A 53,851-nucleotide genomic window follows, 5' to 3' on the forward strand; every position below is an offset into this window, starting at 1 on the left:
GAGTGAGCACGGGTTTGATCCAATTGCAAAGGGCGCCTGTGGGCGCCCTTTTTTTTCATACGGGCGGGTCGCCTGCGGCTGATATCGCGAGCGCGCAATTTTCTTCTTGAGCTGGAGCGCGCTCCAGCACGTAAACTGTGGCGACTCGGTAAGGAGTGCCTTGATGAAAATCTCTGAACTGTCTGCGCAAACGGGGCTGAGCATCGACACGCTGCGCTTTTACGAGAAGATTGGCCTGATCGATCCACCGCCGCGCGACGCGGCGGGGCGACGGGATTACGGGCCGGAAGTGGTGGACTGGATCGGCTTTCTGAACCAGCTCAACGCCACCGGGATGAGGCAGGCCGACCGTATTCGTTATGCGGAACTCCGTCGGCAGGGGGCCAAAACATATGCGGAGCGCCGCCAGATGCTTGTGGCGCATCGCGCAGAGATCGCGCACCGGCTAACAGAACTGCAAGCCACACTGGCGCTTATGGACAGCAAAGTGGCGCATTACCAGAAACTGGAACAGGAGCAGACCGCAAATGTCTGATGCATTAACCAAAGGTCGCAAACTGCTGGCTGAAATGAACCCGGGGCTCGAACAGGCGCTGGCCGAACGCTATGACGATGCCGTACCCGGCATGGCAGAAACGCTGGTCGAATGGGCCTATGGGCGTCACTATGCGCGTGCGGGGCTGGATCTCAAAACCCGGCAGCTTTGCACGGTAGCGGCGCTGACGGCGTTGGGCGGGCAGACTGCACCGCAGCTCAAGGTCAATATCGGGCACACCCTAAAAGCCGGGGCGAGTGAGCGCGAGATATTGGAAGTGATCTGGCAGATGGCGGTCTATGGTGGCATGCCTGCGGCGATCAACGCTCTCAATGCCGCTTTGGAGGTATTTGCGGAAGGCACCGCCTGAAAGTATGCGAAGGTATTCAGATAATATACTGAAATAAAAAGATATTTGAGGCTCCCTACGGGTGGTCTATAGTGGCGCGAACCACCCGGAGTCGACGATGCCGCCCATTCAGGACCACCCGCTGCGCTATGCGATTGCAAACGAGCTGCATGCGCGGCCGTTTCCGGTCGCTACCGCGCCGGGCACGGCGGTCTATCTTGCCATCAAACATCCCGACGGGTCGAATGGTGCAGCGAGGGAAGAAGCGCATGCCCATCTGCTCGACCTTCTGGACCGGCACGGCGCGCAGCATCCGCAACCGGGTGCCACGCATTTCTCTGGCTCCCTCGGTCGGCACCATCTGAAATGGGAACAACATACGGAATTTGTGGCCTATACCGCCTTTTTCGATGGTGTGAGCAGCCGCCCCTTTGATCCGGCGGATTTCGAGGTGTTTCCTGCCGACTGGCTGGAGAGCGCACCGGGCCAAAGAATCACCTCAATCGCTTTGCGTGTCATGGCGCGCCCCGACATGCCAAAGATCATCGCATCGCTGCGCGACTGGTTTGTGCCTGAAAGCCTTGCGGTTGCACATGTGCTCGATGATGCGGCTGTTGTGGCCGGGGATTTCCGCATTGACCCGGCAGGGCATGTGCGGCTGGCGGTCTTTGTCTCTGACGGGACCGACAAGCGGCGGGTGGGACGAATCGTGCAGCGCCTGTGCGAGATCGAGACGTATAAGGCGATGTCGATGTTGGGCTTTAGCGAGGCCCGCAGGATGGGCTCCCGACTGGGCGAACTGGATACGAAGCTGACGGAACTGACCGGAGAGATGGCCGATGAGGCCGCCCCGGCCGAAGAGACGCTGCCGAAGCTGCTCACCGCCGCGGCCGAGCTGGAGACAATGGCGGCGCGCGCCTCGTTCCGGTTTGGGGCTACCGGGGCTTATGAGGCCATCGTGAACCAGCGCATCCAGCTGTTGCGGGAGGAGCGGTTTCTGGGCAGGCAAACCCTGTCGGATTTCATGGTCCGCCGCTATGACCCGGCGATGCGCACGGTCAAATCCACCCAGACCCGGCTGCAAAGCCTGTCGGACCGTGCGATGCGGGCCGGTGAGTTGCTGCGGACGCGGGTCGATGTGCAACGCAGCGCGCAGAACCAGGCGCTGCTGGAAAGCATGGATCGCCGCGCCGATCTTGCATTGCGCCTGCAGCATACGGTCGAGGGGTTGTCGGTGGTTGCGATCAGCTATTACGCGGTGTCGCTGGCGGTCTACCTGCTGGGGCCGCTGACCAAGCTCGGCCTCTCCAAGACAACGCTGACCGCCGGCGTGACCCTGCCAGTGATCCTGCTGGTCTGGCTGATGGTCAAGCGCATCCGCAAACATCTGGAATGACCGGCTGTTCAGGCCGCGATTTCGCCGCTAGGAGTGGCTGAAAGGGCCATTGGCCATCTCGCAAAAGGGTCTCCGCATGGTCGGGTTTCCAAGAGCGTGGAGTGCAGTTGCCTCCATGTTTGTCCTCAACGGTGCCTATTTCGGCATCTGGGCGTCGCGCATCCCGGCGGTGAGCGATGCGTTGATGCTGTCACATGAATCCCTTGGGCTGGCGCTGTTGTTTCTGGCGGCGGGGGCGGTCTGTTCCTTTCCGGTCACCGGGCGGCTGGTCGACCGGTTCGGGGCTTATGGGGTCACGCTGGTTGTGGGCGTGCTCTATGCGCTCAGCCTGATCCTGCTGGGGCTTGCGGGCAGCTATGCTTTCCTGTGCCTCGCGCTGTTTCTGTTCGGGGCCTCTCACGGGTCGATGGATGTGGCGATGAATGCCTGGGGTGCAGAGGTGGACCGGCAATTCAAGAAATCGGCAATGTCATCGTTTCACGCCATGTGGAGCCTGGGGGCCGGGCTGGGTGCGCTCAGCGGGTTTGCAGCGATTCAGGCGCAGATGTCGGTGCTGGTGCATTTCTTCGTTGCGGCGGTTATCGTTTCGGTTCTGACGCTTGCGATCGCCCGTATCGGATGGACCTCGCAACGTTCAGATCTGTCGCGCGGCAAGGTCTTTGCCTTCCCCACCGGGGTGCTTGTGCTGGTTGGGCTCTCTGCCTTTTGCGGTGCCATGGGCGAGGGCGCCGTCGCGGATTGGAGCGCGATCTACCTGCGTGACAGCATCGGCGCGGCAGAGAGCGTTTCGACATTGGGTTATGCGGTGTTTTCAGTGGCCATGGTCGCAGTGCGCTTTATGGGCGGTTGGTTGATCGGCGCGCTGGGTCCGGTCCTTGCGGCGCGATTGGGCGGGGCCTTTGCCACCGTTGGGGCCATGGCGGTTGTTGTTGCCAGCGTTCCTTCTACCGTGTTGGTGGGGCTTGGGCTGATGGGGGTCGGGTATGCCGTGGTGATGCCGCTGGCCTTTACCCGCGCGGCCAATGACCCGGATATCCCGCAGGGCCAGGGCATCGCCAGCGTGGCAACGCTGGGCTATGGCGGGCTGCTGATCGGGCCGCCATTGATCGGGTTTCTGGCGCATCTGGCCTCGCTGCGGCTCGCGCTGGCAGTGCTGGTGCCGCTGGCGCTTCTCATCGTGTTGCTGGCAGGAGCGTTGCGCCCGCGCACGCTTTAGGGTGCAATCGGTTTGACAGTCACAAGCCCTGCGACTTAGCGTGCGCTCATCCCCTCGGACCGAATTGCCAAGAGGCGCTACATGACCGAGAAACTGTCTCCGCGCGCGTTGATGGAAAAGCTGGTGTCTTTTCCAACCGTTAGCCGCGACACCAACCTGCCGCTGATCGACTGGGTTGAGGTATATCTGACCGCCCATGGCGTGAGCGCGCACCGGATGGAGGCACCGGGGCAGCCGGAAAAGGCCGCCCTTTTTGCCCATGTTGGACCTTGGCAAGAGGGGGCCGTGGTGCTTTCGGGCCATACCGATGTGGTGCCTGTAGATGGGCAGCAATGGGAGACCGATCCCTTCGAGGTGGTCGAAGCGGATGGCCGCTATTACGGGCGCGGCACTTGCGACATGAAAGGGTTCGACGCGCTGGCGATCTGGGCCATGGTCGAGGCGCAGGGCCGCGATCTCACCACGCCGCTGCAACTGGCGCTGAGCTATGACGAAGAGATCGGCTGCCTCTGCCCGCCGCATCTGATCCGCGCGATGGAGCCGGTCGTGCCCAAGGGGCGGATCGTGATCGTGGGCGAACCCTCGATGATGCAGGTGGTGACCGGGCACAAGGGCGATATCGGGCTCAATGTGCATGTGCATGGGTTCGAGGTGCATAGCTCGTTGCTGCATACGGGCGTCAGCGCGGTGCATGAGGCGGCGCGGCTGATCGAATGGGCCAATCAACGCAACCGCCAGAACCGCGCGGCGCCGCGCAACGAGATCGCAGCGCTTTTCGATCCGCCCTGGACCACCCAGCATGTAGGCACGATCCAAGGCGGCACCGCCAGCAATATCACGGCCAAGGATTGCCGGTTCTTCATCGAGTGTCGCACCCTGCCGGGCGTGTCGCTGGACGCTTGGAAGGCGGAGTTCCAAGCGTTCGCGCGTGAAGTCGAGGCCGAAATGCAGGCGGTTCACCCCGACGCACGGATCGAGATCAGCGAGGTCTTCAAGGTGTCCGGGTTGGTCCCCGAAGAACAGGGCGCGGCAGAGGCGCTGGCCCGCGCGCTGACCGGCGACAACGGCACCCATGTGGTCAGCTACGGCACCGAAGCCGGGCAGTTTCAGGAGGCCGGGTATTCCGTGATCATCTGCGGCCCCGGCGACATCGCGCAGGCGCATCAGGCGAACGAATTTCTGTCGGTTGAACAATTGCAGGCCGGGCAGGATTTCATGACCGCATTGCTGGATCGTCTCTCGGGATGAGGGGCATTCCGATCACCGCCTCGTCGCCGGTCGAACACGACGCGGCGCTGCCCTCAAATGCGTCCGTCGTCATCATTGGCGGCGGCATCATCGGCGTGATGACCGCCTATTTCCTCGCACAAAAAGGCCTGCGCCCGGTGCTGTTGGAAAAGGGGCGCATTGCGGGCGAGCAATCGGCGCGCAATTGGGGCTGGGTGCGCCAGATGGGGCGCGACCCCGCCGAGTTGCCCATCATGGTCGAGGCCAACCGGATCTGGCGTCAATTGCAGGCGGAGGGGCCGGATGATCTGGGTCTGCGTCACTGCGGCCTGACCTATGTGGCGCGATCCGAGAAGGACCTGGCCGGGTTCGAGGCATGGCTGCCCCATGCGCGCGCGGACGGTGTCGATTCGCGGATGCTGAGCAGCGCGGAATTGCACGATCTGATCCCGCATGCGCAGGGCAGCTGGCCCGGCGCGATGCACACGGCTTCAGACATGCGGGCTGAGCCCTGGGTCGCAGTCCCGGCTTTAGCGCGGGCGGCGGTGGTGGCGGGCGCGGTGATCCGCGAGAACTGCGCGGCGCGGCTGCTGGATGTGCAGGGCGGGCGTATCGCGGGTGTCGTGACCGAGGCCGGGCGCATCGCCACATCCGATGTCGTGGTGGCGGGCGGGGCCTGGTCCAACCTGTTCCTGCGGCGGCATGGGGTCAATATCCCGCAGCTTTCGGTGCGCGCTACCGTGGTGGCCACAACCCCGGTCCCCGATATCTATGCAGGCGGGGCGGATTTTGGCGAGATCGCCCTGCGGCGGCGCGTCGATGGTGGCTATTCGCTGGCCGAAGGCGACGCGCATGATTTCTGGGTCGGGCCGGATGCCTTCTGCGCCGCGCGCGCCTTCTGGCCGCAATTGCGGGCCGACCCCTTCGGGCGGCGCTATCTGCCCGCCGCGCCGCGCGGGTTCCCGGATGCCTGGGGCACGAAACGGCGCTGGGCGGGGGATGAGACCTCGCCCTTTGAGCGCTGCCGTGTGCTGAACCCCGCGCCGAGCCACCGCAAAGTGGGGCAGATTCTCGACCGGTTCCAGCAGCTTTTCCCGTCGCTTGGCGCGGTTGAGGCCCACGCCGCCTGGGCCGGGATGATCGATACCATGCCCGATGTGGTACCGGTTGTGGACCGGGTAGAGGCGCTGCCCGGCCTGTCCATCTGCACCGGCATGAGCGGGCACGGTTTCGGGATCGGCCCCGGTTTTGGGCGCATCATGGCCGATCTGGTGACGGGTGAGGCACCCGGCCACGATCTGAGCCGATTCCGCCTGTCGCGGTTCAGCGACGGGTCGGTATTGGAACTGGGGCCGGCGCTCTCAATCGATTGGCTGCGTTCCGCTCTGGAAGAACGGGCCGGGGCGTATATGTAGGTGGGATAAGACATGCCGGTCTGCGGACCGCAAAACGGAGGAACCAGAGATGCCAGTCAAGAACCGCTTTGCGGAACTGCAGGATGAGATCACCGAATGGCGCCGGGATATCCACGCAAACCCCGAGATTCTGTTCGACACCCACCGCACCAGCGCGCTGGTGGCTGACAAGCTGCGGGAGTTCGGTTGCGATGAGGTGGTGACCGGCATTGGCCGCACCGGGGTGGTTGGCGTTATCAAGGGCAAGAGCGACAGCGCAGGCAAGGTGATCGGCTTGCGCGCTGATATGGATGCGCTGCCGATCCATGAGGCGACGGGGCTGGATTACGCCTCGAAGACGCCCGGCGCGATGCATGCCTGCGGCCATGACGGCCATACCGCCATGCTGCTGGGGGCGGCGAAGTATCTGGCCGAGACCCGCAATTTCGACGGCACCGCCGTGATCATCTTTCAGCCTGCCGAAGAAGGCGGCGGCGGCGGTCGCGAAATGTGCGAGGACGGAATGATGGACCGCTGGGGCATTCAGGAGGTCTATGGCATGCACAATTGGCCGGGTCAGCCGGTGGGCAGTTTTGCCATTCGGCCCGGCGCGTTTTTTGCCGCCACTGACCAGTTCGAGATCACGCTGGAGGGCAAGGGGGGGCACGCGGCCAAACCGCAGACCACTGTCGACAGCACCGTGATGGCCTCCAAGGTGGTTCTGGCCTTGCAGACCATCGTCAGCCGCAATGCCGATCCGACCGATCAGCTGGTGGTGTCGGTCACCTCGTTCGAGACTTCGTCCAACGCCTTCAACGTGATCCCGCAGAAGGTCTTTCTGAAAGGTACCGTGCGCACCATGAGCACTGAAATGCGCGATCTGGCCGAGCAGCGGATCAAGGAGATCTGCGCCGGTATCGCGACGACCTTTGGCGGCACTGCCGACGTGACCTATCACCGGGGCTATCCGGTGATGGTGAACTCCGAGGCGCAGACCGAATTTGCAGCAGGCGTGGCGCGTAATGTCTCGGGCAAATGCGATGACGCGCCGCTGGTGATGGGCGGCGAGGATTTCGCTTTCATGCTGGAGGAACGGCCCGGCGCCTATATCCTTGTGGGCAATGGGGATACGGCGATGGTGCATCACCCCGAATATAATTTCAACGACGAGGCCATCCCTGCCGGGTGTAGCTGGTGGGCCGGGATCGTCGAACAGCGGATGCCTGTGGCATGAATTGAGAGCGGGCATCGGATGCTGCCCCCATCGCGCCCATCCGGGATATTTTTGGACCAGATGAAGCGCGGATCAGTTGACTGCGGCGGGATCGTTCAATGCGAGCTCTTGGCAGAGGCCGTCTATGACCCCCTCCAGCGCGTTTTGCTGCGTGGCGACATAGGCCGATGCGGCTTGCCGGGCGTTGTTGAAGTGCTCTGCGTTGTCCAGCCAGTCCGCAACGGCATCGGCGAGGCTGTCGGCGTCTTGAACCTCGCGCGCGCCGCCATCCTGTTTCATCTGGGCGTAGGTCTCAGCGAAATTGAAGTATCCCGGCCCGGTGACCACCGCCGCCCCGGCTTGCGCGGGTTCAAACGGGTTGTGGCCGCCGATTTCCAGCAGTGAGCCGCCAAGGAAAACCAGTTTGCACAGTGCATACCAGGTCCCGGTCTCGCCCAGCGTGTCGGCCATATAGACCTGGGTCTGTCCCGTGATCTGTTCCTGCGCGCTGCGGCGGGCGCAGCTGAGGCCAGCATCTTTCACCAGCCTCTGAACCTCATCGCCGCGTTCGGGGTGGCGCGGAACCAGCAGCAATAGCAGGTCGGGATGGGTGATGAGCAGGCGCTTATGGGCCTGCAGCACCTGTTCCTCCTCGCCCTTATGGGTCGAGCTTGCGACCCAGACCGGGCGATCCCCGATGGCTTTTGTCAGCGTGTCGCGTGTGGCCTCATCCACCGGCAGCGGGGCTGAGGTCGCCTTGAGATTGCTGCCGGGCCGCACCCGGCCCGGATCGGCGCCCATGGCGATCAGATTGTCGGCGGTCTGGCGGTTCTGGGTCAAAAACAGCGTGAAACAGTCGAGGATGAACCGCGCCGTGCCGGGGAATCTCTGCCAGCCTTGCACCGACTTCTGTGAGAGGCGCGCGTTGAGCAGGGCCAGTTTGATGCCGCGCTGGTGGGCCTCGACCAGCATGCGGGGCCAGAGCTCGCTTTCGACAAATATACCGGCCTGTGGCCGCCAATGATCATAGAAGCGGGTGACGGCAGCGCCGGTATCAAGCGGGACGAACTGGTGCTGCGTGCGCGGCGGCAAGCGTTTGGCAACCAGTTCAGCCGAGGTCGGCGTGCCGGAGGTGATCAGAAACTCCGCCTTTGGCAGTACCGCGCCGAGGCGGGTGATCAGAGTGAGGACCGACAGGCTTTCGCCCACGCTGGCCGCATGAAACCAGATCAACCGGCCTTCAGGGCGGGGCAGGGTGGCGCGGCCCAGCCGCTCGCGTTGTCGCTCCGGCGCGACCCCGGCGGCGTCCAGTTTGCGGTGCACCGAACGCCAGGCCAACGGCCCAAGCGCCCCGGTAACGACAGAGTATAGTCGGTATAGCAGCGTCGGGGCGACACCCTGTCCGGGCATATCAGCCGCCCGTATGGCTCATATGCCGGGGCATCTGACCGTCGAGCTTTTGCCGGGAATAGTCGAAATCATGGCCCTTGGGCTTGTGACTGATGGCGGCGCGGATGGCCTCTTGCAGCGGTTCTTCGCTGTCGGGGTGGTCGCGCAGGGGCGCGCGCAGATCGGCCATATCCTCTTGCCCGAGGCACATGTAAAGCTCGCCTGTGCAGGTCAGGCGCACGCGGTTGCAGCTTTCGCAGAAATTATGGGAAAGCGGCGTGATAAAGCCGATTTTCTGCCCGGTTTCCTCTAGCCGCACATAGCGGGCCGGGCCGCCGGTGCGCTCGGCCAGATCGCTGACCTGATAGTGGTTTTCATACTCGGCGCGCACATCCTTGAGCGACCAGTACTGGCCCAGCCGGTCCTCATTGCCGATATCGCCCATCGGCATGACCTCGATCCAGGTCAGGTCCATGTCGCGCTCTGCGCACCATTGGGTGATCGTGGGCAGCTCTTCCTCGTTGAACCCTTTTAGGGCGACGGCATTGATCTTGACCCGCAGCCCGGCCTTCTGTGCCGCGTCGATGCCGCGCAGCACCTGTTTCAGGCGGCCCCAGCGGGTGATGTCGGCAAACTTGGTCTCATCCAGCGTGTCGAGCGAGACATTCACCCGCCGCACGCCCGCCGCATAAAGCTGATCGGCAAACCGTTCCAGCTGCGAGCCATTGGTGGTGAGCGTCAGTTCCTGCAACGCGCCGCTGTCCAGATGGCGGGTCATGCCGTTGAAAAAGGTCATGATATCGCGCCGCACCAGCGGCTCGCCCCCGGTGATGCGCAGCTTGCGCACGCCAAGCCCCACAAAGGTCGAGCACATGCGATCCAGCTCTTCCAGCGTCAGCAGCTCTTTCTTGGGTAGAAAGGTCATGTTTTCAGACATGCAATAGACACAGCGGAAATCACAGCGATCGGTAACCGAAACGCGGAGATAGGTGATGGCGCGGGCGAATGGATCAATCAGGGGTGCGGTCATGGCGATATAGCTAAAGCGGAGCCCTGCCTGCGGCAAGGGGGATCATTATATTTGGGTCTGGCATGGCCGGGCGCAGATAGCTAGGGTTTCGGTATGAGACATATTGCCCTGACCTCATTGATCCTGATCGCGGGATGCGCGCAGATCCGCGACACCACCGATGGTTTGTTCAGCGGACCCTCATCTTCCTCTGCATCCGAAGCCGCCGACGCGCCAGAGGCGGACGGCTCTGAACAGGTCGAAGAGGTGGTCGCAACCGAAGAGTTCGATCCCGGCTGGACCGGGGCCAAGCAGACGATTGCAGGGCTGGGTGATGTTGCGAAACCCGGTATCTGGCTGGAAACGCCTCTGGTCAGCAAGGAACGCTCAGGCCGGGTGGTGTTCCGCAAGACCGGGGCCTCGGCCTTTGTGACGCTGATCCCGATCGAGGGGGAAGAGACGGCGGGCAGCCGGTTGTCGCTGGAGGCGATGCGGACGCTGCTGGCACCCATTGATCAACTGATCGAGCTGGATGTCTATACCAACTGATCCGCCATCTGACGGCCGGTCAGGGAAGACTTCGGAGGTCTGCGCATGTTGAGCGGAACGTGCCATTGCGGCGAGATTAGCTGGACTCTCGAAACGCTGCCAGACACGGTCACGGCCTGCAATTGCACGATATGTCGACGTTACGGTGCCCTTTGGGCATATGGTTACCTTGGGCAGGATATCCAAACGACCGGGCAAACACGCATTTACACGCGTCGCGATAGCGGAGACCTTGAATTCCATTTCTGCGCCAGTTGCGGATGTGTGACGCACTACGTTGCATGTGCAGAAGATGAAAACGGGCGCAAGCGGGTCGGCGTGAATACAAGGATGGCAGACCCATCATTGCTTGGTGAGCTTCCCATCCGTCATTTCGAGGGGCATGACAGCTTCAAACCCCTCCCGCCTGACGGGAGAACCGTGGCGGATATGTGGTTCTAAACCAGCTACAGGGGGCGGGCGGCGACGCGGCGAAACGCAGCCTCGTTCACAATCCGTCAGAACTTGCCGTTGTTGTTCTTCCATTCCGAGCGTGGCGCGATCTTTTCGGTTGTGTCCCAATGTTCAACCAACTGTCCGTTCTCGATGCGGAACAGATCAAAGAACGCGCAATGCTGGCCGGTATGTTCCCCCTCGCTGACGCACAGTACGAAATTGCCTTCGGCCACGACGCGGCGCAGGTGATGGTAGTCGATCACGCGTTGGCCATCCTCGGCCTCCTCCAGCGCTGACATCAGGGATGCGCGGCCATCGGTGAGGTGGGGATTGTGTTCGACATAACCTTGTTCGGGTATGAATTCGGCGATGCGGTTCAGCACGCCGCCAATCAATACGGTTTCGAGAAAGTTGCGGGCCAGGCTGCGGTTGGCCTCGGTTAGAGCATGATCGCTGGCCTCGGTCGGGCCATCCACCATGCTGCGCCCCGAGGGGTTCGGCCCCAGCCGGGGCTGGATGTTGTCCCAGTGTTCAACGGTCTGACCGTCCTCGAACCGGAACAGTTCGAACCCGATCCGCCTTGTGGCGAAATCATATTCGGTATGGGCAAAGACAAAATCGCCATCCTCGAATGCCCGCACGATATTCACGCGTGGTGAGGTTTTCGACAGCCGCTGGAACAGCGCTGCCAGCCCCTCGCTGCCCTCATGGGTTTGCGGGTTGTGCTGGATGTATTTGGCTTCGTTCACCACCGAGATCGGCTCGGGATCGCCGGTCTCGATGCTTTTAAGCAAGGCGCGGATGCGGTCTTTGTTGGCGTGCGGCATGGTTTGGCGCTCTGTTGCAGCTATGGTGTTGCGTCAAGATTGCGCGCAATCGTTTTGCCGAACAAGGGGGCTTGTCGCCAGCGTCGCGGGGCGCTCAGCGATCCAAATACTTTGCCGCCTCGCGTCGGGCAAAGGGTTTCATCGCGTCTCCATGTTCGGCCAGAAAAGCGCGGACGCGGGGCGCGTCATGTTTGGACAGGTCGCGCAGCCACCAGGCCACCGCTTTCTGGATGAACCAGTCGCGATCGGGCACGTAAGCAGCGGCCCAGCCCAGGATGCGGTCGCGGCAGGCCAGATCGTCATCCTTGGGATTGTTCTGCTTGGTCCAGGGCAGGGTGGAAACCAGCGCGGCGCGGCGGGTCCACATGTGATCGGATCGGGTCCAGCCTTCGACCTGATCCAGACGCGCCGGATCTGCCACCAGCCGTTTCGAGATGGCCCCGCAGGCGTGGTCCGCAATGGCCCAGCTGTCAAATTCCAGCACCCAGCTCTGCAGCACCTCCCAGACCGCCTCATCAGGGCGGATGCGGGCCTGTGTCAGCAGCTTGCCGGCGGCGATGCGGGCTTCGAAGATATCTGTTTTCCACAGCGCTTCGGCAAGCGCGACCCGTTCCGGCACGCTCAGGGCTTGCCGCCACGCCTTTGTCAGATCGTTGATCGCCGGGTTTGGAACGCCCAACACCACGCGGCTCTGTTTGTGATAGGCCGCTTTCTGTTCGGCGCGACCGGGTTCGATATGGGCCTTGAGCTGGTCGAGATGGTCCGTAAGCATCCCGACCCTCAGACCGGAACGCCGGTTGGCTTGCCGTCAAGCGTGGTCTGGTTTCTGTCGGCCCAGTATTTGCGGATATCTTCGTCGGATTTTCCGTCGACCCATTTCTGCATCGTGTCGCGATCAGCGCGATAGTCCATGAAGGGCACGGTATAGCCGCAGGAGGTCTGCACCATCTCGACATCGACATCGAAAATCTGCCGCGCGCTGCGATGGGGCGGGAAATGTCGCGCAAGCGCGGACCAGTCCTCATCGCCTTCGTGCACGGTGCGGGCGGTGCCATAGGCGCGCAGTATCAGCGGGCGCGTTTCGAACGAGCACCACATCAGCGTCATGCGCGTGTTTTCCAGCAGATGCCCCGCGGTTTCATTGCCGCTGCCTGTCAGGTTCATCCAAAGAATGCGGTTCGGGCCCATCACGCGAAGCGAGTCCATCCCCTTGGGCGAGATGTTCACCCGCCCCTCAGGCCCGGCAGAGCCAGTGAAGAACATGTGCTGCGCCTCGATGAAAGTGCGATGGGCATCGTCCAGGGCCGGAAACTGCTTTCCCATGGGTTACTCTACTGTTACTGATTTCGCCAGATTGCGGGGCTGGTCCACATCGGTGCCCTTGGCGACCGCTGTGTGATAGGCCAGCAACTGCGCCGGGACCGCGTAGAGGATCGGCGTCAGGCTGGGATGGGAATGCGGCATCCGAACGGTCGACCAGACACCGTCCTGCGCCTCGGCAATGCCATCATCATCCGAGATCAGCAGCACCTTGCCCTTGCGCGCCATCACCTCCTGCATGTTCGAGATGCTTTTGTCGAACAGCGCGTCGCGCGGGGCCATCACGACCACCGGCATATGCTTATCGATCAGCGCGATGGGGCCGTGTTTCAGCTCGCCTGAGGCGTAAGCTTCGGCATGTATATAGCTGATTTCCTTTAGTTTGAGTGCACCTTCATGAGCCAGTGGGTACATCAAGCCGCGCCCCAGAAACAGCACATCGCGTGCCTCGCTCAGCTTCTGCGCGGCGGCGCGGATCGCGTCTTCCTGGTCCAGCGCGGTGTTCAGAAGCGCGGGCAGACCGCGCAGTGCGGAGATATGATCTGCGATCTGCTCCGGCGTCAGCGTGCCGCGGTCCTGCGCCGCCTTCAGCGCCAACATCAGCAATACGCTAAGCTGGCAGGTGAAGGCTTTGGTCGAGGCCACGCCAATCTCGACACCCGCATGGATTTCCAGCGCCAACTGGCTTTCCCGCGCGATCGAGCTTTCGGGGACGTTAATCACCGAGACGATCTTGTCCGCCTTGCCCTCGCAATAGCGCAGCGCGGCCAGCGTGTCGGCGGTTTCGCCCGACTGGCTGACAAACAGCGCCACGGTGCGGGCCGGGATCGGCGGTTCGCGATAGCGGAACTCTGAGGCGATATCGACCTCAACCGGAATGCGGGCCAGTTGTTCGAACCAGTATTTCGCGGTCAGACAGGCGAAATAGGCGGTGCCGCAGGCCACCATGGTCAGCCGGTCGACCTGGCTGAAATCGAGCCCCTCGCCTGGCAGGTGCACTTCGTCAGAGCCAGAGGGCAGGTAGGCGCGGATGGCCTCGGCGATCACCGTAGGCTGCTCGGCAATTTCCTTGGCCATGAAGTGTTTGTGCCCGGCCTTGTCAGTGCGGGTGCGGTCGGCGGCGATGGTGCGCATCTCACGGTTGGCCAACTCGCCTTGGGCATCGCGAATCTCCAGCGAAGAACGGGTCAGAACCGCGCGGTCGCCTTCCTCAAGATAGGTGATCTTGTCGGTCAGCGGCGCCAGCGCGATCGCGTCCGAGCCGACGAACATCTCACCCTCACCATGGCCGATGGCCAGCGGCGAGCCCTTGCGGGCGGCAACGATCAAGTCTTCTTCTCCATCAAAGAGGAAGGCCAGCGCAAATGCCCCCTCCAGCCTGTCGATGGCGCGGTTGGCCGCAGCAACCGGGTCAAGGCCCGAGCGCAGGAAATGTTCGGTCAGCAAAGCCACGGTTTCGGTATCGGTTTCGGTCTGGAACTCGATCCCGTACTCGGCCAGCTCGGCGCGCAACTCGCGGTAATTCTCGACGATGCCGTTATGCACAACGGCCACCGATCCGGCGCGGTGCGGGTGGGCATTGCCGACCGAGGGCGCACCATGGGTGGCCCAGCGGGTATGGCCGATACCGGATTTGCCCGGCAGAGGTTCATGCACCAGCAAGTCGCTGAGATTGACCAGCTTGCCGACCGCGCGGCGGCGATCCAGCGCGCCCTTGTTCACAGTGGCGATCCCGGCGCTGTCATAGCCGCGATATTCCAGCCGTTTCAGCGCCTCAACCAGTATGGGGGCGGCCTCATGATCCCCAAGAACACCTACTATTCCACACATCTCAACTACCTTTCGACAGGTTTTCTTTCTTCTTCCGCAACATGGAGAAGAGTTTTTTGGCATAGCCCGGCTTGTTGTCCTGCTTGGCGCGCGCCACAGCCAGCGCATCCGGCTCGACATTGCGGGTCACCACCGTGCCCGTGGCCGTCATCGCGCCATCGCCGACAGAGACCGGGGCCACGAGCATCGTGTTCGAACCGATGAATACACCCTCGCCAATCTCGGTTCGGTGCTTCATGAAACCATCGTAATTGCAAGTGATGGTGCCCGCGCCGATATTGGATTTTGCGCCAATGCTGGCGTCGCCCACATAACTCAGATGGTTGACCTTGGCGCCTTCAGCGATTTCGGCATTCTTGATCTCGACGAAATTGCCCACCTTGGCGTCCTCGGCCAGTTCGGTGCCCGGTCGCAGGCGGGCATAGGGGCCCACGACGGCGCCCCGGCTGACATGGCAGCCCTCCAGATGCGAAAAGGCGCGGATCTGCGCGCCGCTTTCCACCGTCACGCCGGGGCCGAAGACCACGTTCGGCTCGATTACCGTATCACGCCCGATCACCGTATCGGCGGCGAGATAGACGGTTTCGGGGGCCATCAAGGTCACGCCTTGTTCCAGCAGCGCCCCGCGGGAGGCAGCTTGAAACACCGCATCCGCCTGTGCCAGATCAGCGCGCGAGTTCACGCCCAGCGTCTCAGCCTCGTCGCAGGCTACGGCGGTAACGTTCAGATCGCGGGCGCGGGCCAGTTCGACCACATCGGTCAGGTAATACTCTCCCGAGGCATTGTCATTGCCGACCGCCGCGATCAGGTCGAACAAGGTAGACGCATCGCAGGCCAGCAGGCCGGAATTGCAGAAGGTGATGGCGCGCTCGGCCTCGTTTGCGTCCTTGAATTCAACAATGCGCTCCAGCCGGTCGCCATTCATCACAAGCCGTCCATAGCGGGCCGGATCGGCGGCCTCAAAGCCAAGGATCACCAGATCATTCTCGGCGCGTGCGGCAATCATCCGTTCCAGCGTTTCCGGCCGGATGAAGGGGGTATCGCCATAGAGAACCACCACATCGCCCTCGAACCCATCAAGCGCCGTTCGCGCCTGATCGACCGCATGAGCGGTGCCGAGCTGTTCGGTCTGCAAAACAACCTGCGCGCCGTCATCCTCGGCGAGTGCGGCTTTTGTCACCGCTTCCGCCCCATGTCCGGCCACGATGACAGTACGTTCGGGTGACAGGGCGCGACCAGCGCGCATGGCATGAACCAGCATCGGTGCCTGGGCGATGGGATGCAGGACCTTGGGCATGTCCGAGTTCATCCGGGTGCCCTTGCCTGCGGCAAGAATGACGAGAGCGCTGCTCATGAAAAGTGATTTCTCTTTGTATTTTCCTTGTGCCCGTTTTATCCGCTGGGGGCAGGGGCGCAAGCGCTGGTGCGATCAAATGAGATTGCGGGCTGCAACAGTGCGTAGCAGATAAGCGCTGACAGGAGGCAGGATGCGGACGGTAATATTTGATCTCGATGGCACGCTGGCCGACACATCCGGCGACCTGCTGGAGGCGGCAAATGCCTGTTTCCGGATGATGGGCCATGGTGATGTGCTGATACATGGCGCGGATGCGGGCATTGCCGTGCGCGGCGGGCGGATGATGCTGACGCATGGGCTGCACCGGGTCGGTCAGTTCGATGCGGACACGGTGGACAGCTATTATCCGGTCTTGCTGGAGGCCTATGCCGAAAAGATCGATGTGCACACATTCCTCTACCCCTCGGCGATGGATGCGGTCGAGCGTTTGAAGACGGCAGGTTATGGCGTGGGTATCTGTACCAACAAGCCCGAGGGGCATGCCGATCTGCTGTTGCAGCGGCTTGGCATACGCGACGCCTTTGCCGCGCTGGTGGGGGCCGACACGCTGTCGGTGCGCAAACCCGATCCCGCGCCCCTGCGCGAGGCGGCACAGCGCGCAGGCGGGCATCCGGATCACTGCTTGCTGGTGGGCGATTCCGATACCGACCGTAACACCGCGCGCGCCGCTGGTGTGCCCTCGGTTCTGGTCACTTTCGGGCCGTCGGGCGAGGATATGGCGGCGCTTGAGCCCGAGGCGCTGTTGCATGATTTTGCACATCTGCCAGATCTGGTGCCGGAACTGATCGGGCATCCGGATGCTTCGACTGAGGCCGTGCGGGCTTGACCGAGTCCGGCGCGCCCTGCACAAACGCCGCATGACAGAGAGATTCACCGGCAGTTTCACCCAGCAGGAAGCTATCCCCGAAGACGCCATCGCGGCGGCGCTGGATGTGCTGCGCCATGGGCGTTTGCATCGCTATAACGTGGCTGAGGGCGAAGCGGGCGAAACCGCGCTGCTGGAACAGGAATTTGCCGCACAGACTGGCGCGCGCTTCTGCCTCGCCGTGGCCTCGGGTGGTTATGCGATGGCCACCGCGCTGCGGGCGGTGGGCGTCAAGCCCGGTGACCGGGTGCTGTCCAACGCCTTCACGCTGGCCCCGGTGCCCGGTGCGATTGCCTCGGTCGGGGCGGTGCCGGAATTTGTCGGCGTCACCGAAGGTCTGACCATCGATCTGGACGATCTGGCAGCCAAGCTAGACCGCGCCAAGGTGCTGCTGCTCAGCCATATGCGCGGGCATATCTGCGATATGGACCGGTTGATGGCCATGTGTGATGCGGCGCAGGTCACTGTGATCGAGGATTGCGCGCACACGATGGGGGCCGCCTGGCGCGATGTGCCTTCGGGACGACACGGGGCGGTGGGCTGTTACTCATGCCAGACCTACAAACATGTGAATTCCGGCGAAGGCGGCTTGCTGGTCACCGATGACGAAGAGCTTGCGGCGCGGGCCGTGATGCTGTCGGGGTCCTATATGCTCTTCGGGCGTCACAAGGCGGCCCCGTCGCCGGAGGTGTTCGAACAGGTCAAATACGTGACCCCCAATATCTCCGGACGGATGGACAATCTGCGCGCCGCGATCCTGCGCCCACAATTGCGCGATCTGGACCGGCAGGTGGCGCGCTGGAATGACCGCTACCGCGCTCTGGAGCAGGGGCTGCGCGACACGCCGGGTCTAACGGTAATCGAGCGGCCCGAGGAAGAAAGCTATGTGGGCTCGTCGATCCAGTTTCTGCTGCTCGACTGGCAGGATAAGGCGCTGTGTGATGTGATTGATCGCTGTGCCGCGCGCGGGGTCGAGCTGAAATGGTTCGGCGCGCCGGAGCCGGTGGCCTTTACCTCGCGCTATGACAGCTGGCGCTATGCGCCTTCCGAACCGATGCCCAAAACAGACCGGGTTCTGGCGGGCATTGTCGATATGCGCGTGCCGCTGACCTTCAGTGCCGAGGATTGCGCGCTGATCGCGCGGATCATCCGTTCGGAAGTGACACGCGCCCATAACGCGGCCTAGCGCCGCCCGGCGAACATGTTAGGCTGCCCTCATTTGAGGGAGCTTTTATCATGGCAAAACCGCAGCGCGGCGGGAAATCCGTTGATCACAAGAAGGAAAAGATCAAGGTCACCACCGCAAAGGCCGATGAAAAGAAGAAATTCGCCGAAGAGGTGAAAAAGCGCAAGCTGGCGCTGACTTTGGTGAAGCAGGCGGAAACCAAAGTGGTTGCCGCGATCAAGAACGCGAAGAAGGGTGAGGATGCCATCGAGAAACTCGATGCCGGTATCCTGCAGATCGATACCAAGATCGAAGCCCTGAAAATCGAGCGCGAGAAGCGGCTGAAGCAGCGCCAGGAATTGCACACCAATGTGCAGCGTCTTGGTCGCGCTGCCGTGAAAGAGATGCAGCAGCATTATGCGCAGGTGAAGGTCAACGTGCCGGGGCAATTGCCGCCCCCGCCGCCGGTGAATGTCGGTACGGCGGGATTCGTGATGCTGCTCGCTGCGTGGCCCGTGCTCTGGAAGAAGATCAAATCGAAGCTGTCATGATGTTCTGAACGCATGTTCAATTCTTCTTTGACGGGCGCATTTGCGGGTGTTATATGAACATCCGTTCAATAATCGGAAGGGAGGCCGGTGATGTTCAACGCGACCATGAAATTCGACCTGGGTGAGGATGTGAATGCCCTGCGCGAGTTGGTCCATCGCTGGGCGCAGGAACGGGTTCGCCCAATGGCGGGCGAGATCGACGCCTCCAACAGCTTCCCCAACGAGCTTTGGCGCGAAATGGGCGAGCTGGGCCTTCTGGGTATCACGGTTTCCGAAGAATATGGCGGCGCGGGGATGGGCTATCTGGCCCATTCGGTCGCGGTGGAAGAAATCGCGCGGGCCAGCGCCTCGGTCTCGTTGTCTTATGGCGCGCATTCGAACCTGTGTGTGAACCAGATCAACCTGAACGGCACCGAGGCGCAGAAACGCAAATACCTGCCGGGCCTGCTTTCGGGCGAGAATGTGGGCGCGCTGGCCATGTCTGAGGCAGGGGCGGGGTCCGATGTGGTCTCGATGAAGCTGCGCGCCGAGAAGCGCAATGACCATTATCGGCTGAACGGCAACAAATACTGGATCACCAACGGACCCGATGCCGACACGCTGGTGGTCTATGCCAAGACCGACCCCGAGGCTGGCCCCAAGGGCATCACCGCCTTTCTGATCGAGAAAGAGATGGCGGGTTTTTCGACCTCGCCCCATTTCGACAAGCTGGGCATGCGCGGCTCGAACACCGCCGAGCTGATCTTCGAGGATGTCGAAGTGCCGTTTGAGAATGTGCTGGGCGAAGAGGGCAAGGGCGTTCAGGTGCTGATGTCGGGGCTCGACTACGAACGCGTGGTATTGGCGGCCATCGGGCCGGGTATCATCGCAAGCTGCATGGATGAGGTCATGCCTTATATGGTGGAGCGCAAGCAGTTCGGCCAGTCGATCGGGAATTTCCAGCTGATGCAGGGCAAGATCGCGGACATGTACACTGCGATGAATTCGTCGCGCGCCTATGTCTATGAGGTCGCCAAGGCCTGCGACCGGGGCGACGTGACCCGCCAGGACGCCGCCGCCTGTTGTCTTTATGCCAGTGAACAGGCGATGACGCAGGCGCATCAGGCGGTGCAGGCGCTGGGCGGGGCGGGCTTTCTGGCCGACGCGCCGGTCAGCCGCATCTTCCGCGACGCCAAGCTGATGGAGATCGGGGCGGGCACCTCCGAAATCCGCCGAATGCTGGTCGGTCGCGAATTGATGGGGGCTATGTGATGCGTCGGATTCTGGCTGCAGTGGTCCTGCTCGGTTCGGTAGCAACTGCGCAGGCCCAAGACCTGAACTTCTCGATCGCGCCGACGCAATCCTGTTTGGCCGCCACCGCCGACCCGGCCGCACGTCGAGCCTGCGCGGGCAAAGCGGCCGACGCCTGCATGGCCAACAGTCCCGGAGGTGAGACCACGGTGGGCATGAGCTCTTGCCTCGATCAGGAGGTCAAGCAGTGGGATGGCTGGCTGAATGCGGCTTATGGCACCTTGCTGGCTAAGGCGCAGGCCTCGGATGAAGAGGCGGAAAAATGGGGCACCAGCGCCCCAAAGATCACCCCGGCGCTGCGCGAGATGCAGCGCAAATGGATCGCCTATCGCGATACGACCTGCGATTTCGAGATGTCGCAATGGGGCGGCGGCAGCGGCACCGGACCTGCCGGGCTAAACTGCCTGCTGCGGCTGACCGCAGATCAGGCGATCTATCTTGAACGGGCGTGGCTGGGGAATTGACCCATGACCACGCCCGCAAGGATCAACGGCTCAGAACCGGTGCACGTAAGACACGCCAACCAGCCAGGGGTCGATCTCGGCCTCGCCGATCTTGGTGCCGTCCAGTTTGACGTCGGAATCGATGTCGAACCAGCGCACGTTCAGACGTACCGCGCCTGCATCGGTGATCTGGTAGTCAACACCGGCCTGCAGCGAGATACCCCAGGAATTGTCGATCTCCAAATCGCCCAGCGGCGAGCTCTCGTCGAAGAAGATCGTGTAGTTCAGGCCCGCGCCCACATAAGGCGTGAACTTGGACTGGGTCGGGAAGTGATAGTTCAGCGACAGCGTGGGCGGCAGGTGCTTGGTGCTGCCGATCTTGCCGATGCCGGACAGCGACAGATCGTGATCGAACGGGGTCGCGGCCAGCAGTTCGATGCCCAGATTGTCGCGGATGAAGTATTCTGCGGTAAAGATCGGGCGGGTGTCGGAATCGACACTCAATTCGGCACCGGCAACGGTCCCGTTGTCGGATTTCGGGTCGAGATAGCCGACCCCGACACCAACCGTCCAATCGCCCTGCGATTGCGCAAGGGCGGGACCGGCGATGGCGGCCATGGCGACAGCGGATGTCAAAACGGCAGTTCTGAGTTTCATTGTTCGTCTCTTGTCATTGATTTGGGTGATGGGCGGAGTTTCCCTGCTGCGACGCAGAAACGCCCTGATCTGGATCAAGAAAATGCGTTTTGCCTCACGCGCTTCTGCGGCAAATCGTCAATGAATGCAGGGGGATGCGATGGGTTCCGATAGGCGCATAGCTGGTTTGCGCCCCGACGGTAGCTGGGACCTGCCAGACCGGTTGAACATGGCTGACCAGTGCCTGTCGCAGCCTGCGGATCAGGTGGCGATCATCGACCTGACCGAAGCTCAGCGGCGCGATATCTGTTATGGCGAACTCACAGCCATGGGTGATGGCATCGCGCGCGCTCTGGCACCGCAGGTTCAGCGCGGCGACCGGGTTGGCGTGCTGCTGGGTCAGTCGCCCTGCTGTGCGGCCGCGCATCTGGCGATCTGGACGCTGGGCGCGATCTCGGTGCCGCTGTTCAAGCTCTTTCAGCAGGACGCGCTGCGCAGCCGGGTTCGGGATGCCGGGTTGTCCCTCGTCCTGACAGACCCTGGCGGGGCCGCGCTGCTGGGCGGTTTGGCAACGCCGCTGATCGCCTCAGAGATCGGCCAGGACGGTCCACCCGTGGCCCGCGCCGTGACCGGGCCGGAGGACCCGGCAGTGCTGATCTATACGTCGGGCACCACCGGCAAACCCAAAGGCGCGCTGCATGGGCATCGCGTATTGACCGGCCATCTACCGGGCGTTTCGATCAGCCACAATCACCTGCGCGCGGGCGATTGCCTGTGGACGCCCGCCGATTGGGCCTGGATCGGTGGGCTTTTTGACCTGCTGATGCCGGGCCTGGCGCTGGGCATTCCGGTGGTGGCCGCGCGGCTCGACAAGTTCAGCCCGCAGGCCTGCGCCGATGTGATCGCGCAAGGCGGCGTGCGCAACGTCTTCTTCCCGCCCACCGCGCTGCGGATGCTCAAGGCGGCGGATCAGGCCATTCCCGGCCTGCGCTCGGTCGCCTCGGGCGGCGAGCCGCTGGGGGCGGAGATGCTGGCCTGGGGGCAGAAGGCCTTCGGGCTGACCATCAACGAATTCTACGGCCAGACCGAATGCAACATGGTCGTCTCCTCCTGCGCCGAGGATTTCCCCGCCCAGCCCGGCTGCATCGGCAAAGTGGTGCCGGGGCATGAGGTGGCGGTGATCGACGACACGGGCGCGAAAACGCGTGAAGAGGGCGACGTGGCGATCCGGCGCGGCTCAGCCTCGATGCTTCTGGAATACTGGAACAACCCGCAGGCTACCGCCAAGAAATTCCGGGGCGAGTGGCTGATCACCGGCGACCGGGGCATCTGGGAGGGCGACTATTTGCGCTTCGTGGGCCGCGAGGATGACGTGATCACCTCGTCCGGCTACCGCATCGGCCCCGCCGAGATCGAAGATTGCCTGCTGACCCACCCGGCGGTGGCGACAGTGGGTGTGGTCGGCAAACCCGACCCGCTCAGGACCGAGATCGTGAAAGCCTATGTGGTTCTGAAACCGGAGGCCAAGGCCTCGGGCGCGGAGTTGCAGGATTGGGTCAAAGACCGTCTGGCGCAGTACTCCTACCCGCGCGAGGTGGCGTTTCTGGAGGAACTGCCGATGACGGTCACTGGGAAGGTGATCCGGAAAGCACTGAAGCGGATGGCGGCACGAGGAACGGAAGCATGAGACCGCCCGAGAACGATAACCAGCTCAAAATTTGGGAAAAGCGTTTTCCGCAGTACACCACCAATCTTTGCCATATCGAACGTCAATTCTATCGTTCGTTTGACCCATCTTGGTATCTGCGTGCGTTACAGCAGATGGAAGCACCTTCCGATGGAGACTGGCTAGACAGGTATTCGGACACAAGTGAAGAGCACGAACGCTATGAACTTGTGTCTGACGAAACGGAGTTTGATACATTTCGGGCGACGTTTTCTCGGATGCTTCGTTACATGTCGTCGGAAAGCCTGCTTGTCTTGCTAGCTTCGGGTTATCCGTTTGGTCCCACTCCAGCGGTGGCGGTTCGACTTAGGAACCGAGCACTCACGGAGTTGGTTGAAAAAATTGCTCAAAGAGAAGTGCCGAATACGAGAGATTACTCGCCCTTTAGCGTCAGCGGTTCGTTCGATGAATGGTTCGGCTATATGCTCTTCAGGGAAAGCAATCCGCCTGACGAATTGAAATCCTATGTCGATTTCGCCGTGGGAGAAGCAAATTTCATCAAAGATCGTTCGGCTATCAACGCATACAAACATAGCCGTATGTTGCGGCCGGTTGAGGGACAACCGGCTCGTATTCGAACTGAGGACGGAGTCGATTTATTGCCCGAGATTTCTTCGGCGTTGCATTGGACAGAACTGGCTATCAAACTGGTGCCCGGGCAGCGGCAAGAGCAGTCGACCATCTCCTTCGAAGAGTTGAATTTCGAGAATGATTGCAAAGCGATACTGAGTGCTGCTGCACTAATGACGTTGCTGCAACAAGTGAGGCTTGGATGGCACGAAGATACCAAAGAACTCAGTGTGACCTTGCCACTCATAAATATGGCTAAAAGCCATCCGTTTCGTATTCGTTTGACAGAGACCGCAAACTATCGAGAGGGTGAGAGAAATTGAAGCTTACATCCAAAGCAATGCCGTCCTCCGATGGGTTCAAAGCGAACCATGCAGCCCATCTCGACGCCTTGTCTCAAATTGCAGAGGCTGCAGAAGCTGCCCGCATGGGAGGGGGCGAGAAATCCCGCGCGCGGCATGAGGGTCGGGGCAAGATGCTGCCGCGCAGGCGGGTGGCGAACCTGCTCGATCCGGGCTCTCCCTTCCTCGAAATCGGCGCGACGGCGGCGTACGGGATGTATGGTGGCGCGGCCCCCTGTGCGGGGGTTGTGGCTGGCATTGGACGGGTGCAGGGCCACGAGGTCATGGTGGTCTGTAACGACGCCACGGTGAAGGGCGGCACTTATTATCCGATGACGGTCAAGAAACACCTGCGCGCGCAGGAGATTGCTGAGGAAAACCATCTGCCCTGCATCTACCTCGTGGATTCAGGCGGGGCGAACCTGCCCAATCAGGATGAGGTCTTTCCCGACCGCGACCACTTTGGCCGCATCTTCTATAATCAGGCGCGGATGAGCGCCAAGGGCATCCCTCAGATCGCGGTGGTCATGGGCTCCTGCACGGCGGGCGGGGCCTATGTTCCGGCCATGTCCGATGTAACGATCATCGTGAGAGAGCAGGGCACGATCTTCCTCGCCGGTCCGCCTCTGGTCAAGGCCGCGACAGGGGAGGTGGTGAGCGCCGAAGACCTTGGCGGTGGCGATGTGCATACACGCCTGTCCGGCGTGGCGGATTATCTGGCCGAGGATGACGCCCATGCCCTGGCGCTGGCCCGACGCGCGGTCCAAAGCCTCAATCGCCGTAGGCCTCAGACCGTGGATTGGGCCAGCCCCGAGGACCCGGCCTTTGATCCCGAAGAAATCCTCGGCGTGGTCCCGGCGGACCTGCGCACGCCCTATGACATCCGCGAGGTGATCGCACGTCTGGTCGACGGCTCGCGTTTTGATGAGTTCAAGCCGCGCTTTGGCGAGACGCTGGTGACCGGGTTTGCGCATCTCAAAGGTTGCCCCATCGGGATCATCGCCAATAACGGCGTTCTGTTTTCTGAAGCCGCGCAGAAAGGCGCGCATTTCGTGGAGCTGTGTTCTCAGCGGAAAATCCCGCTGGTGTTTCTGCAGAACATCACCGGTTTCATGGTGGGGCGCAAATACGAAAACGAAGGCATCGCGCGGCACGGGGCCAAGATGGTGACGGCGGTGGCCTCGACCAATGTGCCCAAGATCACCATGCTGGTGGGCGGGTCATTCGGGGCTGGCAATTACGGCATGGCGGGGCGCGCCTATCAGCCGCGTTTCCTTTGGACCTGGCCCAATAGCCGTATCTCGGTCATGGGCGGCGAACAAGCGGCAGGGGTTTTGGCCACCGTCAAACGCGACGGGATCGAGCGGCAGGGCGGCACATGGTCCCCTGAAGAGGAAGCCGAGTTCAAACGCCCCACCATCGAGATGTTCGAGGAACAATCTCACCCACTCTACGCCTCGGCCCGGCTCTGGGATGACGGCATCATCGACCCGCGCAAATCCCGCGACGTGCTGGCCCTGTCATTGAGCGCGGCGTTGAACGCGCCGATCGAAGAGACACGTTTCGGCGTGTTCCGGATGTGATGCTCATGAATCTCAAGAAAAACATCTTTGATCGTCTCCCGGAGTTCCGCCCCCCGGATATCACCAAGCGAGCAGAGATCTCAGTCTACATGGTGCACAACTCGCCGGACCCCGAGGATTACTTCTTTCTCTTCAACTTCGAGGAATTTGTGGATCGATCAAACGCCGGGTATTTCGTGCGACCCGTGCTCAAAATATTTGCCGGACGCGACGATTTCAGCCGCACGCGCTTTGCCCGCGAGTTTCGCGAGGTTTTCGCTGGCGAGTTTGATCGCATGCGCGCGGAACTGGCAGCCCAAAAGGGCAAACGCGGCTGGCTTGGTTGGAGCTTCGGTGTGAACTCGGCGCTGGAGCTGGTGGGTGGGCTGATCGGCAATCTGGTGCTGGCAGTCGCGTTGTCGGTTGGCAGACGGGTTCTGGGCGATCTTTCCCTGCCGCAGATCTTCGCCACCAAGTGCGACGAGGCGAAGCTGGCAGATGAGATCGACCGCACGAAGGTGAAGGTCGAGACGGCGTTGGCCGAGGTTCAGGTCACGATTCATCCCGAGCTTTATAAGCACGCCTATCGCGATGGGCCGATGGGCAAGATCAGCGGTATGGACCGAGAGGCCTGGCCCTTGCCAGACTATGTACGCGCCCATCTCCAGGACGAACGCAGCGGATCATGGTGGTAACCGGGATGAGCCTCTCTTTGTCAAAAGCCAAGGCCCTGTACCCAGACGCCGAAGCCTTCACCTTTGGTGACAATCAAGCGCTCTGCGACGAGTTGTTGTCTTTGGTCCGGGAAGGCCGCAAAACCGCGACCTGCGGCGCTTTGCGCGATTACGGCGAGGGAGGCGATGCGCTGCCGGTCGTCGGGCGTCGTGACATCGCTTTGGATTGGGAAGGCAACGCGGCGCTAGTGATTGAGACCGTCGAGGTCACGCAGCGCCGGTTCTGCGATGTGGATGCCGACTTTGCGCTGGCCGAGGGTGAGAACGATGACCTGGCAGGCTGGCAAGCGGACCACCGCGCCTATTTCGAACGCAATGGTGGCTGGTCCGACGAGATGGAACTGATCTGTGAGCGGTTCCGACTGGTCGAAGATTTCGGGGAGAAGAGAGATGTATAGCAAAACTCTGTTCGGCTTAGATCTTGTCGTGTTTTGGAGGCGCGCGTGAGTGTTCATGTTGTGCAGGGCGATATTACGCAGTTGCCAGTGGATGCGATCGTGAATGCCGCCAACCCGTCCTTGCTCGGCGGAGGGGGCGTGGATGGGGCCATCCATCATGTCGCCGGGCCGAAACTGCTGGCGGAGTGCCGGGGTCTCGGCGGGTGCGAGACCGGAGAGGCCAAGGTGACGGGGGCCTACGACCTGCCCGCGCGTATCGTGATCCATACGGTAGGCCCTGTCTGGCGCGACGGTGCCTCGGGCGAGGACGCGCTATTGGCGCGCTGCTACGCCAACTGCCTGCGTCTGGCGCAAGAGCAAGACTGCCAAAGCATCGCGTTCCCCGCAATCTCTACCGGGGTCTACGGATTTCCGCCTGACCGCGCAGCGGAGATTGCGGTGACCTCGGTTGCGGGTAGTCGATTGGATGTAAGGCTCGTCGCGTTCGATGCGCGCAGCGAGCAGCACCTGAACAATGCTTTCCAGAATTGGGAGCGAGGCAATGTTTAGCAAAATCCTGATCGCCAATCGGGGCGAGATCGCCTGCCGGGTCATGGAAACCGCGCAGCGCATGGGCGTGACCTGTGTCGCGGTCTATTCCGATGTGGATGCGACGGCCAAACATGTGGCGATGGCGGATGAGGCGGTGCAAATCGGCGGCGCCGCCCCTGCGGAAAGCTATCTCAGGGGCGATGTGATCATCGAGGCCGCGCTCGATAGCGGGGCGCAGGCGATCCATCCGGGATATGGCTTTCTCAGCGAGAATCCCGATTTCGTTGATCTGGTCGAGGCGGCGGGGCTGACCTTCATTGGCCCATCAGCGGATGCGATCCGCAAGATGGGCCTCAAGGATGCCGCCAAGGTGCTGATGGAGCAGGCAGGCGTGCCGGTGGTGCCCGGTTATCATGGCGACAATCAGGACCCGGGGCATCTGGCTGGGCAGGCAGATGCGATCGGGTATCCGGTCCTGATCAAGGCGGTTGCGGGCGGGGGTGGCAAGGGGATGCGGCTGGTCGAGCGCCCCGAGGAGTTCTCCGAGGCGCTGGACAGTGCGCGCGGCGAGGCCAGAACTGCGTTTGGAAATGACGCCGTATTGGTCGAGAAATTCGTCTCCAAACCGCGCCATATCGAGGTGCAGGTCTTTGGTGATGGCACCCATGCGGTGCATCTGTTCGAGCGGGATTGTTCGCTGCAACGCCGCCACCAGAAGGTGATCGAAGAGGCCCCGGCGCCGGGGATGACGCCTGAGATGCGCGACGCGATGGGGCAGGCGGGCGTGCGCGCGGCCGAGGCGATCGGCTATAAAGGGGCGGGCACGGTGGAATTCATCGTCGACGCCTCAGACGGGCTGCGCCCGGACCGGTTCTGGTTTATGGAGATGAACACCCGCCTGCAGGTCGAACACCCGGTCACCGAGGCGATCACCGGCATAGATCTGGTCGCCTGGCAGTTGCGCGTGGCCTCGGGCGAGGCGCTGTCCTTGCGGCAGGCGGATCTGTCAATCACCGGTCATGCCTTCGAGGCAAGGCTTTATGCCGAGGATGTGCCCAAGGGGTTCCTGCCCGCGACCGGAACGCTGACCCATCTGTCCTTCCCGGACGGGTGCCGCGCCGATAGCGGTGTGCGGGCAGGGGATACGATCAGCCCGTGGTATGACCCGATGATCGCCAAGGTGGTGGTGCACGGCCCGACCCGCGCGGTGGCGCTGGCCCGGCTGGATCGCGCCCTGCGCGGGACGCAGGTGGGCGGTACCGTGACCAATCTGGGGTTTCTCGGTGCATTGACATGTCATGCGGGGTTTGCCGCGGGTGATGTCGATACCGGGCTGATCGCGCGCAATCTGGATCAACTGGTCAGCGCGGCGGAGCCCGAACCGCGCCATGTGGTTGCGGCGGCGATGCGCGCACTGGATTTGATTGAACCACGCGATGACACCGGTTTCACCCTTTGGGCTCCGTTGCACCGGGCCGTGCATCTGAGCTGGCAGGGGGAGCCTATTGCGGCGGATGTGCAGGTCGAAGGCCAGGATCATCAGCTCTGGCAGATCGGGCCCGATCAGGTCCGCGCCGCGCGCCATCAGGGTCAGTGGCGGATTGCCGGGCAGGTGATGCCTGAGACCGCGCTCTCCGGGAGCACGGTCACGGTGTTTGACGCCTACGGGCTGGCCTTCGAGAATTGCGACCCGCTGGATCGCGATGCTTCTGGCGGTGGCGATACCAATGTGATCGAGGCGCCGATGCCGGGTCTGGTCAAGGCGGTGTTTGCCACCCCCGGACAGCAGGTCCGCGAAGGGGACCGGCTGGCGGTGCTGGAGGCGATGAAGATGGAACATGCCTTGCTGGCCGCGCGCGATGGCGTGGTGGCCGAGGTGTTGTCATCCGAGGGCGCGCAGGTCGAGGCCGGCGCGGCGCTGGTGCGCCTGCAGGAGGAATGAGGTTGCGTCCCGGCAAGGCGCGGCGCAGGCTGCACCGACAAGCGCTGCGCATGTTGCGCGCAAAGACAGCAGGAAGGATGCCGGGATGAGCGAGCGGGTCGAGATTTTCGAGGTCGGACCTCGGGACGGGTTGCAGAACGAAGCGCGCGATATTCCGGTCGCCGAGAAGATCGCGCTGGTCGACTGCCTGAGCCGGGCCGGGTTTTCCCGGATCGAAATGGCCAGCTTTGTCTCACCCGAACGCGTGCCGCAGATGGCCGGGTCGGGCGAGGTCCTGAACGGGATCACTCGCGCCGAGGGCATCCGCTATGCGGCGCTGGTCCCGAACATGCGCGGCTACGAGGATGCGCTGGCAGCCGGTGCTGATGAGATCGCGGTGTTTGCCTCGGCTTCCGAGGGGTTCTCCAAGGCCAATATCAACGCCTCTATCGCCGAGTCGATTGCGCGGTTCGAACCCATCCTGGAGGCCGCGCGCCATATCGATCTGCCGGTGCGGGGCTATGTGTCCTGCGTGACCGATTGCCCTTATGACGGGCCGACCCCGCCAGACAAAGTGGCAGAGGTGGCAGACCGGCTGTTTGGTCTGGGCTGCTATGAGATTTCGCTGGGTGATACGCTGGGCAAAGGCACGCCGGATAGCATCGTGCGGATGCTGCTGGCGGTGCGCGAGGCGGTGCCGGTGACCCGGCTGGCCGGGCATTACCACGACACTGGTGGTCATGCGCTGGACAATATCGATGCCTCCCTGTCGATGGGTGTGCGTGTCTTTGACGCTGCTGCGGGTGGTCTGGGCGGCTGCCCCTTCGCGCCGGGTGCCGCAGGCAATGTGGCTACCGAGGCTGTTGCGGCACATCTGAAACGGTTGGGCTACGAGACCGGTCTCGACACCGCCATTCTGGCTGAGGCGGCGGATATGGCGCGCGCCATGCGGGCGGGATGAATGCCGGTGCTGATCTGCCTGTCCGGCCTGCTAGGCGTGGGCAAGACAACCATAGCCCGGCAGTTGGCACGGAAAATGGGCGCGCTCTGGCTTTGGCTGGATGAGGTCGAGACCGCGATGAAGGCATCTCAGATGCAAGTGGTGGATGATCTGGCTGATGGGGGCTATGCGGCGCTGCGCGCGGTCGCGAAAGGGGCGTTGCGGCAGGGCTTTGACGTGATCGCGGACAATGTGAACCCGATCGAACTGACCCGCACGCCGTGGCGCGCTGTGTCACAAGAGGTCGCTGCCAGCCACATCGATGTCGAGTTGATATGCTCTGATCCTGACACGCATCGATACCGCGTGGAAAACCGCAAGGTAGCCTTGCCCGGATGGGTTGGTCCGGATTGGCAGTCGGTGCAGGCGCGTGAATATGACCCGATGCCACAGCCAGATCTGCGCATCGACACTGCGCTTACGTCAGTTGATGAAAGTTTCGCGCGGATTTACGCGTTGATCAAAACAGAAAACTAGGAGGACGGCGTGTTCGAAACCCTTTCCATAGCTACCGACGACCGGGGCGTCGCCACGCTGATGCTGAACCGACCCGAAAAGCACAATGCCATGTCCGGCCAGATGCTCGCGGACTTGACACTGGCAGCGGCGGAACTGGCCCAGGATGACGCTGTGCGGGTGGTGGTTCTGACCGGTGCGGGCAAATCCTTCTGCGCGGGCGGCGATCTGGGCTGGATGCAGGCGCAGATGGCGGCGGACCGGGACACGCGCTTCACCGAAGCGCGCAAGCTGGCCGAGATGCTGCAGGCGCTCAATACGCTGCCGAAACCGCTGATCGGCGCGCTGCAGGGCAATGCGTTTGGTGGCGGTGTCGGACTGGCCTCGGTCTGTGATGTGGCCATCGGGGTGGAGAGCCTGAAAATGGGTCTGACCGAAACGCGGCTGGGTCTGATCCCGGCCACGATCGGACCTTACGTGATCGCGCGCATGGGTGAAGCGCGGGCGCGGCGGGTCTTCATGTCCGCGCGGCTGTTTGGGGCAGCAGAGGCGGTTGAACTCGGTCTACTCGCGCATGCCGTGCCAGAGGATGCGCTGAGCGAGGCGGTTGAAGCCGAGGTTGCGCCCTATCTGAGTTGCGCCCCCGGAGCCGTGGCCTCGGCCAAGGCGCTGGCCCGCAGTCTTGGGCCGCGCATCGACGACGCGGTTATCGACGCCACCATCAAATTACTTGTCGCGCGCTGGGAGACCGCAGAGGCGCAGGAAGGGATCGCCGCATTTTTTGACCGCCGACCGGCGGCGTTTGTCGGCAAGTCATAACGGGGCCAAAGAAACCCGGTATCCTCGTCCCGCAGCCACCAATGAAGGAGACATTCATGCCTCTGAAACCCAATCACATGTCAATCGTCGTGAACGAGGTCGAACCCGCGAAAGAGTTCCTGTCCCTGCTCGGGTTTGAGGAAACGCTCACAAAGGTCATCTCCGGGCCGATCATGGAGGAATATCTTGGTGTTCCGGGTATTGAGGCCGAACATATCACGATGGTGCTCAAAGGGGCGGACCCGTATTTCGATATCCAATTGTTGAAGTATCACTCACCCGTCTCGCCGCAGAACGAGCATATCCGCGACCTTTCGGCCATTGGTTTCAACCACTTTGCTTTTGCGGTCGATGATCTGGACGCGATACTCGCCCGGTTGAAACAGGCGGGCGTAAAGATGCGCAACAAGGAAATGGATTATCGCGGCTACAAGATGGCGTTCATCTGGGGGCCGGAGGGGCTGACATTCGAACTGGTGGAGCATGGCAGCTAGGGGCAGGGCGCATCAACCACCCTGCGATATCGCCCCGCGCTGAACCGGGCGTTGCGGCGTTTATTGGCGATCTGCCTCATTCGCGATTGTTTGCGAAAAATCCCATGCTTATGCGTCGATAATACGCGGAAGATACCCCCGCGCTTGGTTGACGCCTCTAGGGTGCGGCGCTAGAGAATGATGCGTCAACTCGCCAATTGACGGCGCGCCCGATGCGGGCCGCGCGGGAAAGGAGCCATTCGTGGAAGAGCTGTTGCGGGAATACCTCCCGATCCTGGTGTTTCTGGCCGTTGCGACAGGTTTGGGCATCGTCCTGATTCTCGCCGCTGTTGTGCTGGCGGTCCGCAACCCCGATCCCGAAAAGGTCAGCGCTTATGAATGCGGTTTCAACGCCTTCGATGATGCGCGGATGAAGTTCGATGTCCGGTTCTATCTGGTGGCGATCCTGTTCATCATTTTTGACCTCGAAATCGCCTTCCTGTTCCCCTGGGCCGTGGGGTTCAAGGATATCTCTGATGTCGGCTTCTGGTCGATGATGGTGTTCTTGGGGGTTCTGACCATCGGCTTCGCTTATGAGTGGAAGAAGGGGGCGTTGGAATGGGATTGATGACCGGAGCGAACACGGCTGGCGTCGACAAAGAGGTCGCCACCCAGGCTCTGAATGCCGAGTTGCAGGACAAGGGCTTCCTGCTGACCTCGACCGAGGACATCATCAACTGGGCGCGCACCGGTTCGCTGCACTGGATGACCTTTGGTCTGGCCTGCTGCGCGGTTGAGATGATGCACACCTCGATGCCGCGTTATGATGCTGAACGTTTCGGTATCGCGCCGCGCGCCTCCCCGCGCCAGTCGGATGTGATGATCGTGGCCGGTACGCTCACCAACAAGATGGCGCCCGCGCTGCGCAAGGTCTATGACCAGATGCCCGAGCCGCGCTACGTCGTTTCGATGGGCTCCTGCGCCAATGGCGGCGGCTATTACCACTACAGCTATTCCGTGGTGCGCGGCTGCGACCGGATCGTACCGGTCGACATCTACGTACCCGGCTGCCCGCCCACCGCCGAGGCACTGCTTTACGGTCTGATGCAGTTGCAACGCAAGATCCGCCGTACAGGGACAATTGTCAGATGAGCGACGCGCTTCAGGAACTCGGAACCCATATCGAACTGAAACGCTCCGATTGTGTGCTGTCCTGGGAGATTGCGCATGGGGAGTTGAACTTGAATGTGGCCCCGTCAAACATTCTGGGGCTGATCGAGTTTCTCAAGTCCGACCCGACCTGCCGGTTTTCGACCCTGGTCGATATCACCGCCGTGGACTACCCCCAGCGCCCGCAGCGCTTTGACGTGGTCTATCACCTGCTCAGCATGTTTCAGAACCAGCGCATCCGTCTGCGGGTGTCGATCCGCGAGCAGGACATGGTCGCCTCGATCATCGAGATCCACCCCTCGGCCAACTGGTTCGAGCGTGAGGTGTTCGACATGTTCGGCATCCTGTTTTCGGGCCACCCGGACCTGCGTCGCATCCTGACCGATTACGGCTTTCGCGGTCATCCGCTGCGCAAGGATTTCCCAACCACCGGCTATACCGAAGTACGCTACGACGAGGCACAAAAGCGCGTGGTTTATGAGCCGGTCTCACTGGTGCAGGAATACCGCCAGTTCGATTTCATGAGCCCGTGGGAGGGGGCCGAATACATCCTTCCCGGCGATGAGAAACAGGAGGCTGAATAATGGGAACCCTTTGGTGGCTGATCCTGTCGGCCCTGACCGCGATCCCGATGGTCAAGTTGCTGCCGTTCTTTGGTATCAACAAATACTGGGCGGCGGCTTGCCTGATCCCCTTCGGGACCATCGCACTGCTCTGGTGGATGGGTCTGAAGCTTCAGGAACTGGAGAAGCGGTGATGGTGGGCATTGCCCAAGAGAGTGATACCCAGTCCATCCATGCGCTTGCAGTGGCGTATTGCGAAGCGATTCACCACTCTAAATCAGATGTTTTTGTGGATATGTGTCACGATAAATTTCTGATGACGGCCGTGACCGGCACGGGTGGAACTGTGTTCTGGGACAAGGCCGCCTATTTGGATCGTGTCGCGGGCAGGGATCCTTTTCCCGGCGATCCCTCATTCGAGATCCTGAGTGTGGATGTGGCGGGTGATGAGACGGCGCGCGCGCATCTTTGGGTGGATGTGCCGCCCCGCCGGTTCGAGGATCATCTGGGGTTTGTCCGGGACGGCGGCAAATGGAAACTGATCACCAAAGTGTTCCGGACCATGGATGGTCCGGCACTTGAAGGGTAGGGAACGCTCATGGACGGCTCCAGAGGATATGAAGACGCCCTGACCGGCGAGCAGAAGATCCGGAATTTCAACATCAATTTCGGCCCCCAGCACCCCGCCGCCCATGGCGTGTTGCGGATGGTGCTGGAACTGGATGGCGAGATCGTTGAACGCGCGGACCCGCATATCGGCCTGCTGCACCGTGGCACCGAAAAGCTGATGGAAAGCCGGACCTACCTGCAAAACCTGCCCTATTTCGACCGGCTCGACTATGTGGCCCCGATGAACCAGGAACATGCCTGGTGTCTGGCCATCGAAAAGCTGACTGGCGTCGAAGTGCCCCGCCGCGCATCGCTGATCCGGGTGCTTTACAGCGAAATCGGCCGCATCCTGAACCACCTGCTGAACGTGACCACGCAGGCAATGGATGTGGGCGCGCTGACCCCGCCGCTCTGGGGTTTTGAAGAGCGCGAAAAGCTGATGGTCTTCTATGAACGCGCCTGTGGTGCGCGCTTGCACGCGGCCTATTTCCGCCCGGGTGGTGTGCATCAGGATCTGCCCGACGCGCTGCTCGATGATATCGAGACGTGGAGCCACGAATTCCCGAATGTGCTCGAAGATATCGATGGTCTGCTGACCGAGAATCGCATCTTCAAACAGCGCAACTGCGATATCGGCGTTGTGAGTGAAGAAGACATCCAGCTTTATGGCTTCTCCGGCGTGATGGTGCGTGGATCGGGCCTCGCCTGGGACCTGCGCCGCGCGCAGCCCTATGAATGCTATAACGAGTTCGAGTTTCAGGTGCCGGTAGGCAAGAACGGCGATTGCTATGACCGCTATCTGGTCCGCATGGAAGAGATGCGCCAATCGCTGCATATCATCCGTCAGGCCATCGCCAAGCTGCGCGAAACACCCGGAGACATTCTAGCGCGCGGCAAGATCACGCCGCCTTCGCGCTCGGACATGAAGACCTCGATGGAAAGCCTGATCCACCACTTCAAACTATACACCGAAGGCTTCCACGTCCCCGCAGGCGAGGTCTATGCCGCCGTCGAGGCCCCCAAGGGAGAGTTCGGTGTCTATCTAGTGGCCGATGGCACCAACAAGCCTTATCGGGCGAAACTCCGTGCGCCTGGCTTTCTGCACCTACAGGCGATGGATCATGTGGCTGGTGGGCACCAACTGGCCGACGTGGCGGCGATCATCGGCACCATGGATGTGGTGTTCGGGGAGATTGACCGGTGATGCGGGCGTTGATTGTACCGGCTGTCCTGCCCCTTGCTGGCCCGGCCCTGGCCGAGCAGCCAGCGATCAGCGATCTTGTTGCCGATACAGCTGTGCTAACCAGCATTCGCCCAAGCGTCGTTTTGCTTGAGGGCAAGACGATGGGCACGTTTGTCTGCCGTTTCAGAGTTACGGATGAAGACTTTGCCGCCTATGTGGCGGATGGCGAGATCGATCAATCCGCCGATCGCGTGGTCTGCATCCCGATCGAGGAGCTAAACAACTAAATGCTGCGCCGTCTTCATCCCGAGCAACCCGACAGCTTCGCCTTCACGCCCGCCAATCTGGCCTGGGCCGAGGGGCAGATCACCAAATACCCCGACGGGCGGCAGGCCTCGGCGATCATCCCGCTCTTGTGGCGCGCGCAGGAGCAGGAAGGGTGGCTGAGCCGCCCGGCGATCGAAGCGGTCGCCGATATGCTGGGCATGGCCTATATCCGCGCATTGGAAGTGGCCTCGTTCTACTTCATGTTCCAGCTGCAACCGGTTGGATCGGTTGCGCATATTCAAATTTGCGGCACCACCTCCTGCATGATCTGTGGGGCCGAAGACCTGGTCGCGGTCTGCAAGGAGAAGATCGCCGAGAAGCCGCATGTGGTCTCTGCCGATGGCAAGTTTTCCTGGGAAGAGGTGGAGTGCCTCGGCTCCTGCACCAACGCGCCGATGGCGCAGATCGGCAAGGATTATTATGAGGACCTGACCACCGAAAGCCTCGCCCGGATCATCGATGAGATGGCGGCGGGCAAGGTGCCCACGCCGGGACCGCAGAACGGGCGTTATGCCTGCGAGCCGCTGAGCGGGCTGACCAGCCTGACCGAGCATGAGGACGGCAAACCCGCCCAGAACGCCTCGGTCGCGCTGGCCACGGATATCGGCGACACGATCAAGCGGATCGACGGCAGTGAAGTGCCACTGCTGACCCCCTGGGTGGGCAAGGACGGCAAAGTTGTCAGCCGCGATGCCAAGGACATGCCGCCACCCGCGCCCGAGGCACCGAAACCGGCGGTGAAACAGGCGGCGGAGGCAAAACCGGCCAAAGCCGCATCGGATGCCACCACGGAAGAGGCGCCGGAAACGCTGGAGGGCGCGCGCGGGGGCGAGCCGGATGACCTCAAGCTGCTCAAGGGGGTCGGGCCGAAGCTGGAACAGACGCTCAATGAACTTGGGTTCTATCATTTCGACCAGATCGCCGCATGGACGCCGATCCATATCGCCTGGGTCGACAGCCGCCTGAAATTCAAGGGCCGGGTCGAACGGGATGGCTGGATCGCACAGGCCGCTGATCTGGCTGCGGGCAAAGAAACCGAATTCGCGAAACGCGCCAAGAAAGACGGGAAAAACGAAGACTGAGCACGATAAGGGAGACGACAGATGACCGGTACAAGCAATCAGAAAAGCTGCGCTGCGCGCGGTTGGCGGGCGGCGGCCTTTGGGGGCGTTGGATTTGCGGTGTTGTACATGGTCATCGGCGGTGCCGGACTGATTGGCGCAGTGATCGCCGGGCTGGTGGTGTTCGGTGCGATCGGCTTTGTGGCGTCGCGCTTCCTCTGTCCGAACACGAAAGACGAAAACACCTCTGCGCCCGCGCCAAAACCTGCGGCCCAAGCGACGCCAGCGCCCGAGGCCAACGCGCCCGCGCCCGAACCCGAGACGCCATCGCCCGCAGTTGAGCCAGAGCCTGCCCCGATAGCGGAAGCTCCGGCGCAAGCGGCTGCAGAGCCGGAACCGGTCACCGCCGCAACAGCGCCCGCTCCGGCGGCAAGCGCAGCGGCGGAGTCAGTCGTGAAACCCTCGACCGTATTGGCGGGGGAACAAGAACTTGCCAGCCGCAAGGGCAGCTGGCGCTATGAAGGAAAAACCGCCAGCTAGGCGGCGAGATGTGAATGGACAAGGAACAGGCCATCGCCCGCAAGGGCCGCCATATCGGGGTGGTGATCGCCGTCACCATGGTGGCGTGGCTGGCGCTGACCCTGTTCATCGGTCCGGCGATCGGGTTGCCGGGCCGCTACGCGCTGCTGTTTGACCTCGCCGCTCTGGCCGGGTTCGTCTATGCGGGCGTCAATATTTTGCAACTCTGGCGCATGCGCCGGGACAGTCAGGGATAACCGGCGATGCTGAAAGATCAGGACCGCATCTTTACCAACCTTTACGGGATGCATGACCGCACGCTGAAAGGCGCGCAGGCGCGCGGCCATTGGGACGGCACCGCCGGGATCATTCAGAAGGGCCGCGACTGGATCATTCAGAACATGAAGGATAGCGGGCTGCGCGGGCGCGGCGGCGCGGGCTTTCCCACCGGTCTGAAATGGTCCTTCATGCCCAAGGAAAGCGATGGCCGGCCCGCCTATCTGGTGGTCAATGCCGACGAATCCGAGCCCGGCACCTGCAAAGACCGCGAGATCATGCGCCATGATCCGCATACGCTGATCGAAGGCTGCCTGATCGCGTCTTTCGCGATGAACGCCCATGCCTGCTATATCTATATTCGCGGCGAGTATATCCGCGAGAAAGAGGCGCTGCAGGCCGCGATTGACGAGGCGTATGAGGCCGGTCTGGTGGGGCGCAATGCCGCCGGTTCGGGTTGGGATTTCGACATCTTCCTGCATCACGGGGCGGGGGCCTATATCTGCGGCGAGGAAACCGCGCTGCTGGAAAGCCTTGAAGGTCGCAAAGGCATGCCGCGGATGAAGCCGCCGTTTCCTGCCGGTGCGGGGCTTTATGGCTGCCCGACCACGGTGAACAACGTGGAATCCATCGCCGTCGTGCCCACCATCCTGCGGCGCGGGCCGGACTGGTTCAGCGGGTTTGGACGACAGAACAATGCGGGCACCAAGCTCTTTGCGATCTCGGGCCATGTGAACAACCCCTGCGTCGTCGAAGAGGCGATGTCGATCCCCTTCGAGCAATTGATCGAGGCCCATTGCGGCGGCATTCGCGGCGGTTGGGACAACCTGCTGGCGGTGATCCCGGGCGGCTCGTCTGTTCCCTGCGTGCGCGGCGAAGACATGCGCGGCGCGATCATGGATTTCGACCATCTGCGCAACGATCTGGGCTCTGGGCTCGGCACGGCGGCAGTGATCGTGATGGACAAGTCCACCGACATCATCAAGGCGATCTGGCGGCTGTCGAAATTCTACAAACACGAAAGCTGCGGCCAGTGCACGCCTTGCCGCGAGGGCACCGGTTGGATGATGCGGGTGATGGATCGTCTGGTGCGCGGCGAGGCCGAACTGGAAGAGATCGACATGCTGTTTGACGTGACCAAACAGGTCGAGGGCCATACGATCTGCGCACTGGGCGACGCGGCGGCCTGGCCGATCCAGGGCCTGATCCGCAACTTCCGCGAAGAGATCGAGGACCGCATCAAGGCACAGAAATCAGGGCGCATGGGCGCGATGGCGGCGGAGTAAGAAAATGGCTCGCCGCAACGCGACAGGTCGGTTCATGGAATGGCTAGGATCATTGGAGTCAAGGTCGATTCCAGGAAATCGCAGCCTGTTCCCCGATACCTGTCCGCGTTGCAATACCTCCCCTTTCCCGGCCGGTACATGTCAGGAGTGCGGGCTCACGATACCTGATTCGAAACCGCATAAATTGTTCTCAGAAAACAACATTCCGGGTTTCGTTTTTGCTGCTGTTTGCTGGACGCTCGCTTTGGCCGCTCTGTTTGCCATCCTGTTTCGCAGTTTTGGGAGTTGAGCGATTGGTTGTAGAGAAGCGCCATATCGCCGAGTTCAACATAGGCACCCTGCGCTACGATTGGGATGATCCGCGTGTGAAGGACTTCGCGGACAATCTCGACCGTGTGAACGCCATCGCGGCGCGCAGCCCCGGCTTTGTCTGGCGGATGCCGGATGAGGACATGGAGGCGGCGCAACTGGATGCGGGCGGCCCTCTAGGTGGCGACCCACGAACCGCTTCGACCCTGTCGGTCTGGGAAGACATGGAAAGTCTTGAGCGCTTCGTCTGGGGCACGGTGCATAAGCAGTTTTACGACCGCAAGCTGGAATGGTACGCCCCGAGTGACGCGCTGCGTTTGGTGCTCTGGTGGGTGCCGGTGGGCCATCGGCCCAGTATAGGCGAAGCGATGGAGCGATTTCGATTTCTCGACCGGCATGGCGATACCGATCATGCCTTTGGCTGGGCGCATGCCTCGGATGCATCGCTTTGGAAAACTGCGCAATGTGACAAGGTCGCATAGGAGGATCGGCATGGAAACGACACTACTTTATTCCCACGCAATCGCCTCGCTGGTGATCTTTACCCTGATCATTCTGGTCATGTCGCCCTTCACGGCGCTGGCCAAGCAGGCCAAGGGTTTGGCCCCGGGTGCAACGCCCGAGCAGGACTACGACGACCGCGCCTATCGCATGAACCGCGCCTATCTGAACTGCACCGAGACGCTGCCCGCCTTTTTGACCGTGGTTGTCGCGGCGATCCTGACCGGGGCAAGCCCGTTCTGGGTGAACCTGCTGGCCTCGCTGGCACTGGTGGCGCGTATCCTGATGCTGGTCATTCATGTGCAGGGGCTGGGCGGCCCAAACATGAGCCTGCGCTCTTTCGCTTATGTGGGCGGCTGGCTCTGCATGATCCTGATTGGTCTTCTGGCACTGGTGGCGCTGTTTTGATGCAACCTGACGGATATCATCTGGCCGAGCTCAATATCGGTCGCCTGCTGGCCCCAACGGATGATCCGCGCGTGGCCGAGTTCATGGCCAATCTCGACCGGATCAACGGGCTGGGCAAACGGATGTCGGGCTTTGTCTGGATGATGGAAGGCTCGGGCGAGCCGGGCACCGGCAATACCGAAAACGCCATCGGCGGTGATCCGCAACTGGTATCCAATCTGACCGTCTGGGAGGACGTGGCCAGCCTGGAACGCTTTGTCTGGGGCACGGTCCACAAGCAGTTCTATGAACGCCGCGCCGAGTGGTTCGAGGTGTTGGGCAAGATGCATTTCGTGATGTGGTGGGCGCCTGCGGGGCATGAACCCACACTCGACGAGGCTCTGGAACGGCTGGACCATCTGAATGCACATGGGGCCAGCGAACATGCGTTCGATTGGGCCTATCTGGCGGATGCCAAGATGTGGCACAGCCATGGCTGTGCACCGGTTGCTGCGGAATAGGGAATACGAATGTTTGCAACTCCTCCCCTCCAGCTCTCTTTTAGGCCCGCAGTGGTGCTTTGCCTCGTCGGGCTGCTGGCCGCGTGCGGCGGTCAGAGCAAGGAGGATCAGATCCTCTTTGACGGTCAGGCCTTCCGCACCAAGGCCTCCGCGGTGGACAAGCGCCGAACGCGGGCGGAGTTCACTGTGACAATCGATGACGTCACTCGCTCGCTTGATGGTGCGCGTGAGGCAGGGCGCTATCAGGGCACGCGTTATTGCATCGAGAATTACGGCAATTCCGATATCAAATGGGCCGTCGGGCCGGATACCGACCCGGCGCAATTGCGGGTGGTGGATGGCAGGCTGACCTTTCAGGGAACCTGTCAGCGCCCATGAGCATGTCTGGGGCATATCCTCGCCAATGGCAGTCGCTGTTATTGAATAGCGCCCGCGCAATTGTTCGTTCTGGTGCGTCTGGAACGAAAGGAAATCCAATGACCTGTTTTAAAACCGCTTTGCTTGCGCTTTGCCTGACCCTGCCGACGATGGTTTGGGCAAAACCGCCCCTGCGCGACGTGCCCGAGATCGACAATGAGCTTTATTTCATCGCCATCGCAAATGAGATCGACAAGTATTGCGATAGTATCAGCGGTCGCAGGCTAAAGGCGATCGGGGTGATCTGGGACCTGAAGTCCAAGGCCAATGCGCTCGGTTACTCGGATCGCGAAATTCGCGCCTATGTGGATTCGGATACCGAAAAGGCCCGCATGCGCCGCAAGGGCGAGGCCTATTTGGCGCAGAACGGCGTCAGCTATGATCAGCCCGAGACTTTCTGTGTGCTGGGCCGCTCCGAAATTGATAGAAACAGCGCCGTCGGCGTGTATTTGAGGGCGAGGTGAGATGAAGCTGATCTTATTCGCTACTACCGCGCTGCCCATGGCGTTGGGATTGTCCGCCTGTCAGATTTCGACCGGCGGCTCCGCTCAGGTTGGTGTGCAGACCGGCGCGGTCAGCCCTACACTACGTGACGAGCGCGGCATCCGGCGCTTCGCGAACAAGATTGCCAACGTGATGCCAAAGCAGGCATTGCCGAAAGGACAAATGATCCATGTCTGACCTTCGCAAAATCAATATCGACGGCACCGAGATCGAAGTGGACGGGGCGATGACCCTGATCCAGGCCTGTGAGCAAGCGGGGGTGGAAATCCCGCGTTTCTGTTACCACGAGCGGCTCTCGATCGCGGGCAATTGCCGGATGTGTCTGGTCGAGGTTGTGGGCGGCCCGCCCAAACCCGCCGCGTCCTGTGCGATGCAGGTACGTGATCTGCGCCCCGGACCCGAGGGGCAGGCACCGCAGGTCAAGACGAACTCGCCCATGGTCAAAAAGGCCCGCGAGGGCGTGATGGAGTTCCTGCTCATCAACCACCCGCTGGATTGCCCGATCTGCGATCAGGGTGGGGAATGTGATTTGCAAGACCAGGCAATGGCTTACGGCGTGGATTTCAGCCGGTTCCGCGAAGCCAAGCGCGCCGTTGATGACCTCGATCTGGGGCCGCTGGTTGAGACTCACATGACCCGCTGTATCTCCTGCACCCGCTGCGTGCGCTTCACCACAGAGGTGGCGGGGATCACCCAGATGGGCCAGACCGGGCGCGGCGAAGATGCCGAGATCACCTCGTATCTGGGCGAGACGCTGGCCAGCAATCTGCAAGGCAACATCATCGATCTCTGCCCGGTGGGCGCGCTGACCTCAAAGCCGTATGCCTTCACCGCGCGGCCGTGGGAACTGACCAAGACCGAAAGCATCGACGTGATGGATGCGTTGGGCTCGAATATCCGCGTCGACACTAAGGGGCGCGAGGTGATGCGGATGCTGCCGCGCAACCATGATGGCGTGAACGAGGAATGGATTTCCGACAAGACCCGTTTCGTCTGGGACGGGCTGCGCCGCCAGCGGCTGGACCGGCCCTATGTGCGCATCGACGGCAAGCTAAAGCCCGCACCTTGGCCCGAGGCGCTGTCAGCGGCGGCCAAGGCGATCAACGAGGCGCAGAAACTGGCTGGAATCGTCGGCGATCTGGCGCCGGTCGAGGCGGCCTTTGCGCTCAAACAAATGATTGAGGGCAAGGGCGGCGTCGTGGAATGCCGCACCGATGGCGCGAAGCTGCCGGCAGGCAACCGCGCGGGTTATGTCGGCACTGCTGCCATCGCGGATATCGACAGCGCCGAGCGCATCCTGCTGATCGGCACCAACCCGCGCGACGAAGCGCCGGTGCTGAATGCGCGTATCCGCAAGGCATGGACGCATGGCGCGCAGGTTGCGCTGGTCGGGCCATCGGTTGATCTGACCTATGATTATTATCATGCAGGCGACGACCGCGCGGCGCTGCAAAAGGTCGCTGATATGGGCGGTGATGACGAGATACGGAGCAAACGCTCGCTGGTGATCGTCGGGCAGGGTGCCTTGCAAGAGGCCGACGGTGCCGCCGTTCTGGCCGCTGCGCAGACCATTGCTGCCAATACCGAAAGCGGGCTTTTGATCCTGCACACTGCGGCGGGCCGTGTCGGCGCGCTGGATGTGGATGCCACCAATGAACGCGGCATGGAGGCTGTCGCAGAGGCCGACGTGATCTACAACCTCGGCGCCGATGAGGTCGAGATCGGCGCCAAAGACGACGGAGGCGCTTTCGTGATCTATCAGGGCAGCCATGGTGACCGGGGCGCGCATCGCGCCGACGTGATCCTGCCGGGCGCGGCCTATACCGAAGAGGCGGGATTGTTCGTGAACACCGAAGGCCGCCCACAGCTCGCCATGCGCGCGGGCTTTGCGCCGGGTGATGCCAAGGAAAACTGGGCCATCCTGCGCGCGCTCTCGGCAGAGCTGGGCGAGGCGCTGCCTTATGACTCGCTGGCGCAACTGCGCCAGACTCTGGTCAAGGCGGTGCCGCATCTGAAGCAGGTCGATCAGGTTGTTGAGAACGAAGGCGACGCGCTCCCCAACGGCGTGCTCGGGCAGGCCAGCTTCCGCTATGCGCTGCGCGATTTCTACCTGACCAATCCGATTGCGCGGGCCAGCCAGTTGATGGCGGAGCTGTCGGCGCAGGCCAAAGCGCGCGGCGGCGAGAAGATCGCCGCCGAATGATCCGACCCGCACTCATATCGCTGGCCCTTCTGGCCGCCTGCGTGCCTCAGCCGCAGGAGGAGGTGTCGCAATTCGCGCCCGACTATCTGGGTGTCGAGGCGGTTTCGCTCGACAGCGATCTGGTGCAGATCGATCTCAGGATGCGCGGCGCGCGCGGCCCCGAGGATGTGGATCGCTATGGCGAATGCGCCGCGGCGGGATACACGCTCAGCCAGGGCTATGGTTTTGCGCGGCATTTACGGACGAATATCGATGAAAAGGGTGGCGTGTGGACGGCGGATGCTGTTTACACCATCTCGCCGACCCTGCCACGCGGTCTCATGACCATCGACGCAGAGGTCATGGTCGCGGATTGCGCGGAAAACGGAATACCCACGGTGTGAGGACGCATGGCAGATTTCTTTAGCACCCCAGGCGGCATAGCCCTGATCATCTTGGCGCAAGTCATTGCGGTTGTGGCTTTCGTGATGATCTCGCTGTTGTTTCTGGTCTATGGCGACCGCAAGATCTGGGCCGCCGTGCAGATGCGCCGGGGGCCGAATGTGGTGGGGGCCTATGGCTTGCTGCAATCGGTGGCTGATGCGCTGAAATATGTGGTGAAAGAGGTGGTCATTCCCGCCGGGGCCGACCGCACCGTGTTCATCCTTGCGCCGTTGACCTCGTTTGTACTGGCGATGATCGCCTGGGCGGTAATCCCGTTCAACGATGGCTGGGTGCTGAGCGATATCAACGTGGCCATCCTTTATGTCTTCGCCGTCTCCTCGCTTGAGGTCTATGGCGTGATCATGGGCGGTTGGGCCTCAAACTCGAAATACCCGTTCCTTGGATCCCTGCGCTCTGCCGCGCAGATGATTTCCTACGAGGTTTCCATAGGTCTGATCATCATCGGTGTGATCATCTCCACCGGAAGCATGAATTTCGGTGCCATCGTGCAGGCGCAGGACGGCAATCTGGGTCTGTTCAACTGGTACTGGCTGCCGCATTTCCCGATGGTATTCCTGTTCTTCATCTCGGCACTGGCGGAAACCAACCGGCCTCCGTTTGACCTGCCCGAGGCGGAATCGGAACTGGTTGCGGGCTATCAGGTGGAATATTCGGCCACGCCCTTCCTGCTGTTCATGGCCGGCGAATATATCGCCATCTTCCTGATGTGCGCGCTGACCACGCTCTTGTTCTTCGGCGGCTGGCTCTCGCCCATTCCGGGCCTGCCCGACGGGGTGCTGTGGATGGTCGCCAAGATGGCGTTCTTCTTCTTCCTGTTTGCCATGGTCAAGGCGATCACGCCGCGCTACCGCTATGACCAGTTGATGCGGCTGGGCTGGAAAGTCTTCCTGCCGTTCTCGCTGGGCTGGGTGGTGTTCGTGGCCTTCGCTGCCAAATTCGACTGGTTCTGGGGCGCGTTTGCCCGTTGGAGCACCGGAGGCTGAAATGACCCAGATCGACTATACCCGCGCCGCCAAGTACTTTCTGCTTCAGGATTTTTGGAAAGGCTTCAAGCTGGGCATGAAGTATTTCTTCGCCCCCAAGGCCACCGTGAACTACCCGCATGAAAAAGGCCCGCTTTCCCCGCGCTTCCGCGGCGAACATGCGCTGCGCCGTTATCCGAACGGCGAGGAACGCTGCATCGCCTGCAAGCTCTGCGAGGCGATCTGCCCGGCGCAGGCCATCACCATTGACGCCGAGCCGCGCGAAGATGGCAGCCGCCGCACCACCCGCTATGACATCGACATGACCAAATGCATCTATTGCGGCTTCTGTCAGGAGGCCTGCCCGGTCGATGCCATTGTCGAAGGCCCCAATTTCGAGTTCGCCACCGAAACCCGCGAAGAGCTGTTCTATGACAAGCAGAAGCTGCTGGACAACGGCGAACGCTGGGAGGCCGAGATCGCCCGCAATCTTGAACTGGACGCGCCCTACCGATGAATGACACGCCCAACAACCCGTTCGAAGCGATGATGGCGCAGGCGCAGGAGATGGCCAAGGCGCTCAACCCGGCGCTGGAAAGCTTCAGCCCGAAAGGGTTCGAGGCGCTCTGGCCGAAGATGCCGAAAGAAGCAATGGAGCTGATGTTCGGCAACGCAGTCAACAAGGACGGGCTGGATGCCAGGACCCGTCTGCTGCTGACGCTGGCCGGGCTGACCATGCAGGGCGCGCAGGCCGACACGGCGGTGCGCCAGACCGTGCGCCACGCGCTGGAGGCGGGCGCGCGCGAACAGGAGATCGTCGAAACGATCGGCCAGATGTCGGTCTTCGCCGGCATCCCCGCCATGACCCGTGCGCTGAACCTGGCGAAAGAGGTCATGGGTGACAGCGAGGAAGACGAAACATGACCGCATTTGCCTTCTATCTCTTTGCAATCTGCGCCATCGCGGGCGGGCTCTTTACCGTGATCAGCCGTCAGCCGGTTCATTCGGTACTGTGGCTGATCCTGTCCTTCCTGTCCTCGGCGGGTCTGTTCGTGCTGCTTGGGGCCGAGTTTGTCGCCATGCTGCTGATCATCGTTTATGTGGGCGCGGTTGCTGTGCTGTTTCTCTTCGTGGTGATGATGCTGGATGTGGATTTCGCCGAGCTCAAGGCCGAGATGGCGCGCTACATGCCGCTGGCCCTGCTGATCGGGCTGGTCATCCTGATGCAGTTCGTCATGGCCTTCGGAGCCTGGGAAAGCGCACAGGCCGCCGAGAGCCTGCGGGCGCAGGTGACGCCCACCGACATGCACAACACGCAGGCGCTGGGCGTGATCCTCTATGACCAGTATTTCCTGCTGTTCCAGCTTGCAGGCCTGATCCTGCTGGTCGCCATGATCGGCGCCATCGTGCTGACCCTGCGCCACCGGCAGGACATCAAGCGCCAGGACATCATCTCCCAGATGATGCGCGATCCGGCGCAGGCGATGGAGCTGAAGGACGTGAAACCGGGGCAGGGGTTGTGAAGATGTGTGTTTGGACGGGCATTAAGGCGAGAACTGCCGCAGCCTGCGGTCTGGTTTTCATCGCAGGCGGTGCAAGTGCCGCAGAGAACGAGATCGAAAACCCGCTCGATACCGTGAACAAGCATTTTGAAGTGGCGAGCAAGGATTTTGGCGGCGGCGTCACGCAACTGCACGCCCGCAAGGAAGGGGCGGATGGGACCGAGCATCTGATCTATCACTTCGACTGTTCGAACCAGAAATACGATCTGTTCTATAACGACGCGGAAACGCCCGACAGCCTGCCTGACATGGTGGACGCGCCGTTTGTAGAACCGCTCGAACCGGAAGACATTGTTGGGCCTTTGGCGCAGCACACCTGTACGAAATACGGCTACCCGCTGCTGGAATGGTGAGGATATGATCGGACTTGAACACTACCTGACCGTCGCGGCGACCCTGTTTGTCATTGGCATTTTCGGCCTGTTCCTGAACCGCAAGAACGTGATCATCCTGCTGATGAGCATCGAGTTGATGCTGCTCGCGGTGAATATCAACCTTGTGGCCTTTTCCAGTTTCCTCGGTGATCTGGTCGGGCAGGTCTTTACCCTCTTTGTGCTGACCGTGGCCGCCGCCGAGGCCGCCATTGGCCTCGCCATTCTGGTCTGCTTCTTCCGCAATCGCGGCAGTATCGCCGTCGAAGACGTCAACGTAATGAAGGGCTGAGGAACTCATGGAAACCACAATCCTCTTTGCCCCGCTGGTGGGGGCCATCCTGTGCGGATTTGGCTGGAAGTTCATCGGCGAGAAGGCGGCGATGTGGACCGCGACAGGCCTGTTGTTCCTGGCCTGTATCCTCAGCTGGATCGTGTTCTTCAGCTTTGACGGGGTGACGCAGCAGATACCCGTCATGCGGTTTATCGAAAGCGGCTCGCTGTCCACCGAATGGGCGATCCGGCTGGACCGGCTGACGGCGATCATGCTGATCGTGGTGACGACGGTCTCGGCGCTCGTGCATCTTTATAGCTTTGGCTACATGGATCACGACCCGGCCTTCCGAGAAGGCGAAAGCTATAAGCCGCGTTTCTTTGCCTATCTCAGCTTCTTCACCTTCTCGATGTTGGCGCTGGTCACCTCTGACAACCTTGTGCAGATGTTCTTTGGCTGGGAGGGCGTGGGCGTCGCCTCTTACCTGTTGATCGGGTTCTATTACCGCAAACCCACCGCCAATGCGGCGGCGATCAAGGCGTTTGTGGTCAACCGGGTCGGTGATTTCGGCTTTGCGCTTGGTATCTTCGCGCTGTTCTTTCTGGTCGACAGCATCAATTTCTCCGATGTCTTTGTCTCCGGCCCGAAACTGGCCGAGACGCAGCTGACCTTCCTCTGGGGCGAATGGTCGGCGATCGAGGTGGTCTGCGTGCTGCTCTTCATCGGAGCGATGGGCAAATCGGCGCAGTTGATCCTGCACACGTGGCTTCCCGACGCGATGGAAGGCCCGACACCGGTGTCGGCCCTGATCCACGCGGCGACCATGGTGACGGCAGGCGTGTTCCTTGTCTGCCGCATGTCGCCGCTGATGGAGTTTGCGCCGAACGCAACCGCCTTCATCACCTTCCTCGGGGCGGCGACGGCGTTTTTTGCCGCCACGATTGGCCTGGTGCAAACCGACATCAAGCGTGTCATCGCCTATTCGACCTGTTCGCAGCTGGGCTACATGTTCGTGGCTGCAGGCGTCGGCATGTATTCGGCGGCGATGTTCCATCTGCTGACCCATGCCTTCTTCAAGGCGCTGCTGTTCCTTGGCGCGGGCTCGGTCATCCATGCCATGCATCATGAGCAGGACATGATGAACTATGGCGGGCTGCGCAAGAAGATCCCGTACACGTTCTGGGGTATGATGTTTGGCACGCTGGCGATCACCGGCGTGGGCATTCCGCTGACCGGCATCGGCTTTGCCGGCTTTCTGTCCAAGGATGCGATCATCGAAAGCTCCTGGGCCGGTGGGACCGGTTTTGCCTTCTGGTCCCTGGTCATCGCGGCGGCTTTCACGGCTTTCTATAGCTGGCGACTGATCTTCCTGACCTTCTATGGTGAGGCGAGGGGCAACAAGAAAACCCATGATCATGCCCATGAGAGCCCGATGACCATGCTGGTGCCGCTGGGCGTTCTGTCGCTCGGCGCGATCTTCTCGGGCATGCTCTGGTATGGATCGTTCTTCGGTCATGCCGATCAGGTCGGCAAGTTCTATGGCATTCCGGTGGCCGAGGCATCGGAACACGCCGAGGGTCACGCCGAGGAAACCCACGCCCAGCATGTTGCGGACGGTACAGCCGACGCGCATCACGGGGAGGATGCGGAGCACGCCGATGATGCGACCCATGCGGATGAAGCCCATGGCGACGCGGCGCATGGCGAGGATGGCCATGGCGATGATGCGCATGGCGGGGACCATCACTATGCCTTTGCCGGAGAGCCGGGGCAGGGCGCCATCTATATCGCGCCGGACAACCACGTGCTGGATGATGCCCATGCCGCGCCCAAATGGGTCAAGGTCTCGCCCTTCGTGGCGATGGCGGTCGGCTTCCTGTTGGCCTATCTCTTCTACATCGTGAACCCGTCGCTGCCGGGGCGGCTGGCCGAAAACCAGCGTCCGCTCTACCTGTTCCTGCTGAACAAGTGGTATTTCGACGAGATCTATGACGCGGTGTTCGTCAAGCCGACGCTGGCAATTGGCCGCTTCCTGTGGAAGCGCGGAGATGGCAATACCATTGATGGCTTCCTGAACGGGGTCGCGATGGGAGTTGTGCCCTTCTTCACCCGGCTCGCGGGCAAGGCGCAGTCCGGCTACATCTTCACCTATGCCTTCTACATGGTGCTGGGCATCGCCGCTCTGGTCACCTGGATGTCGATCGGCGGGGGGGCGCAGTAATGGACAATATCCTCTCCATCGTTCTCGTCATTCCGGCAATCGCCGCGCTGATCCTGCTGATCTTCCTGCGCGGAGAAGACGCCGCCGCGCAGCGCAATGCCAAGATGGTGGCGCTGTTTGCAACCACTATCACCTTCCTGGTCTCCATCGGCATCTATACCGGCTTTGATCCAGAAAATACCGGCTTCCAGATGGTGGAAGAACACGCCTGGCTGATGGGTTTGAAATACAAGGTGGGCGTCGATGGGATCAGCGTGCTCTTTGTGCTGCTGACCACCTTCATCATGCCGCTGACCATTCTGGCAAGCTGGGCCGTGACGGATCGAGTCAAGGAATACATGATCGCCTTCCTGCTGCTGGAAACGCTGATGCTGGGCGTGTTCATGGCGCTGGATTTGGTGCTGTTCTACCTGTTCTTCGAGGCGGGGCTGATCCCGATGTTCCTGATCATCGGGATCTGGGGCGGCAAGGAACGCATCTATGCCAGCTTCAAGTTCTTCCTCTATACTTTCCTCGGCTCGGTGCTGATGCTGGTGGCGATGGTGGCGATGTATGCGGATGCACAGACCACGGATATCGTCACGTTGATGGGGCATCAATTCTCGTCCGAGAGCTTCAGCGTGCTGGGTATCTATATCGTCGGTGGCATGCAGACGCTGATGTTCCTGGCCTTCTTTGCCAGCTTCGCGGTCAAGATGCCGATGTGGCCGGTCCATACCTGGTTGCCGGATGCGCACGTGCAGGCACCCACTGCAGGCTCGGTTGTTCTGGCCGCGATCCTGCTGAAAATGGGCGGCTATGGCTTCTTGCGGTTCTCCCTGCCGATGTTCCCGGTGGGGTCCGAGGTGATGACGCCGCTGGTCCTGTGGATGTCGGCCATTGCGGTGGTCTACACCTCGCTGGTCGCGCTGGTGCAGGAGGATATGAAAAAGCTGATCGCCTATTCCTCGGTCGCGCATATGGGCTTTGTGACTATGGGCATCTTTGCAGCGAACCAGCAGGGCGTTGATGGCGCGATCTTCCAGATGCTGAGCCACGGCTTCATCTCGGCGGCGCTCTTCCTTTGCGTCGGCGTGATCTATGACCGCATGCATACCCGAGATATCGAGGCTTATGGCGGTCTGGTGAACCGAATGCCCGCCTATGCGCTTGTCTTCATGCTGTTCACCATGGCGAATGTCGGCCTGCCGGGTACCTCCGGTTTCATCGGTGAATTCCTGACGCTGATGGGCGCCTTCCAGGTCAATACCTGGGTGACGGCCGTTGCGGCGACCGGGGTAATCTTCTCGGCGGCTTATGCGCTCTGGCTTTATCGCCGGGTGGTCTTTGGCGATCTGATCAAGGAGAGCCTGAAATCGATCCGCGACATGAACTCGCGCGAGCGGCTGATCTTTGCGCCGCTGATCGCTATGACGCTGCTGCTGGGGGTCTACCCGTCGCTGGTGACCGACGTGATCGGCCCATCGACCACGGCACTGATCTCGAACTATGACACGGCGCTGGCCGCGGCTGAGGCCGCCAACCAGTTTGCTGCGAACTGAGGAGGCCGGAGATGATCCAGGCTGATCTGACCGTAATCCTGCCCGAGATTGTGCTGGCCGTCTATGCGATGGCCGCGCTGATCGGGGCTGTCTATACCCGCAAGGACGCGCTCGGGCCGCTTCTGGTCTGGACAACCGCCGGTCTGATGGCGGCGCTGGCGATGTGGATTGCGGCCCAACCGAATGCCACGCAGGTGGCGTTCAACGGCATGTTCATCAATGATGGGTTCGCTCGCTTCGCCAAGGTTGCGGTGCTGCTCTCGGCGGCGGTGATCCTGGTGATGAGCCAGGACTACATGTCGCGCCGGGGCTTGTTGCGCTTCGAATACCCGCTGCTGATCGCGTTGGCCGCCGTTGGCATGATGATGATGGTCAGCGCCGGGGACCTCATGTCGCTCTATATGGGGCTGGAGCTGCAGTCGCTGTCGCTTTATGTGGTGGCCGCTCTGCGCCGGGATAGCGCGAAATCGACCGAGGCCGGTCTGAAATACTTCGTGCTGGGCGCGCTGAGCTCCGGTCTGCTGCTTTATGGCGCCTCGCTGGTCTATGGCTTTGCCGGAACCACGCTGTTCACCGGGATCATCCAGACGGCCACCCATGGCGAGATGTCGCTGGGCATGCTCTTTGGCCTGATCTTCCTGATCTCGGGTCTGGCCTTCAAAGTCTCCGCCGTGCCCTTCCACATGTGGACGCCGGACGTCTATGAGGGCTCTCCAACGCCGATCACCGCCTTTTTTGCCACCGCACCGAAAGTGGCGGCCATGGCGCTGTTTGCCCGTGTAATGCATGACGCTTTCGGCGGTGCCGTGAGCGATTGGCAGCAGGTCATTATTCTGATCTCAGTCCTGTCGATGTTCCTCGGCGCGATTGCCGCGATCGGGCAACGCAATATCAAGCGGCTGATGGCGTTTTCCTCGATCGCGCATATGGGCTACGGACTGATCGGCCTGGCCGCCGGGACCGAGATGGGCATCAAGGCGATGCTGATGTATCTGGCGATCTACGTGACGATGAATGTCGGCACCTTCGCCTTTATCCTGATGATGGAGCGCGATGGCCAGCCGGTGACTGATATCGACGCGTTACGCCAGTATTCGCGCCGCGAACCGGCCAAGGCGCTGGCGGTGCTGATCCTGATGTTCAGCCTTGCAGGCGTACCGCCGATGTTGGGCTTCTTCGCCAAATTCGGCGTTTGGCAGGCGGGTATTTCGGCAGACCTGTTCGGCCTTGTTATCGCTTCGGCCATCGCCTCGGTGATCGGTGCCTTCTATTACCTGCGCATCGTCTTCTACATGTATTTCGGGGCCGAGAACGAGGATCAGCTCGACACCAATTCCTCTCCCGTCCTGTGGGGCGCGCTGATGGCCTCGGCGGCGCTGATGATCGTCGGCGTTTTCTATCAGTTTGGCGTCGAAGGCGCGGCGGCAGCGGCGGCGGCAACCCTTGTCAACTGATCCCAGGTCACAACGGACAAGAGGGGCCCGGTTGCTGAACCGGGCCTTTTTGCCATGACCACCTGGCCAGAGGCCTATGGCAAGCGGGTACTGGACGAGATCGACAGCACCCTGAACGAGGCCGCGCGGATTGCGCCCGGGCTGACCGGGCCGGAATGGATTCTGGCCCTCCGCCAGACGGCTGCGCGGGGACGTCGCGGGCGCGCCTGGGCCAACCCTACCGGCAATCTGGCGGCGACCCTGGTGATGCGCCCCTTCGGCAGTGCGGAAAACGCGGCGCTGCGCAGCTTTGTTGCCGCGCTTGCGCTGTTTGATGCCTGCGTGGCAGTGACCGGCCGGGCAGACGGGCTGGCGCTGAAATGGCCCAATGACGTGTTGCTCAATGGCGGTAAGCTGGCGGGCATCCTGCTGGAAAGCGCGGGGCAGGGGCAGGGCGTCAACTATCTGGCCGTCGGCATCGGAGTGAACCTTGCCGAAGCGCCCGGCGCAGCGCAGGTCGAAGCGGGCGCTGTGCGTCCCGTCTCGCTCTTCTCCGAAACCGGCGCTTTGGTTGCGCCAGGGGATTTCCTGACCGAGTTGGCCGCCGCCTATGCAAGCTATGAGACGCAGTTTCAAACCTACGGGTTCGAGCCAATCCGAAAGGCCTGGCTGGCCCGCGCGGCACGGCTGGGCGAGGTGATCACTGCGCGAACCTCCACCAGCGAGACGGTTGGCACGTTCGAGACGGTGGACGGGCAGGGCAATCTTGTCCTATTGACCGCCAAAGGCCGCGTCAGCATACCCGCCGCCGATATCTATTTCTGAGGAGCCGACGCACATGCTACTGGCCATCGATTGCGGCAACACCAACACCGTGTTCTCGATCTGGGACGGGCAGGAGTTCCTGTGCACCCTGCGCACCTCGACCCATCATGCGCGCACGGCGGATGCCTATTTCACCTGGTATTCGACACTGGTGAAGCATTACGGGATCGATGTCGACATCACCGATGTGGTGATCTCGTCAACGGTGCCGCGCGTGGTGTTCAACCTGCGCGTCTTTGCCGATCGGTTCTTTGGCTGCCGCCCTCTGGTGGTGGGCAAACCCGACTGTCTGCTGCCCGCGCAGCCGCGCGTCGATGAGGGGACGCAGGTCGGCCCCGACCGGCTGGTCAATACCGCAGGTGCGTTTGACCGCCATGGCGGTGACCTGATCGTGGTGGATTTCGGTACCGCCACGACCTTTGACGTTGTGGCCCATGACGGAGCCTATGTGGGCGGCGTGATTTCACCGGGCGTTAACCTGAGCCTCGAAGCTTTGCACCTGGCAGCAGCCGCCTTGCCGCATGTGGATATCTCCAAGCCGCAAAAGGTGATCGGAACCAATACCGTGGAGTGCATTCAATCCGGCGTGTTCTGGGGCTATGTCGGGCTGGTGCGCGAGGTCTGCGACCGTATAAGGGGCGAATACGGCGCCCCGATGAAAATCGTCGCAACCGGCGGGCTGGCGCCTCTGTTCCAGCAATCCGCCCAGCTGTTTGACGCATTCGAAGATGATCTGACGATGCACGGGCTGACCGTGATTCATCGCTATAACAAGGAAAATGGCTCTCAATGAGCAGTGAACGTTTGATTTACCTGCCCCTCGGCGGGGCGGGCGAGATAGGCATGAACGCCTAT

At 61.7% G+C, this 53,851-nt stretch carries 64 protein-coding genes (1 of these 64 cut by a window edge); 56 read left to right on the forward strand and 8 right to left on the reverse strand.

Annotated features, from left to right (window positions below; genetic code table 11):
- The first annotated feature begins 163 nt into the window (after positions 1–163).
- From Q5Y75_RS00005 to Q5Y75_RS00035, 7 genes are all read left to right on the forward strand, one after another.
- Positions 164–535 (forward strand): MerR family transcriptional regulator, encoded by a 372-nt coding sequence (locus tag Q5Y75_RS00005; RefSeq protein ID WP_306193295.1) that lies wholly within the window; start codon positions 164–166, stop codon positions 533–535.
- Positions 528–905, forward strand: coding sequence for a carboxymuconolactone decarboxylase family protein (locus Q5Y75_RS00010; protein WP_306193296.1), 378 nt, complete (start codon positions 528–530; stop codon positions 903–905). The genes Q5Y75_RS00005 and Q5Y75_RS00010 overlap by 8 nt, the downstream gene beginning before the upstream one ends.
- A gap of 97 nt (positions 906–1,002) precedes the next feature.
- Positions 1,003–2,280 carry a DUF3422 family protein gene (locus Q5Y75_RS00015; protein ID WP_306193297.1) on the forward strand — a complete coding sequence of 426 codons (1,278 nt, stop codon included), beginning with the start codon at positions 1,003–1,005 and terminating at the stop codon, positions 2,278–2,280.
- 115 nt (positions 2,281–2,395) lie between these two features.
- Positions 2,396–3,496 (forward strand): MFS transporter, encoded by a 1,101-nt coding sequence (locus Q5Y75_RS00020; protein WP_306193298.1) that lies wholly within the window; start codon positions 2,396–2,398, stop codon positions 3,494–3,496.
- Positions 3,497–3,577: 81 nt separating this feature from the next.
- The gene (gene argE / locus Q5Y75_RS00025) at positions 3,578–4,744 is read left to right on the forward strand and encodes an acetylornithine deacetylase (protein ID WP_306193299.1); all 1,167 of its coding nucleotides are present in this window, start codon (positions 3,578–3,580) and stop codon (positions 4,742–4,744) included.
- A complete protein-coding gene (locus tag Q5Y75_RS00030) occupies positions 4,741–6,138 on the forward strand; it encodes an NAD(P)/FAD-dependent oxidoreductase (RefSeq protein WP_306193300.1) in 1,398 nt (465 codons plus the stop codon). The genes argE and Q5Y75_RS00030 overlap by 4 nt, the downstream gene beginning before the upstream one ends.
- A gap of 49 nt (positions 6,139–6,187) precedes the next feature.
- Positions 6,188–7,351 (forward strand): M20 aminoacylase family protein, encoded by a 1,164-nt coding sequence (locus Q5Y75_RS00035; RefSeq protein WP_306193301.1) that lies wholly within the window; start codon positions 6,188–6,190, stop codon positions 7,349–7,351.
- A 72-nt stretch (positions 7,352–7,423) separates the two neighbouring features.
- On the opposite strand, the gene Q5Y75_RS00040 is transcribed toward Q5Y75_RS00035, so the two are convergent.
- Entirely contained in the window at positions 7,424–8,740 is a 1,317-nt protein-coding gene (locus Q5Y75_RS00040) for a 3-deoxy-D-manno-octulosonic acid transferase (RefSeq protein WP_306193302.1), read from the reverse strand.
- A 1-nt stretch (position 8,741) separates the two neighbouring features.
- The gene (gene moaA, locus Q5Y75_RS00045; protein WP_306193303.1) at positions 8,742–9,749 is read right to left on the reverse strand and encodes a GTP 3',8-cyclase MoaA; all 1,008 of its coding nucleotides are present in this window, start codon (positions 9,747–9,749) and stop codon (positions 8,742–8,744) included.
- Between the two features lie 93 nt (positions 9,750–9,842).
- Between moaA and Q5Y75_RS00050 the strand changes: the two genes are divergently transcribed.
- Complete coding sequence (locus tag Q5Y75_RS00050) at positions 9,843–10,277, forward strand: hypothetical protein (RefSeq protein WP_306193304.1); 435 nt, start codon at positions 9,843–9,845, stop codon at positions 10,275–10,277.
- Positions 10,278–10,322: 45 nt separating this feature from the next.
- Positions 10,323–10,718, forward strand: a complete 396-nt coding sequence (locus tag Q5Y75_RS28630; RefSeq protein WP_445758195.1) for a GFA family protein — start codon at positions 10,323–10,325, stop codon at positions 10,716–10,718.
- 56 nt (positions 10,719–10,774) lie between these two features.
- On the opposite strand, the gene Q5Y75_RS00055 is transcribed toward Q5Y75_RS28630, so the two are convergent.
- The 5 genes from Q5Y75_RS00055 to glmU form a co-directional block, all read right to left on the reverse strand.
- Positions 10,775–11,539: a nuclear transport factor 2 family protein gene (locus tag Q5Y75_RS00055; protein ID WP_306193305.1), complete on the reverse strand. Its 765-nt coding sequence runs from the start codon at positions 11,537–11,539 to the stop codon at positions 10,775–10,777.
- 94 nt (positions 11,540–11,633) lie between these two features.
- Positions 11,634–12,311 (reverse strand): DNA alkylation repair protein, encoded by a 678-nt coding sequence (locus Q5Y75_RS00060; protein WP_306193306.1) that lies wholly within the window; start codon positions 12,309–12,311, stop codon positions 11,634–11,636.
- A gap of 8 nt (positions 12,312–12,319) precedes the next feature.
- The gene (locus Q5Y75_RS00065) at positions 12,320–12,862 is read right to left on the reverse strand and encodes a pyridoxamine 5'-phosphate oxidase family protein (protein WP_306193307.1); all 543 of its coding nucleotides are present in this window, start codon (positions 12,860–12,862) and stop codon (positions 12,320–12,322) included.
- 3 nt (positions 12,863–12,865) lie between these two features.
- Positions 12,866–14,689: a glutamine--fructose-6-phosphate transaminase (isomerizing) gene (gene glmS, locus Q5Y75_RS00070; RefSeq protein ID WP_306193308.1), complete on the reverse strand. Its 1,824-nt coding sequence runs from the start codon at positions 14,687–14,689 to the stop codon at positions 12,866–12,868.
- Position 14,690: 1 nt separating this feature from the next.
- Positions 14,691–16,043 (reverse strand): bifunctional UDP-N-acetylglucosamine diphosphorylase/glucosamine-1-phosphate N-acetyltransferase GlmU, encoded by a 1,353-nt coding sequence (glmU, locus tag Q5Y75_RS00075; protein ID WP_306193309.1) that lies wholly within the window; start codon positions 16,041–16,043, stop codon positions 14,691–14,693.
- 133 nt (positions 16,044–16,176) lie between these two features.
- Between glmU and Q5Y75_RS00080 the strand changes: the two genes are divergently transcribed.
- The 5 genes from Q5Y75_RS00080 to Q5Y75_RS00100 all read left to right on the forward strand — a co-directional run bounded on the left by Q5Y75_RS00080 (position 16,177) and on the right by Q5Y75_RS00100 (position 20,381).
- A complete protein-coding gene (locus Q5Y75_RS00080) occupies positions 16,177–16,872 on the forward strand; it encodes an HAD-IA family hydrolase (RefSeq protein ID WP_306193310.1) in 696 nt (231 codons plus the stop codon).
- Between the two features lie 31 nt (positions 16,873–16,903).
- Positions 16,904–18,097, forward strand: a complete 1,194-nt coding sequence (locus Q5Y75_RS00085) for a DegT/DnrJ/EryC1/StrS family aminotransferase (protein ID WP_306193311.1) — start codon at positions 16,904–16,906, stop codon at positions 18,095–18,097.
- A 50-nt stretch (positions 18,098–18,147) separates the two neighbouring features.
- Complete coding sequence (locus Q5Y75_RS00090; RefSeq protein ID WP_306193312.1) at positions 18,148–18,627, forward strand: hypothetical protein; 480 nt, start codon at positions 18,148–18,150, stop codon at positions 18,625–18,627.
- Positions 18,628–18,717: 90 nt separating this feature from the next.
- Entirely contained in the window at positions 18,718–19,878 is a 1,161-nt protein-coding gene (locus Q5Y75_RS00095; protein WP_306193313.1) for an acyl-CoA dehydrogenase family protein, read from the forward strand.
- Positions 19,878–20,381 carry a lysozyme inhibitor LprI family protein gene (locus Q5Y75_RS00100; protein WP_306193314.1) on the forward strand — a complete coding sequence of 168 codons (504 nt, stop codon included), beginning with the start codon at positions 19,878–19,880 and terminating at the stop codon, positions 20,379–20,381. The genes Q5Y75_RS00095 and Q5Y75_RS00100 overlap by 1 nt, the downstream gene beginning before the upstream one ends.
- Before the next feature lie 30 nt (positions 20,382–20,411).
- On the opposite strand, the gene Q5Y75_RS00105 is transcribed toward Q5Y75_RS00100, so the two are convergent.
- Complete coding sequence (locus tag Q5Y75_RS00105; RefSeq protein ID WP_306193315.1) at positions 20,412–21,017, reverse strand: OmpW/AlkL family protein; 606 nt, start codon at positions 21,015–21,017, stop codon at positions 20,412–20,414.
- A gap of 139 nt (positions 21,018–21,156) precedes the next feature.
- Between Q5Y75_RS00105 and Q5Y75_RS00110 the strand changes: the two genes are divergently transcribed.
- The 42 genes from Q5Y75_RS00110 to Q5Y75_RS00315 all read left to right on the forward strand — a co-directional run.
- Complete coding sequence (locus Q5Y75_RS00110) at positions 21,157–22,683, forward strand: AMP-binding protein (RefSeq protein ID WP_306193316.1); 1,527 nt, start codon at positions 21,157–21,159, stop codon at positions 22,681–22,683.
- A complete protein-coding gene (locus Q5Y75_RS00115; RefSeq protein WP_306193317.1) occupies positions 22,680–23,615 on the forward strand; it encodes a hypothetical protein in 936 nt (311 codons plus the stop codon). The genes Q5Y75_RS00110 and Q5Y75_RS00115 overlap by 4 nt, the downstream gene beginning before the upstream one ends.
- Positions 23,612–25,216 carry a carboxyl transferase domain-containing protein gene (locus Q5Y75_RS00120; protein WP_306193318.1) on the forward strand — a complete coding sequence of 535 codons (1,605 nt, stop codon included), beginning with the start codon at positions 23,612–23,614 and terminating at the stop codon, positions 25,214–25,216. The genes Q5Y75_RS00115 and Q5Y75_RS00120 overlap by 4 nt, the downstream gene beginning before the upstream one ends.
- Positions 25,217–25,221: 5 nt before the next feature.
- On the forward strand, positions 25,222–25,890 hold the full coding sequence (locus Q5Y75_RS00125) for a hypothetical protein (protein ID WP_306193319.1): 669 nt from the start codon (positions 25,222–25,224) through the stop codon (positions 25,888–25,890).
- Positions 25,891–25,895: 5 nt separating this feature from the next.
- Complete coding sequence (locus tag Q5Y75_RS00130; protein ID WP_306193320.1) at positions 25,896–26,327, forward strand: ASCH domain-containing protein; 432 nt, start codon at positions 25,896–25,898, stop codon at positions 26,325–26,327.
- A gap of 45 nt (positions 26,328–26,372) precedes the next feature.
- A complete protein-coding gene (locus tag Q5Y75_RS00135; RefSeq protein ID WP_306193321.1) occupies positions 26,373–26,876 on the forward strand; it encodes an O-acetyl-ADP-ribose deacetylase in 504 nt (167 codons plus the stop codon).
- On the forward strand, positions 26,869–28,800 hold the full coding sequence (locus Q5Y75_RS00140) for an acetyl/propionyl/methylcrotonyl-CoA carboxylase subunit alpha (RefSeq protein ID WP_306193322.1): 1,932 nt from the start codon (positions 26,869–26,871) through the stop codon (positions 28,798–28,800). The genes Q5Y75_RS00135 and Q5Y75_RS00140 overlap by 8 nt, the downstream gene beginning before the upstream one ends.
- Positions 28,801–28,885: 85 nt before the next feature.
- On the forward strand, positions 28,886–29,740 hold the full coding sequence (locus tag Q5Y75_RS00145) for a hydroxymethylglutaryl-CoA lyase (protein ID WP_306193323.1): 855 nt from the start codon (positions 28,886–28,888) through the stop codon (positions 29,738–29,740).
- Positions 29,741–30,256 (forward strand): P-loop nucleotide/nucleoside kinase family protein, encoded by a 516-nt coding sequence (locus Q5Y75_RS00150; RefSeq protein WP_306193324.1) that lies wholly within the window; start codon positions 29,741–29,743, stop codon positions 30,254–30,256.
- 9 nt (positions 30,257–30,265) lie between these two features.
- Positions 30,266–31,054: a crotonase/enoyl-CoA hydratase family protein gene (locus tag Q5Y75_RS00155; RefSeq protein WP_306193325.1), complete on the forward strand. Its 789-nt coding sequence runs from the start codon at positions 30,266–30,268 to the stop codon at positions 31,052–31,054.
- 56 nt (positions 31,055–31,110) lie between these two features.
- Positions 31,111–31,548: a VOC family protein gene (locus Q5Y75_RS00160; RefSeq protein ID WP_306193326.1), complete on the forward strand. Its 438-nt coding sequence runs from the start codon at positions 31,111–31,113 to the stop codon at positions 31,546–31,548.
- Positions 31,549–31,789: 241 nt separating this feature from the next.
- Positions 31,790–32,155: an NADH-quinone oxidoreductase subunit A gene (locus Q5Y75_RS00165; RefSeq protein WP_306193327.1), complete on the forward strand. Its 366-nt coding sequence runs from the start codon at positions 31,790–31,792 to the stop codon at positions 32,153–32,155.
- Positions 32,146–32,679 carry a NuoB/complex I 20 kDa subunit family protein gene (locus Q5Y75_RS00170; protein WP_306193328.1) on the forward strand — a complete coding sequence of 178 codons (534 nt, stop codon included), beginning with the start codon at positions 32,146–32,148 and terminating at the stop codon, positions 32,677–32,679. Before Q5Y75_RS00165 ends, Q5Y75_RS00170 begins: the two co-directional genes overlap by 10 nt.
- Entirely contained in the window at positions 32,676–33,281 is a 606-nt protein-coding gene (locus Q5Y75_RS00175) for an NADH-quinone oxidoreductase subunit C (RefSeq protein WP_306193329.1), read from the forward strand. The genes Q5Y75_RS00170 and Q5Y75_RS00175 overlap by 4 nt, the downstream gene beginning before the upstream one ends.
- Positions 33,281–33,454: a hypothetical protein gene (locus Q5Y75_RS00180; protein ID WP_306193330.1), complete on the forward strand. Its 174-nt coding sequence runs from the start codon at positions 33,281–33,283 to the stop codon at positions 33,452–33,454. The genes Q5Y75_RS00175 and Q5Y75_RS00180 overlap by 1 nt, the downstream gene beginning before the upstream one ends.
- On the forward strand, positions 33,454–33,849 hold the full coding sequence (locus Q5Y75_RS00185; RefSeq protein WP_306193331.1) for a nuclear transport factor 2 family protein: 396 nt from the start codon (positions 33,454–33,456) through the stop codon (positions 33,847–33,849). The genes Q5Y75_RS00180 and Q5Y75_RS00185 overlap by 1 nt, the downstream gene beginning before the upstream one ends.
- A gap of 9 nt (positions 33,850–33,858) precedes the next feature.
- Positions 33,859–35,073: an NADH-quinone oxidoreductase subunit D gene (locus tag Q5Y75_RS00190; protein WP_306193332.1), complete on the forward strand. Its 1,215-nt coding sequence runs from the start codon at positions 33,859–33,861 to the stop codon at positions 35,071–35,073.
- The gene (locus Q5Y75_RS00195) at positions 35,073–35,339 is read left to right on the forward strand and encodes a hypothetical protein (protein ID WP_306193333.1); all 267 of its coding nucleotides are present in this window, start codon (positions 35,073–35,075) and stop codon (positions 35,337–35,339) included. Before Q5Y75_RS00190 ends, Q5Y75_RS00195 begins: the two co-directional genes overlap by 1 nt.
- Positions 35,340–36,461: an NADH-quinone oxidoreductase subunit NuoE gene (gene nuoE, locus Q5Y75_RS00200; protein WP_306193334.1), complete on the forward strand. Its 1,122-nt coding sequence runs from the start codon at positions 35,340–35,342 to the stop codon at positions 36,459–36,461.
- A gap of 21 nt (positions 36,462–36,482) precedes the next feature.
- Positions 36,483–36,980 carry a hypothetical protein gene (locus tag Q5Y75_RS00205; RefSeq protein WP_306193335.1) on the forward strand — a complete coding sequence of 166 codons (498 nt, stop codon included), beginning with the start codon at positions 36,483–36,485 and terminating at the stop codon, positions 36,978–36,980.
- Between the two features lie 14 nt (positions 36,981–36,994).
- Positions 36,995–37,216: a DUF5337 domain-containing protein gene (locus Q5Y75_RS00210; RefSeq protein ID WP_306193336.1), complete on the forward strand. Its 222-nt coding sequence runs from the start codon at positions 36,995–36,997 to the stop codon at positions 37,214–37,216.
- 6 nt (positions 37,217–37,222) lie between these two features.
- Positions 37,223–38,521, forward strand: coding sequence for an NADH-quinone oxidoreductase subunit NuoF (gene nuoF, locus Q5Y75_RS00215; protein WP_306193337.1), 1,299 nt, complete (start codon positions 37,223–37,225; stop codon positions 38,519–38,521).
- Between the two features lie 293 nt (positions 38,522–38,814).
- Positions 38,815–39,312 (forward strand): DUF3291 domain-containing protein, encoded by a 498-nt coding sequence (locus Q5Y75_RS00220; RefSeq protein ID WP_306193338.1) that lies wholly within the window; start codon positions 38,815–38,817, stop codon positions 39,310–39,312.
- A 10-nt stretch (positions 39,313–39,322) separates the two neighbouring features.
- Entirely contained in the window at positions 39,323–39,739 is a 417-nt protein-coding gene (locus tag Q5Y75_RS00225; RefSeq protein ID WP_306193339.1) for an MAPEG family protein, read from the forward strand.
- A complete protein-coding gene (locus tag Q5Y75_RS00230; RefSeq protein ID WP_306193340.1) occupies positions 39,739–40,239 on the forward strand; it encodes a DUF3291 domain-containing protein in 501 nt (166 codons plus the stop codon). The genes Q5Y75_RS00225 and Q5Y75_RS00230 overlap by 1 nt, the downstream gene beginning before the upstream one ends.
- A gap of 54 nt (positions 40,240–40,293) precedes the next feature.
- Positions 40,294–40,617: a hypothetical protein gene (locus tag Q5Y75_RS00235; RefSeq protein ID WP_306193341.1), complete on the forward strand. Its 324-nt coding sequence runs from the start codon at positions 40,294–40,296 to the stop codon at positions 40,615–40,617.
- Positions 40,618–40,715: 98 nt separating this feature from the next.
- Positions 40,716–41,120, forward strand: a complete 405-nt coding sequence (locus Q5Y75_RS00240) for a DUF5333 domain-containing protein (RefSeq protein WP_306193342.1) — start codon at positions 40,716–40,718, stop codon at positions 41,118–41,120.
- A gap of 1 nt (position 41,121) precedes the next feature.
- Positions 41,122–41,337, forward strand: a complete 216-nt coding sequence (locus Q5Y75_RS00245) for a hypothetical protein (RefSeq protein ID WP_306193343.1) — start codon at positions 41,122–41,124, stop codon at positions 41,335–41,337.
- On the forward strand, positions 41,330–43,363 hold the full coding sequence (gene nuoG, locus Q5Y75_RS00250) for an NADH-quinone oxidoreductase subunit NuoG (RefSeq protein ID WP_306193344.1): 2,034 nt from the start codon (positions 41,330–41,332) through the stop codon (positions 43,361–43,363). The genes Q5Y75_RS00245 and nuoG overlap by 8 nt, the downstream gene beginning before the upstream one ends.
- A complete protein-coding gene (locus tag Q5Y75_RS00255) occupies positions 43,360–43,746 on the forward strand; it encodes a YNQ4 family lipoprotein (protein WP_306193345.1) in 387 nt (128 codons plus the stop codon). The genes nuoG and Q5Y75_RS00255 overlap by 4 nt, the downstream gene beginning before the upstream one ends.
- Positions 43,747–43,752: 6 nt before the next feature.
- Positions 43,753–44,790 carry an NADH-quinone oxidoreductase subunit NuoH gene (nuoH, locus tag Q5Y75_RS00260; RefSeq protein WP_306193346.1) on the forward strand — a complete coding sequence of 346 codons (1,038 nt, stop codon included), beginning with the start codon at positions 43,753–43,755 and terminating at the stop codon, positions 44,788–44,790.
- Between the two features lies 1 nt (position 44,791).
- Positions 44,792–45,286 (forward strand): NADH-quinone oxidoreductase subunit NuoI, encoded by a 495-nt coding sequence (nuoI, locus tag Q5Y75_RS00265; protein WP_306193347.1) that lies wholly within the window; start codon positions 44,792–44,794, stop codon positions 45,284–45,286.
- On the forward strand, positions 45,283–45,693 hold the full coding sequence (locus tag Q5Y75_RS00270) for a carboxymuconolactone decarboxylase family protein (protein ID WP_306193348.1): 411 nt from the start codon (positions 45,283–45,285) through the stop codon (positions 45,691–45,693). Before nuoI ends, Q5Y75_RS00270 begins: the two co-directional genes overlap by 4 nt.
- Positions 45,690–46,292, forward strand: coding sequence for an NADH-quinone oxidoreductase subunit J (locus tag Q5Y75_RS00275; RefSeq protein ID WP_306193349.1), 603 nt, complete (start codon positions 45,690–45,692; stop codon positions 46,290–46,292). The genes Q5Y75_RS00270 and Q5Y75_RS00275 overlap by 4 nt, the downstream gene beginning before the upstream one ends.
- 2 nt (positions 46,293–46,294) lie before the next feature.
- On the forward strand, positions 46,295–46,684 hold the full coding sequence (locus Q5Y75_RS00280) for a hypothetical protein (protein WP_306193350.1): 390 nt from the start codon (positions 46,295–46,297) through the stop codon (positions 46,682–46,684).
- Positions 46,685–46,688: 4 nt separating this feature from the next.
- Entirely contained in the window at positions 46,689–46,994 is a 306-nt protein-coding gene (gene nuoK, locus Q5Y75_RS00285; RefSeq protein ID WP_024090650.1) for an NADH-quinone oxidoreductase subunit NuoK, read from the forward strand.
- A 7-nt stretch (positions 46,995–47,001) separates the two neighbouring features.
- Positions 47,002–49,197, forward strand: a complete 2,196-nt coding sequence (nuoL, locus tag Q5Y75_RS00290) for an NADH-quinone oxidoreductase subunit L (RefSeq protein WP_306193351.1) — start codon at positions 47,002–47,004, stop codon at positions 49,195–49,197.
- Positions 49,197–50,738 (forward strand): NADH-quinone oxidoreductase subunit M, encoded by a 1,542-nt coding sequence (locus Q5Y75_RS00295; protein WP_306193352.1) that lies wholly within the window; start codon positions 49,197–49,199, stop codon positions 50,736–50,738. Before nuoL ends, Q5Y75_RS00295 begins: the two co-directional genes overlap by 1 nt.
- A gap of 11 nt (positions 50,739–50,749) precedes the next feature.
- Positions 50,750–52,192: an NADH-quinone oxidoreductase subunit NuoN gene (nuoN, locus tag Q5Y75_RS00300; RefSeq protein ID WP_306193353.1), complete on the forward strand. Its 1,443-nt coding sequence runs from the start codon at positions 50,750–50,752 to the stop codon at positions 52,190–52,192.
- Positions 52,193–52,246: 54 nt separating this feature from the next.
- Positions 52,247–52,996, forward strand: coding sequence for a biotin--[acetyl-CoA-carboxylase] ligase (locus Q5Y75_RS00305; protein WP_306193354.1), 750 nt, complete (start codon positions 52,247–52,249; stop codon positions 52,994–52,996).
- Positions 52,997–53,009: 13 nt separating this feature from the next.
- Positions 53,010–53,789 (forward strand): type III pantothenate kinase, encoded by a 780-nt coding sequence (locus tag Q5Y75_RS00310; RefSeq protein WP_306193355.1) that lies wholly within the window; start codon positions 53,010–53,012, stop codon positions 53,787–53,789.
- Positions 53,786–53,851 carry the beginning of a ribonuclease J gene (locus Q5Y75_RS00315; protein WP_306193356.1) on the forward strand. Its footprint extends 1,602 nt past the window's final position, so 66 of the gene's 1,668 nt are visible here — the first part of the coding sequence; it begins with the start codon at positions 53,786–53,788; its stop codon lies off the right edge, out of view. The genes Q5Y75_RS00310 and Q5Y75_RS00315 overlap by 4 nt, the downstream gene beginning before the upstream one ends.

Source organism: Ruegeria discodermiae (assembly GCF_030758345.1).
GTDB lineage: Bacteria > Pseudomonadota > Alphaproteobacteria > Rhodobacterales > Rhodobacteraceae > Ruegeria_C.

What these genes read in the sequence shown, in the direction of transcription:
- nuoN (WP_306193353.1), top strand. Translation starts at nt 50,750, where the DNA reads ATGATCCAGGCTGATCTGACCGTAATCCTGCCCGAGATTGTGCTGGCC.
- Q5Y75_RS00255 (WP_306193345.1), top strand. Translation starts at nt 43,360, where the DNA reads ATGATCCGACCCGCACTCATATCGCTGGCCCTTCTGGCCGCCTGCGTG.
- Q5Y75_RS00195 (WP_306193333.1), top strand. Translation starts at nt 35,073, where the DNA reads ATGCGGGCGTTGATTGTACCGGCTGTCCTGCCCCTTGCTGGCCCGGCC.
- nuoK (WP_024090650.1), top strand. Translation starts at nt 46,689, where the DNA reads ATGATCGGACTTGAACACTACCTGACCGTCGCGGCGACCCTGTTTGTC.
- Q5Y75_RS00080 (WP_306193310.1), top strand. Translation starts at nt 16,177, where the DNA reads ATGCGGACGGTAATATTTGATCTCGATGGCACGCTGGCCGACACATCC.
- nuoH (WP_306193346.1), top strand. Translation starts at nt 43,753, where the DNA reads ATGGCAGATTTCTTTAGCACCCCAGGCGGCATAGCCCTGATCATCTTG.
- Q5Y75_RS00225 (WP_306193339.1), top strand. Translation starts at nt 39,323, where the DNA reads ATGGAAACGACACTACTTTATTCCCACGCAATCGCCTCGCTGGTGATC.
- Q5Y75_RS00145 (WP_306193323.1), top strand. Translation starts at nt 28,886, where the DNA reads ATGAGCGAGCGGGTCGAGATTTTCGAGGTCGGACCTCGGGACGGGTTG.
- Q5Y75_RS00130 (WP_306193320.1), top strand. Translation starts at nt 25,896, where the DNA reads ATGAGCCTCTCTTTGTCAAAAGCCAAGGCCCTGTACCCAGACGCCGAA.
- Q5Y75_RS00030 (WP_306193300.1), top strand. Translation starts at nt 4,741, where the DNA reads ATGAGGGGCATTCCGATCACCGCCTCGTCGCCGGTCGAACACGACGCG.
- Q5Y75_RS00175 (WP_306193329.1), top strand. Translation starts at nt 32,676, where the DNA reads ATGAGCGACGCGCTTCAGGAACTCGGAACCCATATCGAACTGAAACGC.
- Q5Y75_RS00160 (WP_306193326.1), top strand. Translation starts at nt 31,111, where the DNA reads ATGCCTCTGAAACCCAATCACATGTCAATCGTCGTGAACGAGGTCGAA.
- nuoF (WP_306193337.1), top strand. Translation starts at nt 37,223, where the DNA reads ATGCTGAAAGATCAGGACCGCATCTTTACCAACCTTTACGGGATGCAT.
- Q5Y75_RS00060 (WP_306193306.1), bottom strand. Translation starts at nt 12,311, where the DNA reads ATGCTTACGGACCATCTCGACCAGCTCAAGGCCCATATCGAACCCGGT.
- moaA (WP_306193303.1), bottom strand. Translation starts at nt 9,749, where the DNA reads ATGACCGCACCCCTGATTGATCCATTCGCCCGCGCCATCACCTATCTC.
- Q5Y75_RS00205 (WP_306193335.1), top strand. Translation starts at nt 36,483, where the DNA reads ATGACCGGTACAAGCAATCAGAAAAGCTGCGCTGCGCGCGGTTGGCGG.
- Q5Y75_RS00240 (WP_306193342.1), top strand. Translation starts at nt 40,716, where the DNA reads ATGACCTGTTTTAAAACCGCTTTGCTTGCGCTTTGCCTGACCCTGCCG.
- Q5Y75_RS00295 (WP_306193352.1), top strand. Translation starts at nt 49,197, where the DNA reads ATGGACAATATCCTCTCCATCGTTCTCGTCATTCCGGCAATCGCCGCG.
- Q5Y75_RS00185 (WP_306193331.1), top strand. Translation starts at nt 33,454, where the DNA reads ATGGTGGGCATTGCCCAAGAGAGTGATACCCAGTCCATCCATGCGCTT.
- Q5Y75_RS00115 (WP_306193317.1), top strand. Translation starts at nt 22,680, where the DNA reads ATGAGACCGCCCGAGAACGATAACCAGCTCAAAATTTGGGAAAAGCGT.
- nuoG (WP_306193344.1), top strand. Translation starts at nt 41,330, where the DNA reads ATGTCTGACCTTCGCAAAATCAATATCGACGGCACCGAGATCGAAGTG.
- Q5Y75_RS00040 (WP_306193302.1), bottom strand. Translation starts at nt 8,740, where the DNA reads ATGCCCGGACAGGGTGTCGCCCCGACGCTGCTATACCGACTATACTCT.
- Q5Y75_RS00095 (WP_306193313.1), top strand. Translation starts at nt 18,718, where the DNA reads ATGTTCAACGCGACCATGAAATTCGACCTGGGTGAGGATGTGAATGCC.
- Q5Y75_RS00170 (WP_306193328.1), top strand. Translation starts at nt 32,146, where the DNA reads ATGGGATTGATGACCGGAGCGAACACGGCTGGCGTCGACAAAGAGGTC.
- Q5Y75_RS00050 (WP_306193304.1), top strand. Translation starts at nt 9,843, where the DNA reads ATGAGACATATTGCCCTGACCTCATTGATCCTGATCGCGGGATGCGCG.
- Q5Y75_RS00280 (WP_306193350.1), top strand. Translation starts at nt 46,295, where the DNA reads ATGTGTGTTTGGACGGGCATTAAGGCGAGAACTGCCGCAGCCTGCGGT.
- Q5Y75_RS00150 (WP_306193324.1), top strand. Translation starts at nt 29,741, where the DNA reads ATGCCGGTGCTGATCTGCCTGTCCGGCCTGCTAGGCGTGGGCAAGACA.
- Q5Y75_RS00245 (WP_306193343.1), top strand. Translation starts at nt 41,122, where the DNA reads ATGAAGCTGATCTTATTCGCTACTACCGCGCTGCCCATGGCGTTGGGA.
- Q5Y75_RS00015 (WP_306193297.1), top strand. Translation starts at nt 1,003, where the DNA reads ATGCCGCCCATTCAGGACCACCCGCTGCGCTATGCGATTGCAAACGAG.
- Q5Y75_RS00140 (WP_306193322.1), top strand. Translation starts at nt 26,869, where the DNA reads ATGTTTAGCAAAATCCTGATCGCCAATCGGGGCGAGATCGCCTGCCGG.
- Q5Y75_RS00055 (WP_306193305.1), bottom strand. Translation starts at nt 11,539, where the DNA reads ATGCCGCACGCCAACAAAGACCGCATCCGCGCCTTGCTTAAAAGCATC.
- Q5Y75_RS00005 (WP_306193295.1), top strand. Translation starts at nt 164, where the DNA reads ATGAAAATCTCTGAACTGTCTGCGCAAACGGGGCTGAGCATCGACACG.
- Q5Y75_RS00210 (WP_306193336.1), top strand. Translation starts at nt 36,995, where the DNA reads ATGGACAAGGAACAGGCCATCGCCCGCAAGGGCCGCCATATCGGGGTG.
- Q5Y75_RS00110 (WP_306193316.1), top strand. Translation starts at nt 21,157, where the DNA reads ATGGGTTCCGATAGGCGCATAGCTGGTTTGCGCCCCGACGGTAGCTGG.
- Q5Y75_RS28630 (WP_445758195.1), top strand. Translation starts at nt 10,323, where the DNA reads ATGTTGAGCGGAACGTGCCATTGCGGCGAGATTAGCTGGACTCTCGAA.
- Q5Y75_RS00270 (WP_306193348.1), top strand. Translation starts at nt 45,283, where the DNA reads ATGAATGACACGCCCAACAACCCGTTCGAAGCGATGATGGCGCAGGCG.
- glmU (WP_306193309.1), bottom strand. Translation starts at nt 16,043, where the DNA reads ATGAGCAGCGCTCTCGTCATTCTTGCCGCAGGCAAGGGCACCCGGATG.
- Q5Y75_RS00230 (WP_306193340.1), top strand. Translation starts at nt 39,739, where the DNA reads ATGCAACCTGACGGATATCATCTGGCCGAGCTCAATATCGGTCGCCTG.
- glmS (WP_306193308.1), bottom strand. Translation starts at nt 14,689, where the DNA reads ATGTGTGGAATAGTAGGTGTTCTTGGGGATCATGAGGCCGCCCCCATA.
- Q5Y75_RS00105 (WP_306193315.1), bottom strand. Translation starts at nt 21,017, where the DNA reads ATGAAACTCAGAACTGCCGTTTTGACATCCGCTGTCGCCATGGCCGCC.
- Q5Y75_RS00090 (WP_306193312.1), top strand. Translation starts at nt 18,148, where the DNA reads ATGGCAAAACCGCAGCGCGGCGGGAAATCCGTTGATCACAAGAAGGAA.
- Q5Y75_RS00125 (WP_306193319.1), top strand. Translation starts at nt 25,222, where the DNA reads ATGAATCTCAAGAAAAACATCTTTGATCGTCTCCCGGAGTTCCGCCCC.
- nuoE (WP_306193334.1), top strand. Translation starts at nt 35,340, where the DNA reads ATGCTGCGCCGTCTTCATCCCGAGCAACCCGACAGCTTCGCCTTCACG.
- Q5Y75_RS00190 (WP_306193332.1), top strand. Translation starts at nt 33,859, where the DNA reads ATGGACGGCTCCAGAGGATATGAAGACGCCCTGACCGGCGAGCAGAAG.
- argE (WP_306193299.1), top strand. Translation starts at nt 3,578, where the DNA reads ATGACCGAGAAACTGTCTCCGCGCGCGTTGATGGAAAAGCTGGTGTCT.
- nuoI (WP_306193347.1), top strand. Translation starts at nt 44,792, where the DNA reads ATGACCCAGATCGACTATACCCGCGCCGCCAAGTACTTTCTGCTTCAG.
- Q5Y75_RS00305 (WP_306193354.1), top strand. Translation starts at nt 52,247, where the DNA reads ATGACCACCTGGCCAGAGGCCTATGGCAAGCGGGTACTGGACGAGATC.
- nuoL (WP_306193351.1), top strand. Translation starts at nt 47,002, where the DNA reads ATGGAAACCACAATCCTCTTTGCCCCGCTGGTGGGGGCCATCCTGTGC.
- Q5Y75_RS00310 (WP_306193355.1), top strand. Translation starts at nt 53,010, where the DNA reads ATGCTACTGGCCATCGATTGCGGCAACACCAACACCGTGTTCTCGATC.
- Q5Y75_RS00180 (WP_306193330.1), top strand. Translation starts at nt 33,281, where the DNA reads ATGGGAACCCTTTGGTGGCTGATCCTGTCGGCCCTGACCGCGATCCCG.
- Q5Y75_RS00010 (WP_306193296.1), top strand. Translation starts at nt 528, where the DNA reads ATGTCTGATGCATTAACCAAAGGTCGCAAACTGCTGGCTGAAATGAAC.
- Q5Y75_RS00100 (WP_306193314.1), top strand. Translation starts at nt 19,878, where the DNA reads ATGCGTCGGATTCTGGCTGCAGTGGTCCTGCTCGGTTCGGTAGCAACT.
- Q5Y75_RS00085 (WP_306193311.1), top strand. Translation starts at nt 16,904, where the DNA reads ATGACAGAGAGATTCACCGGCAGTTTCACCCAGCAGGAAGCTATCCCC.
- Q5Y75_RS00020 (WP_306193298.1), top strand. Translation starts at nt 2,396, where the DNA reads ATGTTTGTCCTCAACGGTGCCTATTTCGGCATCTGGGCGTCGCGCATC.
- Q5Y75_RS00065 (WP_306193307.1), bottom strand. Translation starts at nt 12,862, where the DNA reads ATGGGAAAGCAGTTTCCGGCCCTGGACGATGCCCATCGCACTTTCATC.
- Q5Y75_RS00035 (WP_306193301.1), top strand. Translation starts at nt 6,188, where the DNA reads ATGCCAGTCAAGAACCGCTTTGCGGAACTGCAGGATGAGATCACCGAA.
- Q5Y75_RS00275 (WP_306193349.1), top strand. Translation starts at nt 45,690, where the DNA reads ATGACCGCATTTGCCTTCTATCTCTTTGCAATCTGCGCCATCGCGGGC.